Annotated in this window: 46 protein-coding genes and 2 pseudogenes; 23 read left to right on the top strand and 25 right to left on the bottom strand. The window is 67.1% G+C overall.

All coding sequences use genetic code 11. The annotated features are described in order from the left end of the window. Positions 1-175: transposase (locus MF609_RS18885; RefSeq protein WP_242417667.1), on the top strand; the 175-nt coding region annotated here is incomplete at its 5' end. 179 nt (positions 176-354) lie between these two features. Here the strand turns inward: MF609_RS18885 and MF609_RS20130 are convergent. From MF609_RS20130 to MF609_RS18900, 3 genes are all read right to left on the bottom strand, one after another. Continuing rightward, positions 355-459, bottom strand: coding sequence for an integrase core domain-containing protein (locus tag MF609_RS20130; RefSeq protein WP_277991370.1), 105 nt, complete (start codon positions 457-459; stop codon positions 355-357). Between the two features lie 133 nt (positions 460-592). Then, a complete protein-coding gene (locus MF609_RS18895) occupies positions 593-2,152 on the bottom strand; it encodes a sulfatase family protein (RefSeq protein WP_242417627.1) in 1,560 nt (519 codons plus the stop codon). Positions 2,153-2,199: 47 nt separating this feature from the next. Then, a complete protein-coding gene (locus tag MF609_RS18900) occupies positions 2,200-4,971 on the bottom strand; it encodes a TonB-dependent receptor (protein ID WP_242417628.1) in 2,772 nt (923 codons plus the stop codon). A gap of 347 nt (positions 4,972-5,318) precedes the next feature. Here MF609_RS18900 and MF609_RS18905 point away from each other — a divergent pair, with 347 nt between their 5' ends. Further along, on the top strand, positions 5,319-6,248 hold the full coding sequence (locus tag MF609_RS18905; protein ID WP_242417629.1) for a Gfo/Idh/MocA family protein: 930 nt from the start codon (positions 5,319-5,321) through the stop codon (positions 6,246-6,248). A 58-nt stretch (positions 6,249-6,306) separates the two neighbouring features. On the opposite strand, the gene MF609_RS18910 is transcribed toward MF609_RS18905, so the two are convergent. After that, the gene (locus tag MF609_RS18910) at positions 6,307-7,161 is read right to left on the bottom strand and encodes an alpha/beta hydrolase (RefSeq protein ID WP_242417630.1); all 855 of its coding nucleotides are present in this window, start codon (positions 7,159-7,161) and stop codon (positions 6,307-6,309) included. 19 nt (positions 7,162-7,180) lie between these two features. Between MF609_RS18910 and MF609_RS18915 the strand changes: the two genes are divergently transcribed. Beyond that, positions 7,181-8,008, top strand: coding sequence for a glutathione S-transferase (locus MF609_RS18915; RefSeq protein ID WP_419723084.1), 828 nt, complete (start codon positions 7,181-7,183; stop codon positions 8,006-8,008). A gap of 586 nt (positions 8,009-8,594) precedes the next feature. Here the strand turns inward: MF609_RS18915 and MF609_RS18920 are convergent. The 4 genes from MF609_RS18920 to MF609_RS18935 form a co-directional block, all read right to left on the bottom strand. Next, on the bottom strand, positions 8,595-9,788 hold the full coding sequence (locus tag MF609_RS18920) for a metallophosphoesterase (protein ID WP_242417631.1): 1,194 nt from the start codon (positions 9,786-9,788) through the stop codon (positions 8,595-8,597). Positions 9,789-9,869: 81 nt separating this feature from the next. Further along, complete coding sequence (locus MF609_RS18925) at positions 9,870-10,070, bottom strand: hypothetical protein (RefSeq protein WP_242417632.1); 201 nt, start codon at positions 10,068-10,070, stop codon at positions 9,870-9,872. Between the two features lie 23 nt (positions 10,071-10,093). Beyond that, positions 10,094-10,924, bottom strand: a complete 831-nt coding sequence (locus tag MF609_RS18930) for an aldo/keto reductase (protein WP_242417633.1) — start codon at positions 10,922-10,924, stop codon at positions 10,094-10,096. Between the two features lie 87 nt (positions 10,925-11,011). Then, positions 11,012-11,293, bottom strand: coding sequence for a DUF427 domain-containing protein (locus MF609_RS18935; protein WP_242417669.1), 282 nt, complete (start codon positions 11,291-11,293; stop codon positions 11,012-11,014). 200 nt (positions 11,294-11,493) lie between these two features. Between MF609_RS18935 and MF609_RS18940 the strand changes: the two genes are divergently transcribed. From MF609_RS18940 to MF609_RS18950, 3 genes are all read left to right on the top strand, one after another. Continuing rightward, positions 11,494-11,691, top strand: coding sequence for a hypothetical protein (locus tag MF609_RS18940; RefSeq protein WP_242417634.1), 198 nt, complete (start codon positions 11,494-11,496; stop codon positions 11,689-11,691). Between the two features lie 132 nt (positions 11,692-11,823). Continuing rightward, positions 11,824-12,144: a hypothetical protein gene (locus tag MF609_RS18945; protein WP_242417635.1), complete on the top strand. Its 321-nt coding sequence runs from the start codon at positions 11,824-11,826 to the stop codon at positions 12,142-12,144. 80 nt (positions 12,145-12,224) lie between these two features. Next, complete coding sequence (locus MF609_RS18950) at positions 12,225-12,497, top strand: hypothetical protein (protein ID WP_242417636.1); 273 nt, start codon at positions 12,225-12,227, stop codon at positions 12,495-12,497. Positions 12,498-12,694: 197 nt separating this feature from the next. Here the strand turns inward: MF609_RS18950 and MF609_RS18955 are convergent, their stop codons facing one another. The 6 genes and pseudogenes from MF609_RS18955 to MF609_RS18975 form a co-directional block, all read right to left on the bottom strand. Beyond that, positions 12,695-13,405 carry a gluconate 2-dehydrogenase subunit 3 family protein gene (locus tag MF609_RS18955; RefSeq protein WP_242417637.1) on the bottom strand — a complete coding sequence of 237 codons (711 nt, stop codon included), beginning with the start codon at positions 13,403-13,405 and terminating at the stop codon, positions 12,695-12,697. Beyond that, entirely contained in the window at positions 13,402-15,099 is a 1,698-nt protein-coding gene (locus tag MF609_RS18960) for a GMC oxidoreductase (protein WP_242417638.1), read from the bottom strand. The genes MF609_RS18955 and MF609_RS18960 overlap by 4 nt, the downstream gene beginning before the upstream one ends. Then, positions 15,096-15,845: a 3-keto-disaccharide hydrolase gene (locus MF609_RS18965; protein WP_242417639.1), complete on the bottom strand. Its 750-nt coding sequence runs from the start codon at positions 15,843-15,845 to the stop codon at positions 15,096-15,098. Before MF609_RS18965 ends, MF609_RS18960 begins: the two co-directional genes overlap by 4 nt. A gap of 158 nt (positions 15,846-16,003) precedes the next feature. Then, the gene (locus tag MF609_RS19940) at positions 16,004-16,507 is read right to left on the bottom strand and encodes a formylglycine-generating enzyme family protein (RefSeq protein ID WP_336944606.1); all 504 of its coding nucleotides are present in this window, start codon (positions 16,505-16,507) and stop codon (positions 16,004-16,006) included. 16 nt (positions 16,508-16,523) lie between these two features. After that, positions 16,524-16,847: pseudogene (locus tag MF609_RS19945) on the bottom strand (SUMF1/EgtB/PvdO family nonheme iron enzyme); the annotation flags it as partial. Continuing rightward, the gene (locus MF609_RS18975) at positions 16,844-18,637 is read right to left on the bottom strand and encodes an arylsulfatase (protein WP_242417640.1); all 1,794 of its coding nucleotides are present in this window, start codon (positions 18,635-18,637) and stop codon (positions 16,844-16,846) included. The pseudogene MF609_RS19945 and the gene MF609_RS18975, both read right to left, overlap by 4 nt. A gap of 176 nt (positions 18,638-18,813) precedes the next feature. Between MF609_RS18975 and MF609_RS18980 the strand changes: the two are divergent. From MF609_RS18980 to MF609_RS18990, 4 genes and pseudogenes are all read left to right on the top strand, one after another. After that, a pseudogene (locus tag MF609_RS18980) lies at positions 18,814-21,081 on the top strand (TonB-dependent receptor); the annotation flags it as partial. 154 nt (positions 21,082-21,235) lie between these two features. Next, positions 21,236-22,192 (top strand): hypothetical protein, encoded by a 957-nt coding sequence (locus MF609_RS20135; protein WP_419723088.1) that lies wholly within the window; start codon positions 21,236-21,238, stop codon positions 22,190-22,192. A 96-nt stretch (positions 22,193-22,288) separates the two neighbouring features. Then, positions 22,289-23,788: an MFS transporter gene (locus MF609_RS18985; protein WP_242417642.1), complete on the top strand. Its 1,500-nt coding sequence runs from the start codon at positions 22,289-22,291 to the stop codon at positions 23,786-23,788. Next, positions 23,785-24,798 (top strand): serine hydrolase domain-containing protein, encoded by a 1,014-nt coding sequence (locus MF609_RS18990; protein WP_242417643.1) that lies wholly within the window; start codon positions 23,785-23,787, stop codon positions 24,796-24,798. Before MF609_RS18985 ends, MF609_RS18990 begins: the two co-directional genes overlap by 4 nt. Positions 24,799-25,047: 249 nt before the next feature. Here MF609_RS18990 and MF609_RS18995 read toward each other — a convergent pair whose 3' ends face one another. The 6 genes from MF609_RS18995 to MF609_RS19020 all read right to left on the bottom strand — a co-directional run bounded on the left by MF609_RS18995 (position 25,048) and on the right by MF609_RS19020 (position 33,407). After that, positions 25,048-25,932, bottom strand: coding sequence for a LysR family transcriptional regulator (locus tag MF609_RS18995; RefSeq protein ID WP_242417644.1), 885 nt, complete (start codon positions 25,930-25,932; stop codon positions 25,048-25,050). Beyond that, on the bottom strand, positions 25,929-27,167 hold the full coding sequence (locus MF609_RS19000) for a dicarboxylate/amino acid:cation symporter (protein WP_242417645.1): 1,239 nt from the start codon (positions 27,165-27,167) through the stop codon (positions 25,929-25,931). The genes MF609_RS18995 and MF609_RS19000 overlap by 4 nt, the downstream gene beginning before the upstream one ends. Continuing rightward, the gene (gene dgcA / locus MF609_RS19005; RefSeq protein ID WP_242417646.1) at positions 27,167-28,159 is read right to left on the bottom strand and encodes an N-acetyl-D-Glu racemase DgcA; all 993 of its coding nucleotides are present in this window, start codon (positions 28,157-28,159) and stop codon (positions 27,167-27,169) included. Before dgcA ends, MF609_RS19000 begins: the two co-directional genes overlap by 1 nt. Next, positions 28,117-29,154, bottom strand: coding sequence for an N-acetyltransferase DgcN (gene dgcN / locus MF609_RS19010; RefSeq protein WP_242417647.1), 1,038 nt, complete (start codon positions 29,152-29,154; stop codon positions 28,117-28,119). The genes dgcA and dgcN overlap by 43 nt, the downstream gene beginning before the upstream one ends. A gap of 318 nt (positions 29,155-29,472) precedes the next feature. Next, positions 29,473-31,071, bottom strand: a complete 1,599-nt coding sequence (locus MF609_RS19015) for an N-acyl-D-amino-acid deacylase family protein (RefSeq protein WP_242417648.1) — start codon at positions 31,069-31,071, stop codon at positions 29,473-29,475. Further along, positions 31,068-33,407, bottom strand: a complete 2,340-nt coding sequence (locus MF609_RS19020) for a penicillin acylase family protein (RefSeq protein WP_242417649.1) — start codon at positions 33,405-33,407, stop codon at positions 31,068-31,070. Before MF609_RS19020 ends, MF609_RS19015 begins: the two co-directional genes overlap by 4 nt. Positions 33,408-33,776: 369 nt before the next feature. Between MF609_RS19020 and MF609_RS19025 the strand changes: the two genes are divergently transcribed. The 4 genes from MF609_RS19025 (at position 33,777) to MF609_RS19040 (ending at position 42,507) form a co-directional block, all read left to right on the top strand. After that, positions 33,777-36,692 carry a TonB-dependent receptor plug domain-containing protein gene (locus MF609_RS19025; protein WP_242417650.1) on the top strand — a complete coding sequence of 972 codons (2,916 nt, stop codon included), beginning with the start codon at positions 33,777-33,779 and terminating at the stop codon, positions 36,690-36,692. 191 nt (positions 36,693-36,883) lie between these two features. Continuing rightward, positions 36,884-38,572, top strand: a complete 1,689-nt coding sequence (gene dld, locus MF609_RS19030; RefSeq protein WP_242417651.1) for a D-lactate dehydrogenase — start codon at positions 36,884-36,886, stop codon at positions 38,570-38,572. Further along, positions 38,569-39,432 (top strand): glucosamine kinase nucleotide-binding domain-containing protein, encoded by an 864-nt coding sequence (locus MF609_RS19035; RefSeq protein WP_242417652.1) that lies wholly within the window; start codon positions 38,569-38,571, stop codon positions 39,430-39,432. Before dld ends, MF609_RS19035 begins: the two co-directional genes overlap by 4 nt. 54 nt (positions 39,433-39,486) lie before the next feature. Continuing rightward, a complete protein-coding gene (locus MF609_RS19040; protein ID WP_242417653.1) occupies positions 39,487-42,507 on the top strand; it encodes a ligand-binding sensor domain-containing diguanylate cyclase in 3,021 nt (1,006 codons plus the stop codon). Here MF609_RS19040 and MF609_RS19045 read toward each other — a convergent pair. Continuing rightward, the gene (locus MF609_RS19045; RefSeq protein ID WP_242417654.1) at positions 42,493-43,974 is read right to left on the bottom strand and encodes a flavin-containing monooxygenase; all 1,482 of its coding nucleotides are present in this window, start codon (positions 43,972-43,974) and stop codon (positions 42,493-42,495) included. The genes MF609_RS19040 and MF609_RS19045 overlap by 15 nt on opposite strands. A 44-nt stretch (positions 43,975-44,018) precedes the next feature. Beyond that, complete coding sequence (locus MF609_RS19050; RefSeq protein WP_242417655.1) at positions 44,019-44,702, bottom strand: DUF4197 domain-containing protein; 684 nt, start codon at positions 44,700-44,702, stop codon at positions 44,019-44,021. Positions 44,703-44,860: 158 nt separating this feature from the next. Between MF609_RS19050 and MF609_RS19055 the strand changes: the two genes are divergently transcribed. The 6 genes from MF609_RS19055 to MF609_RS19080 all read left to right on the top strand — a co-directional run bounded on the left by MF609_RS19055 (position 44,861) and on the right by MF609_RS19080 (position 49,751). After that, on the top strand, positions 44,861-45,802 hold the full coding sequence (locus MF609_RS19055; RefSeq protein ID WP_242417656.1) for a DnaJ C-terminal domain-containing protein: 942 nt from the start codon (positions 44,861-44,863) through the stop codon (positions 45,800-45,802). 31 nt (positions 45,803-45,833) lie between these two features. Beyond that, a complete protein-coding gene (locus MF609_RS19060; protein WP_242417657.1) occupies positions 45,834-46,775 on the top strand; it encodes a YihY/virulence factor BrkB family protein in 942 nt (313 codons plus the stop codon). Next, positions 46,772-47,575: an enoyl-ACP reductase FabI gene (fabI, locus tag MF609_RS19065; RefSeq protein WP_294327633.1), complete on the top strand. Its 804-nt coding sequence runs from the start codon at positions 46,772-46,774 to the stop codon at positions 47,573-47,575. Before MF609_RS19060 ends, fabI begins: the two co-directional genes overlap by 4 nt. 4 nt (positions 47,576-47,579) lie before the next feature. Further along, positions 47,580-48,095, top strand: coding sequence for a GNAT family N-acetyltransferase (locus MF609_RS19070; protein ID WP_242417658.1), 516 nt, complete (start codon positions 47,580-47,582; stop codon positions 48,093-48,095). Then, complete coding sequence (aroC, locus tag MF609_RS19075) at positions 48,092-49,159, top strand: chorismate synthase (protein ID WP_242417659.1); 1,068 nt, start codon at positions 48,092-48,094, stop codon at positions 49,157-49,159. Before MF609_RS19070 ends, aroC begins: the two co-directional genes overlap by 4 nt. Positions 49,160-49,451: 292 nt before the next feature. Further along, positions 49,452-49,751, top strand: a complete 300-nt coding sequence (locus MF609_RS19080) for a hypothetical protein (RefSeq protein WP_242417660.1) — start codon at positions 49,452-49,454, stop codon at positions 49,749-49,751. Between the two features lie 220 nt (positions 49,752-49,971). On the opposite strand, the gene MF609_RS19085 is transcribed toward MF609_RS19080, so the two are convergent. After that, positions 49,972-51,261 carry an adenylosuccinate synthase gene (locus tag MF609_RS19085; RefSeq protein WP_242417661.1) on the bottom strand — a complete coding sequence of 430 codons (1,290 nt, stop codon included), beginning with the start codon at positions 51,259-51,261 and terminating at the stop codon, positions 49,972-49,974. A 37-nt stretch (positions 51,262-51,298) separates the two neighbouring features. Beyond that, complete coding sequence (locus tag MF609_RS19090; RefSeq protein WP_242417662.1) at positions 51,299-51,745, bottom strand: hemerythrin domain-containing protein; 447 nt, start codon at positions 51,743-51,745, stop codon at positions 51,299-51,301. A gap of 144 nt (positions 51,746-51,889) precedes the next feature. Between MF609_RS19090 and MF609_RS19095 the strand changes: the two genes are divergently transcribed. Both MF609_RS19095 and treF read left to right on the top strand, forming a co-directional pair. Next, on the top strand, positions 51,890-52,891 hold the full coding sequence (locus tag MF609_RS19095) for a fumarylacetoacetate hydrolase family protein (RefSeq protein WP_242417663.1): 1,002 nt from the start codon (positions 51,890-51,892) through the stop codon (positions 52,889-52,891). A gap of 90 nt (positions 52,892-52,981) precedes the next feature. Then, the gene (gene treF / locus MF609_RS19100; protein ID WP_242417664.1) at positions 52,982-54,553 is read left to right on the top strand and encodes an alpha,alpha-trehalase TreF; all 1,572 of its coding nucleotides are present in this window, start codon (positions 52,982-52,984) and stop codon (positions 54,551-54,553) included. A 235-nt stretch (positions 54,554-54,788) separates the two neighbouring features. On the opposite strand, the gene MF609_RS19105 is transcribed toward treF, so the two are convergent. Further along, positions 54,789-56,060, bottom strand: coding sequence for an Hsp70 family protein (locus MF609_RS19105; RefSeq protein ID WP_242417665.1), 1,272 nt, complete (start codon positions 56,058-56,060; stop codon positions 54,789-54,791). Positions 56,061-56,659: 599 nt separating this feature from the next. Between MF609_RS19105 and MF609_RS19110 the strand changes: the two genes are divergently transcribed. Beyond that, positions 56,660-56,856 (top strand): hypothetical protein (locus tag MF609_RS19110; protein ID WP_242417666.1); only part of this gene is annotated, 197 nt, incomplete at its 3' end.

The raw sequence follows: 56,856 nt of genomic DNA on the forward strand, positions 1-56,856 counted from the left end.
GATCGAGCATGACCGGTCGCTCTACAAGCAACGAAACCGCATCGAGCGCATGTTCGGCCACCTCAAGATCAACCGCGCCATCGCCACACGTTACGACCAGCTGGCCAGCAGCTTCCTCGGCATGGTCTACCTCGCCACCGCAAGATACTGGCTCAAATTTGTCCACGCCGCCTAGTTGTCTTGAGGCTGCTGTTTTACTTTTCGAGAATTGCGGAAGTTTCCTATAGTTGAAATATTGGCATACTGACAGGCAATGCGATTCTAATCCGGTAGCGAAGGCTGCCGGGTTAATTTGGCCAGGCACTGCCGCTCGGCGTTGTAGGTATCAACCCAGTGAGCCAGCATCGAACGCGCCTAGCCGTAGGTGTAGAACAACGTCACGTTGAGCAGTTCGTCGCGCTTGCGATCGTCGAAGCTCTCGACGAACCTGTTTCGCGTCGGCTTTCCTGGGGGCAGCATGATCGTTGGTGTCCCAGAGAGGCCATCAAACGTGATGTGAACAGACGAACGGTTTCGGGAAATGGGAGTTCTGCCGCAAGCGACCAGAGACCGGTCGTCCTACGCGACCACGCAGTTTTTGAGTGATCGAACATCATCGCGATCTGCGAGCCGGCGGTTGGAAAAAGCTTGGCGGAAACGGAGCCTGCCCCGCAGCGCTCGGGTTGCGCAGGTTCGCGCGATAGCCGGCATCGGCGCTTAGTGGAATTTGCATACCGTCGGTCTGTTCCAGCAGCGTGAAGAGTTTACCGCTCAACCGCTCCGCCAGATCCTCGTGCCCCGGACGCGCCAGCAGGTTATCGTTCTCCTGCGGATCTGCCGTTAGGTCGTACAGTTCGTCCAAGTCCCAGATACCGTGAAAATGCATGTACTTGTACCGATCCTCGCGGATCGCATGGACGGTGGGTGTCTGCGGGAAATTGCGTTCCCAATAATATTCGTACAGCAACTCCTTGCGCCACGGTGCAGCCTTATCGCGCGCGATCGGCAGCATGTTCGAACCGGCCATATGCGCGGGCTGCTGTAACCCGGCGGCAGCAAGCATCGTCGGCGCGATGTCGATGTTGGCGACCACCGCATCGACCTGACTGCCCGGGGCAAACAGCGACGGACAGCGCGCGAGCATCGGCACGCGCATCGATTCCTCATAGGCGGTGCGTTTGTCGATCAGTCCGTGCTCGCCGAACATGAAGCCGTTGTCGCCCATGTACAGGATCAGCGTATCGTCCAGTTCACCCCGCTGTTCGAGCAGATCGAGGATACGGCCCAAGCCTTCGTCGACCGCCAGCAGCGTCTCCATATAGCGCTTGTAATAGTCCGCGATGTCGAGATTGCCGTGATAGGCATAGTCGACGCCGTGCCAACTGTTGCGCTGGTTCTCGACCCACATCGGCCGGCCGGGCACGCCCTTGCGCATGTTTTCGGGATATCGGAACGTCTCGTTCGCGTAGCGGCCCTTGTGGCGTTCGGCGGGGATGAATTCCGAATGCACCGCCTTGTGCGCGAGGTGCATCATCCACGGCCGCTTGGCGTCGCGCTTGCTGATCCAGTCGATTGCGTAATCGGTCAGTTCATCGGTGATATAGCCCTTTTGCGGTACCCGCCGTCCGTCGACGTTCAATCCGTCGGCGCTCGGCAGATAGCTCCCCTGACCCTTGAAGCTGACCCAGTGGTCGAAGCCGGGCTGCGGCGCGTCGCCGGTATCGCCCATATGCCACTTGCCGATGAACGCCGTGTCATACCCGGCCTGTTGCAGATATTCGGGATAATAGATCAGCCCCGGCGGGATCGGATGGTTGTTATCCACCACCTTGTGCTGGTGCGCATACAGACCGGTCAGGATCGATGCGCGACTGGGCGAGCAGAGCGCGGTCGTGACGAAGGCGTTGCGGAAATGTGCGCCTTCCCGCGCGAGACGGTCGAGGGTCGGCGTCTCGCCGAACGATTGCGCCTTCATGAAGCCCATGGCGTCGTAGCGATGGTCGTCGGCCAGGACGAACAGTATGTTCTTCGGCTTGGCGGTACCCTGCCGCGGCAGGCGCAGCTTGCGCTTGGCCGGCTGTCGCGCGGTTGCTTCCGCTGCCCAGCTGTACAAGCCGAAGGCGCCGCCCGTTCCGGCGAGCAGGACGCCGCGGCGATCGACGGTGTTGGCCATGATGGTTCCTTTTCGAGACCGTTCACGCTGTCGCGTGAGCGAAGATGTTACAGGCTGAGGCGCAGTCCGCCGAACACACGGCGACCGGCGTCGAGATAATTGGCGGGCAGCCCCGTGGTGAACTCGACGATCTCGTCGCGATCGAGCAGGTTGACCGCTTCGAGCACCAGCGAGGCCTCCGGTGCGATCTTGACGCTGATGCTGGCGTCGAGTGTACCGAAGGCCTGGTTGACGCGTCCTTGGGCCGGAGCGACGGCGGCGGCCGCGAGGAAGCTGCTGCGCCACGAATAGGAGACACGCGCCGCGACCGGTCCTTTTTCGTAATAGCCGATCAGGTTGTAATTGTGCTTCGACGCGGCGGTGAGCTGCGTCGGGTCGCTATTGTCGATGAAGGTGTAGTTGGCGATCGCCCCCAATCCGTCGAACGGGGCGGGGAGGCTGGTGAACGCCTGTTGGAAATACAGCTCTACGCCCTTCAGATCGACGCCCGAACCCTTGACGAGCTGGCTGACGGTGAAGTCGGTCTGGACCCGCGTCGTCCCTGTCGTCCGGATATAGGCGATGGGCAGTGACTGGATCGTGATCTCGCGTCGGATCAGGCTTTCCAGATTCTTGTAGAAGAAGGATGCGCCGACCAGTGCGTCGCGAGCGAAGTAATATTCGATCGTCGCGTCGAGATTGTTCGATCGGAACGGGTCGAGATAGGGGTTGTTGCGGGTGACGGTCAGCGCGTTGCCGTTGGCGGTCGTCGTCGGCGAAATGTCGCCGAGATTGGGCCGGGCAATGGTCCGCGATGCCGAAAAACGGAACTGCAACGCGTCGGTCGCTTCGTATTTCAGGTTCAGGCTGGGCAGATAGTCCCAGTAGCGCCGCGCTACCTGCAAGGGTGCGGCGGCGGGAACGCGCGTCGTCATTCCGGTTTCGACCTCGACCGAAATGCCGTTCAGGTCCGGGCTGACGCCTGTCGTCGTCTGACTGGTCCGAACTGCGCGCAACCCGACATTGCCGGTAAGACGTCCGAACGCGATATCCCCGCGTCCGTAGAAGGCGAGCAGCTGTTCCTCGACATCGAGGATGCCGGTGGCATCGTTGGTGTAGGTGCCGCCAGCGATCAGCTGCGCCGGGCGGAAGCGGCTGACGAAGCTGCGCGCGTCGGACCCCAGCCAGCGGGTAGGGAAGGTGGCGTCACCGTCATAGCTGCCGAGGAATTCACCCGATCCGGGTGCGATCGGGATCATGAACGGCGCGGCGCTGAACGAACCCGGCAGCGGACCCGCCGGCAGACCGCCATAGAGACGCGACACTCCGGAGGCGGGTATCGTCAGCACCTTGTTGTCGGCATAGATTGCCCGATCGGTCGCCTTGGCACCGAACAACAGCGCGGTCAGTCCTCGTTCGCCAAGATCGCGCCGGACGTCGATCTTGACGTCGCGCAGGCGGTCGCTCGTCACCCGGTCAAGCTCGCCGTTCAAGCTGAGCAGGCGAAAGCTGTTCGGGTTCAGTCGACGCGCATCGAGGTCGCCGAGATAGGTTATGCTGGGCACGACGTCGCCGGGCCGCGCGACGATGCGCGCCGTGCCGTTGATACTGTCCGCGATATTGAGCGTGTTGCGGGTCTGACGCGATTTCTGCGCCGATCCCTCGACAAGCAGGTGCCATCGGCCGTCGTCGAACTTGAACCCGCCGACCAGCGAGCGGATGTAACCGCTGCGATCCTGATAGCGCCCGCCGTCGCGCAGATCGAGGTTGCTGACCGTGAAGTCGGTCGCGGTGTCGACGCCATCGAGAACTTCGCTCCGAGACGCGACCACACCACCCGATCCGGCGAAATTGTGGAAGTTTTCCTGGCGCACGGCATCGACGTCGATACGGGTGTACAGGCCGTCAACATAGACTTCGAACCGGTCGTCGGGACGGAATTGCAGTGAGGCGACCCCGCTAAGGCGGCGGTTGTCCTCGGTGAACATGTCCTGGATCACGACGCCGGGAATGCGAACAAGGCGGGTCGGGTCGATCCGTCCGTCACCGTTCAGATCGTCGGCACCTCCGCCGGCCGGGACACCCTGACCTTCGGTCACGGTGTTCCAACCCGTTTCGATCTGATGCGTCTGCGGCCGGCGTTGGGTGTAGGACGCGCCGATAGTGATGCCGAGCCGGTTGTCGAGAAAGCGGTCGGCGAACAGTGCCGACACGCGTGGCGCGGCCTTGCCCGAATTGCTTTCATACTCGGCCTGCGCCGCAACCGTGACGATCCGGCGACCGAGATCCAGCGCGCGTGGCGTGCGGATATTGACCGCGCCCGACAGGCCGCCATCCTCCAAATCGGGGGTAGGAGACTTGTAGACCTCCAGCGTGCGGACGAATTCCGGCGGCAGCGTCGAGAAGTCGAACGAACGCGAAAAGCCGGTGAACAGGTCGTTGATCGCGTTCGGGACGGCTCGCCCGTTCAGCGTAACGAGCGTAAACGTGTCGGGCAGGCCGCGGATATTGACGCTGCGTCCTTCGCCCCGCGTCCGGTTGATCTGAACGCCCGAGATGCGTTGCACCGATTCTGCGACGTTGACGTCGGGATAGCGGCCGATGTCGTCGGCACTGATCACATCGACGATGCTAGGCGCGTTGCGCTTGATCCGTACCGCCTGTTCGATACCGCCACGAATACCAGTGACGACGATGTCCTGTTCGCTTTGCGCTGCCGCAAGGGACGGCTTTGCAGCTTGGTCAGCATCCGTTGGTACAGTTTGCGCGTATGCTGCAGGGTTCGCTACGAGCGCCAGCCACCAGGCCGTTCCCGCCAACATATCCACTTGAAGGCTCATTTCTTTCCCCATCTCCCGCTGGCGGGATTATCCTACTGAATGAATGGGGATTCCAGAAAGCTTTGCTTTCGGGGGGGCGCATTGCGTGTTTACCAGCGCAAGGGACAGCATTCCGGCCATGGATATTAGTCGACCGGTCAAGGGCGCATGCGACGCGACCGCTCGTACAGCTTTAACGTCCGGTGAGATGAACGAATGGCGGAAGTCGGAGGACGGCAACCGGTCTTCGAGTGTCTGATTATGGGTCGCCCTGAGGACTGGTTGCAGGGAACGCGATGGCGTGCGTAGCCTTAGCCGACGCAGATGGCGATCGTAGTGAACCGGAAGATACAGATATGCGCATACTCATGGTCGGGCTGGGCGATATTGCCCGCAAGGCGTATCTTCCGGTGCTGTCGCGGCGCGGCGATCTCGATATCCATCTCACAACTCGGAATAAAGTCGTTCTCGACGAAGTCGGTCGCGAGTTTCGCATCGTCAATCGGCACGCCAGTGTAGCCGACGCGCTTTCCGCGACGTCGTTCGATGCCGCCTTCGTCCACGCGGCCACGCCGGCGCATGGCGAACTGGTCAGGCTTTTGATCGAACAGGGCATTGCAACCTTCGTCGACAAACCACTCGCGGATAGTTTCTCTGAAACGGAAGCGCTCGTTACCCTGGCTGCGGCGAGGGGCACGCCGCTCGTCCTCGGCTTCAATCGGCGGTTCGCGCCGGACTATGTCGCCTTGCGCGCCATCGATGCGAACCTCATCGTCATGGAAAAGCATCGCCACCGGCAACCGGACCTGCCCCGTCGTGTCGTCTTCGACGACTTCATCCACGTCGTCGATACGTTGCTGTCGCTCAGTCCTGCGCCGGTTCGCCGTCGCACCATCGAAACCCATGTCGTGGACGACATGCTGCACAGCATTACCCTCACGCTGGCAGGTGACGGGTTCACCGCAATCGGCATGATGCATCGGAACAGCGGACTCGACGAGGAGCGTCTGGACGTCCTGGGCGGCGGGATGCGGTACAGCGTGCGGAACCTTGCCGAGCGTCTCGAAGCACAGGGTACGCAAAGCGTGAAACGACGGCCGGATTGGATTCCGGTCGGACGGCAACGCGGCTTCGAGGCGATGTGCGATGATTTCCTGATCGCGGTTCGTGCGCGCAGGCCGGTGGATGCGGCCTCCATCTTGGCGACGCATGCGATTTGCGAGGCTATCGTCCGCCATGCGGAGACAGGCATTCATGGAGAAGTCTCTGCTGGCGCGGACTGTAGGGACGGCGACTAACAACAACGTATCTGCCTGGCTATCGGCAGTCGGGAAGCGACCAACGGGACGCGAACGTTCATCTGTCTCGGCGGCGATCGGCGTCATCCACCTCCACCCTCGACCGGATGAACCCCGCCACATCCGCCAGGACGGGTCCACGACCGCGAAACGGGCGGGCAAGCGCGAGCAGGATGCCGACATGGCCCAGCTTGGGATACGCCCGTTGCTCCACGGCCACGCCGCCCGCGCGTAGCTTGGCGGCCAGCGCTTCGCTGTTCCGAGGACGCACGACGCTATCTTCCGTACCGTAAAGTAGCAGGGCGGGTGGATCGCCGGTTCCGGCCCATGTCACCGGCTGTGTCTCCGCCGGGTCGGCTACCTGCCCAAAGGCCGCACGGCTCGCATCGACATCGAACGGGGCGAAGTCATAGGGTCCGGCAAGCCCGACGAACCCCCGCACCACCGACCGTGTTTCTCCCAGCCAGCGCGGATCGACTGCCAGCATCGCGCCGATGTACGCGCCCGCCGAATGGCCCATCAACACGACCGATTGGCCGTCGCCGCAGTAGTTGCTGGCGTTCGAGCTCGCCCAGCGCACGGCGGCGGCACCGTCCTCAACGAACGCTGGATAGCGGACGTCGGGCACCAGTCGGTAATCCGGAACGACGGTCACGAACCCCTGTGCCGCAAGTGCGCGGCCGACGAACGCGTAGCCACCACGCGTCCCGCTGTTCCAGCTGCCGCCATAGAAGAAAACCACGACCGGTCGTGGCTTCCCGCAACCGCCACGCGGTGCGTAGACGTCCAGTCGCTGGCGCGGACTCGATCCGTACGCCAGCCCCTTGGCGATCAGGGTACCGCCCCGATCCTTCGGCACCAGCCGGTCGAATGTGGTAAGCGGCGAACAGGCGGTGGCAAGCGACCCGAGCAAGGCGCCAATCCCCAGACCTATGCTGCGCCGTCTCATACCATTCCCGCTCCGGATCATATGGTGCGTCCTCCCGCTTTTCCCGCAGCATAGCCGACGTCGCGATATGGGGTATGCCCCACGAACCTTTCAAACACCGCTCTTGCACAGCATAAGTGGCGAGATGGCCGACCCCATTCTCTACAGCTTTCGTCGTTGCCCCTACGCGATGCGCGCGCGACTGGCACTGGCCGTCAGTGGCGTGCGTCATGAACTTCGCGAGGTTCGCCTTTCGGCCAAGCCCGATGCGATGCTCGCGATCTCGCCAAAGGGTACCGTGCCGGTCCTGCGAACCACCGAAGGCGCGGTAATCGACGAAAGTCTCGCGATCATGCGATGGGCGTTGTCGTTTCGCGACCCGGACGATTGGCTGGCACACGACGATCCGGCCCTGATCGCCAGCAACGACGAAAGCTTCAAGCACCATCTCGACCGGTATAAATATCCCGATCGGCACGGTTCGGATGCAGCCGAGCATCGCGATCTCGGCCTTCTGTTCCTGCGGGAACTCGATGCCCGCCTAGCTTCGACCGGACAGCTTGCCGGGATAGGCATGGGTATCGCTGACGCGGCGATCATGCCGTTCGTTCGGCAGTTCGCCGCGGTCGATCGCGAATGGTTCGAAACGCTGACGCTGCCCCATTTGCAGGCATGGCTCGCGGCGCACCTCGCTTCCGATCTGTTTCAACGGATCATGTACCAAGTCGTGCCCTGGTGTCCGGGCAAGAAGGAGGTCATCGTAGAGGGCGGGGCGCCGGTCGATCCGCCTCCGGAGGCCGGGTTGCGGCTCGATTCCCCTGTATTCCTCTGAACTTTCAATATAGCTAGTCGGTCGCCGCTTGGCAGTCGTGATGGCGTGCAACAGGCTGGTGGACCGTTGGCGATCTTCTCAGCCGTGGGATTCAGGAAAGCGGTTCTTTGCAGCGTCGATAAAGATCGGCCGAAGTCTTATTGAAAATTTTGCCAATGCACTGTGGCAATGATATATGCAGGCGGTACCTGCGCGCTAGTGGAATCAAGTACTTAGCGAGCAGCTTTGCTGGGATGAGAATCCTGCCGCTCCAGCCAACATCCATCTAAGCAATTCACTTTGCTTGGTTTTGCGGGCGGTGTCCGGAACGTTGGTGGGGTTTTGCTACAGAGCCCTGCTACAAAGGCGGAACTTCGAGGCTGTGGGAGGCATCCCGAATACGGCCATCGTCATCGCGCATTGGCTGTCGACCGTCACCGGCGGCCATTATCGGCGGCTCTTCGAACGGCAGGCGGGATCGGCGACGCCGGAAATCGCTTGATTTACGATCGCCGCCGTAGCCGGACACCGGTGAAGTCGGTAAGAGCCTCCGACACGGCCTGAACTGAACCTCCTCGTGGCTCCAAGCTGTATCGCAAGGGCCGCGCTACGCCATTGGTCGCAACGTGAACCGCGTAATCTCGGGCGGCACGCCCAACCGGAGAGCGAAGCCCGGCCATAGGCCGGTGCCGTTGCTGACATAGAGTGTCATGCCGCCGACTTTGTACCGTCCCGACACGAACCCGGCATTGGCCCGCGCGACGATCCGGTCGAGCCCGGCGATCATGCCGCCATGGGTATGCCCGGACAGCTGAAGCGCGATGCCGCGTGCGGCGGCATCGCGTGCCTTTGCGGGTTGATGGTCCAGGAGGATGATCGGCGCGTTGGCGGGCGCACTTCGCAGTGCGAGGGAAAGGTCGGGGCCGGGTTTGCCCACGCTCGGTGCCGACAGGTCGGTGACCCCGGCTAATACCAGCCGTTCGCCGCCGCGTTCGATCACCGCATGCGCATTGGGCAGCATACGGAAACCCATGCCCGACAGGTGCCGGATCCACGCGGCGTAATCGAAGAAATACTCGTGATTGCCGGGGATTGCGTAGACCCCGTCCGGCGCGCGTAGCTGCTGCAAAGGTGCTATGTCACGACGACGCATCTCCACCGACCCGTCGATGAAGTCGCCCGTCACCACGATCAGGTCGGCACCGGACGCATTGGAGCGATCGACGACGGCCTGCGCCCAATCGGCCGTGAAGAGTCGACTGATATGCAGGTCGGTAAGCTGAACGACCCGATATCCGTCGAAGGATGGCGGAAGGTCGCGGATGGCCACCGTCACGTCCTTCATCGGCGGAACGCGCAGCGCGTTGGCGACTCCGATCCCGGCCAGCACTGCGGCCAAGCCCGCTATGGCGTAGCGCAGCGCGTCCGGCTCCCGGATCGCCTCCCGCCGCACCAACATGGTCAACAGTGCGGCCAAGTCGACCATCACCTGCAATACGGCCAGCAGAAGCAGCGCGCCGAACGCCCAGTTGAAGAGGATCACGACCAGGCGTGGGAACTCGGGCGCAAAGACAGAACCCGACGATAGCCGGCTCCACAAATGAAATTGCGAAGCCGCAAGCATCAGGATGCCCGCGGGAATCTTGGCCCAGAGCGGCAGCGGCAAGGGCCACAGCCAGCGCGCCAGAACGATCAGCGCCGGTACGGCAAAGACGACATTGAAGATGGAACGTGCTCCGGCTGTTGCAGGCAAGGTTGCCGGTAAACGCGGTACACACCGTACGTGTCCGCCATATGCCATGGGAGGAGGAGCCTAAGTATGGTTTCGACGAAGCCTGCCCTTGCAACAGGATTACGCGTCGAACCTTCATGGCCGCGGAGATCACTGAATGGGACTGGCGAGGAACGTGATCGCGCCGATCTCCTCGACCCTGCCATAGCGGCCGAGCGGGATCGCCTGCACTATCTGTCCCGCGAATTGACTGTCGGCCGCGCTGACGTCGGTGACGATCGGCCCAGACTGCACGATGTCGACCAACATATAGCCCGACGCGAAATCCTTCTCGCGGCACTGCAGCCGCAAGCGTTCCCCGAACTCCTCCGCGACTAGAGCATTGCCAGCGGCTCGGGACGGCGTGGCGGCGGGAACAGGTCGTCGAGGCGTCGTAGCTCCGCTTCGGACAGTTTGAGGTCCAACGCTGCCCGGTTGTCCCGCACATGGGCGATGGACCCGGCCTTGGGGATAGGGAGAATGCCGTCCCGCGCGAGCAGCCAGGCCAGAGCGAGTTGCGCGGGCGTGGCGTCGCGCTCGGCGGCCATTCGGTTAAGGCCGGGATGTGCGATCAGGCGGCCTTGCTCGACCGGGCTGTAGGCCATGACCGGCATGCGATGCTGCGCCAGCCACGGGACCAAATCATATTCCGGACCACGTCGGGTCAGGTTGTAGAGGATTTGGTCCGTCTGGCATCCCTTGCCCCCGCTCGCGACGAGTTCCGCCATGTCGTCGGTGTCGAGATTGCTGACGCCCCAGCGCAGGATCTTGCCCGCCGCGACCAGCCGTTCCATCGCCTCGACCGTTTCGCCCAGCGGCACGTTGCCGCGCCAGTGCAGCAGGTACAGGTCGAGCCGGTCGGTCCCGAGACGTTCAAGGCTCGCCTCGCAGGCGCGGGGCAACCGGTCGCGCGACGCATTCTGGGGATAGGCCTTGCTGACGAGAAACACCTCGTCGCGTACGCCCACGATCGCTTCACCGACGAGGCGTTCGGACTCGCCATCGGCATACATCTCAGCAGTGTCGATCAAGGTCAGGCCGAGCGACAGCCCTTCGCGCAGCGCGGTGATCTCGTCCGATCGGAGGGCCGGGTCTTCCGCCATCATCCAGGTGCCTTGGCCCAGGGCGGGGACGGTCGTGCCGTCCGGAAAGCGGATCGTTTTCATGGGTCGGTCAACGTTCGACCCGGCGCATCGGGCCAATTTCCGGTCAGGCTGGATCGACACGGAGCAATATATCGGCGCAGCCGGCGGTCAGCTAACAGCGACGCCCTTCCAAAAAGCGATGCGCCCGCGGATGTTCTCGGCTTCGGGTTTGGGATCGGGATAGTACCAGGCGGCGTCGGGATTGTCGGCCCCCGCGACCTTCAGGCTGTAATAATGCGCCGTTCCCTTCCATGGGCAGATGGTCGTCGTACTGCTCGGTCGCAGGAGCGTGGCGTCCACGCTCTCCACCGGGAAATAATGGTTGCCCTCGACGATGACTGTATCGTCGCTATGGGCGATCCGTACGCCGTTCCACCGTGCTTCCACCATCATGCGCCTCCTGACGCGGAGGGAGGTCGGCATTCGGTCGGCCCTCGTCAAGGCGGGTTCCGGGTCAGCCGGCTGGCGGGCAATGCGCGCTACCGTATCGGTTCGCCATGGCGGGCGGACCGCCGACCGATCCTGCATTCGACGCATGCGACAAGCGATCGGGCAATGCCAAAGGCGATCGATCCTGTTAATGGCTGGCGATGCTCAAGACCCGCATGAAGCGCCTCGCCACCCAGACGGAACACGACCTTCGGCGCCTCGCCGCCATCGAGGCGGCGGTGGCGGCGTTGGGCGACGAGGATCTGCTCGACTTCGCCGACATCTTCGCCGGCGGCGATCCGACGCCGCTGCTTGCCATGGCGGAGGAACAGATGCGCCGGCGCGGCATCAGCCTGTAAGGCAAATGCCGTCTCGCTTCCGGCGGCTCGACTGCGTGCTGGCGGTGCTGGTCGGGGCCGACGCATCACGGGCGCATGGAGCGCGAAGGCGGATTTGTACCTCTGCGCATCCGCTGTGCTAGGGGTTCGAGCATGTCGAAATCCCACATGAATGCCGGAAGCGTCACGGTAGATGGCACCGCCTATGACTGGCACCTGCACAGCGAACCTCACCAGTCGGATGACGATGGGTGGAAGGGCATGACGATTGCCCTGCTGCTGCAGGACGCCAAGCGCGAAGCCCTGGTCGAATTTCCGCCGCCCAAGCGGCTGTTGAAGGGGTTGCCGCGTGGTCGGCTCCAGCTGGATGACGCGACGATCGCGCGCTGCGTACGCTCCGCGCTGTTGGCCGGATGGGAGCCGATGTCACGCGGCAGGCCGGTCGTGATCATGGTCGACGCCGAGGGTAACTGAGCCGGGTGCCAGCTGCCGGTCCGACGACCGCATGGGGAATTTACCTTGTCAGAGACGGTGGTGCGGTCCAGTTCCTCCGCATGAAGCCGCCGCCCATTTCCGACGAATATGCCCGCGGACGACGCGACGGATTGCGCCTCGCCCTGTCGATCCTCGAGGCGGAGGAAGCCAAATGGGAAGCGCTGCTGGGGGAAAGCCCGTCGTGGCGGACGAATGCGATGCGCGTCATCCGCCACAAGGCTTATCAGGTCGCGCGCAAACGCGTGCAGACGGCGCTGCATCGGCTGCTGCCGAAGTCGGAGACCGCCTTGCCTAGCGAAATCGCGCAGAAGATCGACCAAGCCGGCTTGTAGGCCGATCCGCCATGTTCCTGCGCAGAAACGGTCGACCCTCGCGGTGACCGCGCCATTGCCGTCGCAGGCAGGACCTGCACCCACCGCGCGTGCCCTCTGATGTGTCCCTCATTCCCCGAAAGCCTGCCTTCCGGGTCGCGGCGGAGGGGTGGCCGATCGACAACGAAGCGTCCGGCGCTGGGATCGGTCGGACCGGCCTATGCCGGCCCTTTGCGCTCCAGCTTGAGTTCGCGCATCAACGCATCGAGATGGGCGAGCGCTTCGGCGTCGGGGCCGGGATAGGGACCCTCGGTCACCTGGTCGCCGATAAAGCCCATATCCGCCTTTCCTTCGGGCAGGCTGTAGAAGCCGAGCACGAACAGGCTGCGCAGCCGGTCCATGAACGCGACCGGTTTCGCCAGGGCGGGGGCCGGCGCGGCGACCGTCAGCGCGTCGAGCAGAAGAGTACGTTGCACCATCGTCAGCGCGTTGAAGGACGCGCGGTGCAGCGCGCGGCTCTGCGCGTCGAGCCATGCGAGACCGGAGATGACGGTCGCCCGATCGTCCTGCTGCCGCGGATAGGGCGCACTGATCCATTCGTCGATAAAGGCACCGACGCCGAGCTTGCCGGCACCGGGTGATGCGGCATCGGCGGGCAGGATCATATCGCCGAGCATGTCGATGACGGCGCGCTGGGCCGGGTTGAACGTCAAGGGCCATGGCACCTTGGGATCGGTCAGGTCGGGGTCGCGGCCATAGCCCTTTGTCGGGGGCAGCGGCGCGATCTTTTCCGGCCAGTCGACCACGTCGAACGGCGGCGGCGTTCCGGCCCCGGCGGCAACCGCACCGAACGCCGGCGTCCATGGCGCAAGCGACAGGGTGGTCGCGGCGGCGAACCATTGCAGCGTCGTGCGGCGGTCGAGGGTCATGCGAGCGCCCCCGACGTCAGGCGGGTGGCCAGTCGTTCCGATGCCCGCAGGGCGAGCGCGAGGATGGTCAGGGTCGGGTTCTTGTGCGGCCCCGATGCAAAGGTGGCACCGTCCATCAGTACGACATTGTCGACGTCCCAGGTCTGGCCATAGCTGTCGACGACCGAGGATCGCCGGTCGGCCCCCATCCGCGCCGTGCCCAGTTCGTGAATGATCTCGCCCCCGGCGGTCATGATCTTTTCCGGCGGCAGATCGGGGTCGAGGATCGTGCCGTTGAGCCGCCGGAACACCGAATGCGCCGCGCGGCGACCATGCGCGACCTGATTGATTTCATGCTGCGACCATTTGAACGCGAAGCGCAGCACCGGGATGCCGAAACGATCCTTCACGTCCGGGTCGATCTCGCAATAGCTGTCCTTGTTCGGGATCATCTCCCCACGCAGGACCAGCGCGATCGTCGCCCCGGATCGCGCGCGTACCGCCTGCTTCAGCGCCGTACCCCACACCCGTGGCAGCACATTGTCGGGCGGGATGCCGAAACGTCCGCCGATTTCGAAATGATAGCCGCGTGCGAAATCCAGCTCGCCGCGCTTCTGTTGTTCGTACAGCCAGAACGGGATGTAGATATGCTGCCCGCCAATCCCGTCCTCGTTGTAACGCGGACGGTTTGCCAGGCCGGGGATATAGGCCCGGAACGACGCACCGGTGGAGTCGGTCAAGTTGCGGCCCAGTTCGCCGGAGGAATTGGCGAGGCCCCGACCGTCCTGCCCCGAATTGAGCAGCAGGCGGGTCGTCTCGCCCGTACCGGCGGCCAGCACCACTGCGCGCGCCGTTATGCGGTGCCGCAGCCCGGTCTTGCGGTCGACATATTCGACACCGGCGGCGCGGGTGCCGGACCCCATCACCACGCGCGCCACCATCGCATCGGTGACCACGCGCAGTTTGCCGGTCGCCTTGGCCATCGGCAGGAGCGAGGTCGTCGTCTGGAACATGGCGCCGATGGTGCAGCCACGGGTACAGGGCGTCGCGTTGAAGCAGGCGCTGCGGGGTGCCACCGGATCGGGCATGTCGCGCGTGAGGACGGCGGTATGCGCGGCGCGGACCGGAATGCCTAGGCTTTCGGCCGCTGCGGTAATCAGCATCTCCGGCACGCGGGGCGTGGGCGGCGGCATCAGGCAGTCCGCCGGCGAGTCCGGGTGGTTCTCCAGCCCGATCGGCCCGCCATTGACGCCGATCATCCGTTCGACCCGGTCGTAGAAGGGCGCGACATCGTCATAGGAGATCGGCCAGTCGACGCCGAGGCCATCGCGCGAAAAGGGTTTGAAATCATACGCACCGAAGCGTGGTACGTGCCGGCCCCAATGGTTGGTCCGGCCGCCGAGCATCCGGGGACGCCACCAGCGAAAGTCCGTGCCCTGCTGCATCGTGTAGGGTTCGCCGTCGATCTGCCAGCCGCCATCGACGGTCGCGTCGAAATAGCCGAACGGCTTGTCGGGCGTGCCGGACCCGCGCAGCGGCGCGTCGCTTTCGGGGGCGAACATATTGACCTCGGCCTGCGGATCGTACTGCCGCCCGGCCTCCAGCATCAGGCAGCGCAGGCCCGACTTGGTCAGGCTGTACGCCGCCATGCCGCCCGCGGCGCCCGACCCGACGATGATGACGTCGATTGCGGCGTCCGCTGCCACCGGCTTCATTCGGCCGCTCCTGTTGCCGCAGGAGCGATACGGCGCAGCTTGATGTTGCGGAACGCGACCGGCTCGCCATGGTCCTGCAGGCCGATGACGCCGCTGGGGAAGGTGCCGAAGCGCGGCATCTTTGCGAATTTCGAGCCGGCGACCCGCTTGCGCCACGCATCGTCGCCATAGGAGACGTCGGCGGTCAGCGTCCCGTTCAGCCATTGGCGGATGCGTCCGCGCTCGACCAGCAGTCGCGCATGGTTCCAGCTTCCCGCCGGACGCGACGCGCCGGCAGGCGGCACCGTCATGTCGTAGAGCGAACCCGCCCGGTGCGTCGGGATTTTGCCGTCGGAATGGCCGGCATCGTCCAGAACCTGCATCTCCAGTCCGGTCTGGTATAGCAGCGGAGCGTCCGGCATCCTGCGCGCCAGATAGAGGATGCCGCTGTTGCCGCCGCGTTCGACCTTCCAGTCGACCGTCAGTTCGAATGCGCCGAACCGCTCGGCGGTCACCAGATCGGTACCGCTCATCTGTCCATCGGCCTTGGTCAGCAGCAGCGTCCCGTCACGCACCGTCCAGGTCCGCGCCGGCGGGGTGCCGTCGAACGACGTCCATCCCGAAAGGTCGCGTCCGTTGAACAACAATTGCCACCCCTGCGCGCGCTCCTGCGCCGACAGGACGTTGTCGCGCTGTCCGGCAGGTTGGGCGAGGACGGGCTGTACCATCAGTACAAGCGCCGCGCCGATGCCAGATGCCTTGCGCATGGTGGTTCTCCTAGATTGTCGCCGCGGTCATATGCCGCCGTTGCCAAAGGCTTACCGCCTTTGGGTGTGATTACAAGGAACTAGCCCAACGAAAGCGCGGCTTCGCCGCAGACCTGCCGGCTGGCTGCGCGGCGGAGGGTGGGTCCATGCCGGGCCGATCACTGTATGCGATAGGCGACGCGAAACCCGATATGGGAGGTCGGGAAGTCCCGTTCCTGTGCCTGGAACGCGGCGGGGCGGAAGTTCGCGCAGTAATTGGTCGCGCACAGGAAGCTGCCGCCCTTGACCAGTCCGACCGGCCCGTCGCCCGCGACCCATTCCCATACATTGCCGACCATGTCGTACAGGCCGAGATCGCTGGCCGGAAAGCGCGCGACGGGCGCGATGCCGGCATAGCCGTCCGCCGCACTATCGACGATCGGGAAGACGCCTTCCCAGACATTCGCCCGCGCCTTGCCATGGTCGAACGCCCACGCCATCGCGTCGCGCGGCGTTGTCTGACCACCACGGGCGGCGCGTTCCCATTGTTCGACGCTCGGCAGGAATCCGCCGGCCCAGGCGGCATAGGCGGCCGCGTCCGCCCGATCGACATGGACGACCGGATCCTGCCAAATGGCCGTCGAGCGTGCTGCCCGGTCCCTGCGGATGACGCCAGTCGGCACCTTGCACGTACCGCCACCAGCGCGCCGCATCGTCGAGCGGGACCGGTTCCGTCGGAGCGACGAACACCGCCGATCCGCCGTCGCGTTCTGCACGGGTCCGATGCCCGGTGGCGGCGACGAAGGCGGCGAACTGGCGGTTGGTCACCTCATGCGCGTCGATGCGAAAGGCGGCGACGGGGGTTGCCCTGCCGGGCCGGCCGGCTCCGTCCTCGCCGAACAGTACCGTGCCGGCCGGAATTGTGACGCACGCGTCGGTTGCGTTACAGCGGGCGGCAGGGCGGTGGGCACCGCTCGACACCAGCCCGGCCGCCGCAAGGAACAGCGCGGTCGTTCGCCTCATGGCTTCGGACCGGTGGCGGTCGGCGTGGGCGCGACGGGCAGGGGGACGACGCCCTTGTCCTTCGCATAGCTGTCATACGCTGCGACCAGTTCGGCAAGCCGCGCCGGTTCGGCCGAAGCAAGGTCGCGCGTTTCGCCCGGATCGCAGGCAATGTCGAACAACTGCCAGCGACCGGTGCTGACCCCCTTGCGCGTATAACGGTTGGTCCCGGCAGGCAGGTACACGACCTTCCAGTCGCCCTTGCGCAGCGCGCGGCGGTAGAAGAGTTCGTACCCGATGGCTTCGCCCGCCGTGCGGATCGCGGGCGCGCTGGCGGCAAGCACCGGGCGCAGGCTGTGCCCCTGATGCGGCAGGATCGGCCGCCCGGCAAAAGTCGCGGGCTGGTTCAGTCCGGCATAGTCGAGCAGGGTCGGCGCGATATCGCGCACGTCGAGACTGGCCGTGGCGATGCGCCCGCCGCCCCGCACGCCCCTGCCCGCGGCAAAGGCGCTTACGCGTATGCCGCCCTCGGTCGGATAGCCTTTCACCAGCCATGACGGCGTCGAATTGGCCTGTGCCCAGCCCGGGCCATAGCCGACATAGCTGGTCGCCTTCCCGATATTGGCGAGACGGTTATCGATGCCGAGCGAGGGGGCCGGGGCTGCCGGTGCGTCGGGGTCGGCCGGAGGTGCCTTGGGATCAGCGATCCTGAAGCGGGGAGAGGGGGCTTCGATCACATTGCCTTCGGGACCATTGTCAGACAGGAACAGGATGATCGTATTGTCGTAGCGACCCTGTGCCTTCAGTGCGGCGATCACCCGCCCGACATTCTGGTCGAGCCGGTCGACCATCGCGGCATAGACCTCCATCTTGCGTGCCTCGACCGCCCGTTCGTCCGGCGACAGCGAGGCCCAGGGACGAACCTGTTCGGTGCTGTGGGCGACGGCGTCGGCGGGAATAAGGCCCAGTTGCTTCTGCCGGGCCAGGCGGGCGTCGCGCAATGCTTCGTACCCGGCGTCGTAGCGGCCCTTATACTTGGCGATCGTTTCCGGCGGCGCCTGTAGCGGCCAGTGCGGCGCGGTGAAGGGAAGATAGGCGAAGAACGGGCGCGCATCCCCCGCGCGCTTCGCCTGATCCAGATAGCCGATCAGGCGGTCGGTGAAGTAGTCGGTCGAATAGCTGCCGGCCGGGAGCGTGGCGGGCCTGCCGTCGTCGCGGTAGCTGGGGTTCAGTCCGGCATTGGTCCACGCGGCGTTCTGGTCCGCGCCGAAATGGTTCGACAGCCCTTGCAGCAGCGCGAAGCTGTGCTCGAACCCGCGCGCCGCCGGTTCGCGATCGGGGGTGAGGCCGAGATGCCATTTGCCCGCCATCAGCGTGGCATAGCCGCCGGCGCGCAACAATTCGGCGATCGAGGCGACCCGGTCGTTGAGATAGCCTTCATAGCCCGGCCGGCCGCGGGTCGCATCGCTCAACAGCTCGGCCATGGTACCGAGGCCCGCCTGATGATGGTCGACCCCGCTCATCAGCATGGATCGCGTGGGTGAGCAGGTGGGTGCGGTGTGGAACCCGGTAAAGCGTACGCCCGACAGTGCCAGCGCATCGAGGTTCGGGGTCGCGATTTCGCCGCCGAACGCGCCGATGTCGGACCAACCGAGGTCGTCGGCGACGATGACCAGAAAATTCGGGGCATCCTTCGGCGCGACAGCCGGCGCGGGTTGCGCGGCTAAAACCCGCGGCGTTTCGGGCGCGGCGGCGGCGGGGAGTGCGAACAGCAGCACGGGCAGGGCGGCGGTCAGGGGCTTAACCGGCATGGGCATTCCTAAAGGTAGCGAAGGTCGTGCGCACGGGCATAGCGAACCTCCGGGGGCCAGCAATAAAGATAATCTACCAATGTGATGGGAATTAGTGGGTTCGTTTCGATGCCGTGCCTATTCTAGCCAGGGCCGGTCCGGCGGGTGCCGCCGCCCTTCGTCATCGGGGACCATCCATGCCTGCCTTGCCCGCCCGTTCCATCCGCCTTGCCCTGTTTGCCGGGGCGTCGTTGTGCGCCATTCCCGCCCTTGCCGCCGATCCGGTCCCGACGGCCGCCGAAGTTGGCACCGACGCCCGCGAAGAGGCGGCGGGGGGCGAGGATATCGTCGTCACCGCACGCCGCCGGGCCGAGCGCAGCCAGGACGTGCCGATCGCGATCAACGCGTTCGGCGCGGCGCAGATCGAGGCGACGCGAACCTACAACCTGCGTGACCTGCAGCAGCTGACGCCCAGTCTGGTCGTGACCAACACCAACCCGCGCAACACCAGCATCAACATCCGCGGCCTGGGCAACAATGTCGCGGTCTATAATGACGGGCTGGAGCCAGCGGTCGGCGTCTATGTCGACGGCGTGTATCTCGCGCGGCCGGGCCAGACGGTGTTCGACCTCGCCGATCTTGAGCGGATCGAGGTGCTGCGCGGGCCGCAGGGCACGCTGTTCGGCAAGAATACCTCGGCTGGCGCGGTCGTGGTCACGACCAGGTCACCGACCTTCGATCCCGAGGCGGGCGGCGACGTGTCGCTCGGCAATGTCGGTTTCCGTCAGCTCCATGCCTATGTCTCGGGCCCGATTACCGATAGCCTTGCCGCACGGTTGTTCGTGTCGAAGACCGATCGCGACGGCTTTACCCGCAATCGCTTCGACGGGCGGCTGGGGCAGGATTTCCATGACCTGAACCTGCGCGGGCAGCTGCTCTACAAGCCGACCGATGCGCTGACGCTCCGCCTGATCGGTGACTGGGGGCGGCAGCATTCGTTCACCGCGGGCGGCATCCTGCTGGGCGCGATCCGCAGCTATGACAATTCTGCCAACTTCGCGAACAACTATTACGACCGTGCCGCGCGGCTGGGGTATACCCCGGTGCCGGCCGACCCCGCGTTCCGCCTCACCGATGTCGACGCCAACCCCCGCTATGCGATGAACCAGCATGGTATCAACCTGACCGCCGATCTCGATCTGGGGGCGGCGACGCTGACGTCGGTCACCGCCTGGCGCGCGTGGAACTGGTATCCGCACAATGACGGCGACGGCACCAGCATCGATGCCGGTGCCGATTTCCACCAGAGTAACGAGCAGCGGCAGGTCAGCCAGGAACTGCGCATCGCGTCGAACGGCGACCGTGCGGTCGATTATGTGGCGGGCCTTTATTATCTCTACCAGTCGATCCGCGCCGAGGCGGTCAACCGCTACGGCAGCCGTGCCGCCGACTGGTTCCTGCCGCCCACCACGAATGCGGCGGTCGGGGCGGCAGCGCTCAACGACTATCAGGTGGTCAGCCAGTCGCGGCCGGTCACCGACAGCTATGCCGCCTTTGCGCAGACGACATGGCACATCGTGCCCGGCGTCGATCTGACCACGGGCCTGCGCTATACCTATGAAACCAAGAGCGGATATTTCGACCAGATCGCGACCGGACGATCGCTTGGCGATCTGACCACGGCGCAGCAGGCGACGGCGCGGACGATCCGGTCGCGCTATGGCGTCGCCAACCGCTATGACGCGGAAACCCGGGCCGGGCGACTGTCGGGACAGGCGACGCTGTCGTGGAAGGTCGTCGAACCGGTGCTGGGCTATGTCACCTATGCGCGCGGCAACAAGTTCGGCGGGCTGAACCTCGCCAACATAACCACGACCGGGCAGTTCGCCGCCAACCCGGTGATCGCACCCGAGACGATCGACAGCTACGAAGCGGGCATCAAGACGACGTGGTTCGGCGGGCGGCTGACCGCCAATGCCGCCGCCTTCTGGACCGATGTGCGGGATTACCAGACGACGATCGTCGATATCGAACGCAACGGCGTCAGCTTCTTCACCAACGCGGCGAAGGTCCGCACGCGCGGCGTCGAAGCGGATATACGCGCCACGCCGACGCCGTGGCTGACGCTCTACGGATCGGGCACCTATGACGACGCGCGCTACATCTCCTATGCCAACGCGCCCTGCCCGATCGAGATTACCGGGCGCACATTGTGCGACCTGTCGGGGCGGCGCCTGCCGGGCGTGTCGGAATGGGCGGCATCGGCGGGCGGTGAGGTCCGCGCCCCGATCGCGAACATGGCCGGACGGGCAGGGGAGGTCTATGTCGGCGGAGATTACAGCTATCGGTCGAGCACCAACACCACGGCCAGCCTCAGCCGGTATTCGGTGATACCGGCCTATGATCTTCTGAACCTGCGCTTCGGATTTCGCACCGGCGACGGGCTGTTCGACATTCAGCTATGGGGTCGCAACGTGACCGACGAAGCTTATTTCCTGTCGCGCGCCGCCGGCAATACGGGGGCGATTACCGGTACGCTCGGCGAACGGGGCGACCGGGCCGGACAAGCGCGTGACGGTCGAGATTGCGCCGATCCTGGAGGACGCGCAGGCAATCGCCATGCGGGCGGTAGCGGCGGCACGGGCCGGGGCGGCGGTGCTGGTGGTGCGCAACAGCGTCGCCGGCGCGGTCGCGGTGGCGCAGGCAGTGGCGGACTTGGTCCCCGACCTTGCCTTTGCGGTGAACGGGGTGGCGACGGTCCATCATGGCCGGTTCGCGGCGCAGGACCGCAAATTGCTCGACGATGCGGTGACGGCGGCGTTCGGCAAGAAACGCAGCGGCGGCGGGCGGGTGCTGGTGGGTACCCAGACGCTGGAACAGTCGCTCGACATCGATGCCGACCTGCTCCTCACCGACCTTGCGCCCGTCGACGTGCTGTTGCAGCGGATCGGGCGGTTGCACCGGCACCCGGGGCGGGAGCGTGGGCCGTTCGCGGAGCCGCGTGCGATCGTGCTGCGGCCGGCGGAACGCGACCTGACGCCGCTGCTCTACGGACGGGCGCTGCATGGACTGGGCGGGGTCAAGCGGATCGCGCCCTATCCCGACATGCTGCCGATCGAGGCGACGTTGCGGTTGCTGGAGGAGATGCCCGACATCGTCATTCCGCGCGACAACCGGATGCTGGTCGAACGCGCGCTGCATCCCGCATTGCTGGACGCATTGGGCGACACGCTGGGCGGCGACTGGCAGAACCATCGGCGGCAACGCAATGGCGGTGCGCTGGTCGATGCGGAGACGGCGGCGAGTATCGCGCTGGATCTCGGCAAGCGCTTCACCGCGTTGCCGCCGTTCGAGGGGGGCGAGGCGGTCGCGACCCGGCTCGGCGCGCGCAACCTGTTGGTCGACCTGCCCGAAGTGCTGGACGGCGCGTTCGGCGGGACGATCGATCGGATCGCGATCCCCGCGTGGATGGCCGAGGGGGCGGACAGCGCCACGGTGGAGCGGATCGATGGCCGGCAGTTTGCGCTGGGGGCGAAGCGGTTCCGGTACGACCGATGGGGGCTGGTGCGCGCCTGAACAAAATGCGCGGCGGGTATAACCGCCAGCCATGGCCCGGTTGACGCGCGCGGCGGATCGCAGGAGGTTCGCGCTTTGCCAGTGCCCGGAGTAGCCATGACCGCATCCGCTGCCGCCGCTGCGGTCCCCCCTGCCGCTGCCAGCCATCCGGGGCGCAGCGCGATGCTGCTCTACGGCCTGCTGGGCTTTTCGGCCGGGCTGCCCTTCTACATGTTCTCGACCGTGCTGGCGCTCCGGCTGCAGGCGCATGGCGTGGCGCTGACGGTGCTGGGCTTCTTTGCGTGGGTGCAGCTGCTGCCGACGCTGAAGTTCGTATGGGCGCCGCTGCTCGACAAATATGACGTGCCGGGGTTCAGCCGCTTCTGGGGCAAACGGCGCGGGTGGATCATGCTGGCGCAGCTGGGCATCGTCAGTGCGATGGGGGCGATGGCGTGGACGGCGGACGATGCCAGCCTGCCCGTCACCGCGCTGTTCGCGGTGCTGCTGGCCTTCTGGACGACCACCCTCGAAGTCGCGGCGGATGCGTGGCGGATCGAGCTGTTCCCGACGCAGGACCAGCAGGGGCCGATCGTCGCCGCCAACCTGTGGGGCTATCGCACCGCGATGGTCGCGGCGGGAAGCGGAGCGCTGCTGCTGGCCGACAATGGCGGCTGGGCGCTCGCCTATCTGCTGGTCGCGGTCGCCGCGTTCCTGCCGTTCCCGATCCTCGCGGCGATGCGGCCGGAGGCGGGCCGGGGCGGCGGGCGGAGTGTCGCGCTGCTGACCGGGATCGGCGGCGGGGCGGTGATCCTCGCCGCCGCCTGCGCGGTGACGGCGGGGGTCGGCTATGTGCTGCTGAGCGCGGCCGCCGGGATCGGGATCGATGCGAAGAGCAATGTCACGCCATGGGTGCTGGGACTGTGCATGGTCCCGTTCCTCGGCATGGCCGCCGCGTTGCCGTGGATCAGGAAGGCGCCGCCGACCGCGCCGATCCGCACCTCGACCGCAATCGGGCCTTATGTCGATTTCTTCTGGCGGTTCCAATATGCCGCGATCCTGCTGATGGTCTTCGTCTCGCTGTACCGCATGGGCGATGTGCTGGCGCTGAACCTGTCCAAGCCGATGATCAAGGAACTGGGCTATAGTCTCAGCCAGATCGGCCGCGCGGACGGTATCGTGGCGCTGGCGGCGAGCATGGTCGGGGTCGGCCTTGGCGGCTGGATGGTGGCGCGGCGGCCGATGCTGTGGGCGCTGGCGGTCGGTGCGGTGGTGGCGGCGATCGGCAATTTCGGCTTTGTCTGGCTCGCGCATCAGCCGGTGAGCGAGGCGATGCTGTATGTCGCGACCGCGCTGGACCAGTTCGGCAACGGCTTTGCGGGTGCGGTGTTCGTCGTCTATCTCTCACTGCTGGTGAACCCGCGCTATCCCGGCGCGCAATATGCGTTCCTGACCGGCTTTGCGTTCCTGCTGCCGCGGATGCTGGCCGGAGCAGGCGGGTCGATGGTCGGGGTGATCGGCTATGACGGGTTCTTCCTGCTGTCGGGCGCGGTCAGCCTTGCCGCCATCCCGCTGCTGCCCGCACTGTCGAAGATACGGGCGCGGGAGGATGATGCGTGATCGACCGGGCGTTCAGCGAAGCCGCGCGTTATGTCGCGGAAGGGCGGATACCCGGCGCGACCCTGGGCATCGTCACCGCCGATGGCGGGCGCGAGGTGCGGGTGGCCGGGCTGGCGCAGCGGGTACCGGTCGAGGAGCCGCTGACCCGCGACCACTGGTTCGACTTGGCGTCGGTCAGCAAGGTGATCGCGACCACGCGGTTCGTGCTGCGACTGGCGGAGGAGGGGCGGATCGATCTCGACCGGCCGCTGACCGATGCGATCCCGGACTTGCGCCAATACGACGTCGCCGGCGCGGCGGAGCGGCGGCTGACGTTTCGCGACTGCCTGGTCCACCGCACCTTCCTGCCTGCGGTCGAGCCGATCTATACCTATGGCGACGATCCCGCGCGGCTGCGGGCGTTCGTGTTGCAGCGGGAGTGGAAGCACGGGCCGCCGGTCTATTCCGACATCAACTTTATCCTGCTCGGCATCGCGGTCGAGCGGATCATCGGTGCCGGGCTGGATGCGTTGCCATTGGGGTCGGGGTTGAGCTGGGGCCCGCCGCCGGGGCCGGCGGTCGCGACGGAGCATTGCCAGTGGCGCGGGCGGGTGCTGGTCGGCGAGGTGCATGACGAGAATTGTTCGGCGATGGGCGGGCGGACCGGCCATGCCGGGCTGTTCGGGACGGTCGATGGCGTGCTGAACTTCGCGGCCGGGCTGCTTGACGGGAGCGGCGCAACGGCGGCGATGCTGGAGGCGATCCGCACCCCGGTCGAGGGGCGCCGGACGGCCGGGTGGGAAATCCGCTTTCCGGGCTGGTCCGGGGGGCAGGCCTGTTCGGCGGGGACGATCGGGCATACCGGCTTTACCGGGACCGGGCTGTGGGTCGATTTCGAGCGCGGGGTGGCGTGGACGCTGCTGACCAACCGGGTGCATCCGACGCGGCATTTCGACAGCGGTATTTTTGAGTTGCGGCCGGCTACCGGGGATGCGGTGGTGGCTACTTTCGATGCCGGATCAGTGGGTTAGCGGGTAGGGGTGGTTTCAAAGTTCACTAAGTTCACACTTGCCGCGTTTTCGTGTGGCGCTTTGCGTCGGGCGGGTTGCGGCAGTGAGAAAGAGCCGGCCCAAGGTAGCGGGGTAGGGGTTTGTAGGAAAGCTCGCGTCGCCCCAGCGAAGGCTGGGGCCTCCTGCGGCGAGGCGCGCGCTCCATTACCGGGAGACCCCAGCCTGCGCTGGGGTGACGTTTGTGGCCGGGGTGGGAAGAAGCGGGACGCCTTACGGTGCCTCGATCACTTCGCGCAGGACGCCGAGGAATTCGCTGGCGAGGGCACTTGGCGGGCGGTCGAGCAGGTGCATGGCGTGGACGTCGAAGGTCAGCGAGGGCTTCAAGGCGCGCATCGCGAGGCCGTCGGTGAGCGAGGCTTCGGCGGTGAAATTGTCGACGATGCTCAATCCCACGCCGGCGCGGACCAGCGCGGCGGCGATGTAGAAGGTGCGTGCCGAGGCGACCTCCTGCAATTCGATGCCGAGCCGTTCGAGTTCCTGTGCGAACAACTGGCCGATCGGGCCGCTGGCAGCGAGCGTGATGAAGGGGTGGCCGACCAGCTGCGGGAGTTCGATCCGTTGCGCGGCATCGGGCAGGTCGGCGTCGCGGTAGAGGACGACCAGTTCGCCTTCGCCGAGCCACACCTTGCCGAGCGGTGCGCCGCGCGGGACTTCGGCGGCGATGGCGATGTCGGTTTCGCGCTCGTACAATTTGCGCAGCAGGTCGTCGTGATGGACCGTCTGCAGGTCGAAGCGGACGTCGGGGCGCTTCGCCATGAAGCGCGCGACGGCGGTCGGCAGCGCGCCGAGCGCGAGGCTGGGGAGCGCCGAGATGCGGAGCGTCGCGCCGCCGCCGCTGCGCAGGTTGCGGCCGGCTTCGCGCAGGGCGCGGACGCGTTCCTGAATGTCGGCCACGTCGCCGAACAGGGCGTGGGCGTCTTCGGTAGGCACGAGGCGGCTGTTGGTACGCTGGAACAGTTCGAAGCCGAGCAATGTCTCGGCATGGCGCAGCGTCTTGGAGACGGAGGGCTGCGAGATGTTGAGCGCGCGGGCGGCGGCACTGACCGAGCCGTTGACGTAGACGGCGTGGAAAATCTCGATATGGCGCAGGTTCATGTCGCCGTGTGGCCCCGATAGCGGCCCTCGTCCAGCCCGTCTTCGGCACGCGCCACCAGCGTTGCGACGGTCAGGTTGGCGCTGGCCGAGGCGACGGTGCGGGTCATGTCGAGCAGCCGGTCGAAGGGGAGGACGAGGCCGACGACCAGCGCGGTTTGTTCCGCGCCGACACCGACCGCGCCGAGCATGGCGGCGAGCATGAACAGCGAGGCGGAGGGCACGGGCGCGGTGCCGAACGCGGCGAGCGCGCCGGTCGCCAGCATCACCCCCAGCATCCAGCCATCGGGCGCGATGCCCAGCGCCTGCAACGCGAACTGGCCGAGCAGGCCGACATACATGGCGGTGCCGTCCTTGCCGATGCTGGCGCCCAAGGGCAGTACGGTCGAGGCGATCGGCCGCGCGATGCCGAGATTGTCCTGCGATACGCGCAGCGCGACCGGGAGCGTGGCGGAGGAGGAGGCGGTCGAGAAGGCGACGATCAGCGCATCGACGATCCCGCGAAAGAAGCGCACCACCGGGAGCTTCGCGACGAAGCGCAGCAGCCCGGCATGGAACGCCATCTGGGCCAGCGTGCCGAGGATGACGCACAGTGCCAGCCAGCCGACATTGACGAACACCGCCATGCCGTTCCCCGCGACCGCGTTGGCGATCAGGGCGAGGACGCCGAACGGGGTGACCTCCATCACGATGCGCACGAGGTGGAGCAGGACGGCGGAGAGGCCCTGCAGCAGTGCCACGACCGGCTTGCCCGGTTCGCCCGACACGACGCTGGCGATGCCGAGCAGGACGGCGACGAAGATGATGGCGAGCATGTCGCCCTTGGCCAGCGCGTCGACGATGTTCACGGGCACGATGCCGAGCAGCTGGTCGGCGGGGGTGACGGGCGGCCCCAGCACATGCGGCGCGACGCCGGTCAGCGCGATGCCGTCGCCCGGTTGCAGCAACAGGCCGAACCCCATGCCGACCGATACCGCGACCAATGTGGTGAAGGCGAATAGCGCGACCGTCCGCCCGCCGATCCCGCCCAACCGGCGCGGATCGCCGAGCGACGCGATGCCGGCGGCGATGGTGATGAGGACCACCGGTACGACCAGCATCTTGATGAGCCGGACGAACAGGTCGCCGATGATCTTGATCGCCGCCGCGCCATCAGGCCACAACAACCCGAGCGCGACGCCGAGGAACAGCGCGCCGACGACCCGCTGCCACAGCGGAATCGCGAACCAGCGCCGCATCAGGCGAGCGATCCCCAGAAGCCGGGGGCGGGCGGCGACAGCATGCCTTCATGGTCGGTGACGCCGCCGGGGCGGTCTTCGGACAGCCAGAGCGGGCCGTCGAGATCGACGAAGGCGGCCTGCCCGCCCAGCAGCATGGCCGGGGCGATGCCCAGCGACGAACAGACCATGCACCCGACCATCAACCCGAATCCCTTTTCCCTCGCCCTGTTCGCCAGCATGAGTGCTTCGGTCAGGCCGCCGGTCTTGTCGAGCTTGATGTTTACCACGTCATAGCGTCCGGCAAGCCGGTCGAGGTCGGCGGCGGTGTGGAGCGCTTCGTCGGCGGCGATCGGCATGGGGCTGTCGAATTGGGCGAGCGCGCCGTCTTCGCCCGCCGGCAGGGGTTGTTCGAGCAGGTCGACGCGCCAGTCGAGAAAATGGGGTTTGAGCGTTTCGAGCGTGTCGATCGTCCAGCTTTCGTTGGGATCGACGATCAGCCGGGGCGTCGGTGCGGCGGCGCGGACGGCGGCGATCTGCGCGGCGGGATCGCTGCGGTCGACCTTGATCTTGAGCAGCGGGACGGTGGCGACCTTCGCCGCCGCGCGGGCCATCGCGTCGGGCGTGTCGAGGCCGATGGTGATCGCGGATGGGAGGGCGACCGGTTCGCGCAGGCCGGCGAGCGCGGCGACGCTCCGGCCGGCGAGGCGCGCCTCCAGGTCCCACAGCGCGCAGTCGACCGCGTTGCGCGCCGCACCGGCGGGAAGCAGCGCGGCGAGATCCTTGCGGCAGGCACCATCGGCGATGGCCGGGGCGACGGCGCGGATCGCGGCGATCGAATCCTCGATCCCCTCGCCGTAGCGGGCATAGGGGACGGCTTCGCCGCGACCGGTCACGTCGCCTTGGGCGATCGTGACCGTGACGACATCGGCCGCCGTCTTGACCCCCCGCGAGATGCGGAAGGGGGTGCTCAGGCCGAAACGGTCATGGGCGACGTCGAGATGTCGAAGCATGTCTGCATCCAGTCGATGATCGGGTCCGCGCCGAAGCGATAGGGGTCGGTGCAGGGCAGGCCGTGCGCGTCAGCGGTTTCGGCGCAAAGGCGGCGGGCCTCGTCCTCGGGCAGCTTCACCGTGTTCAGCGCGATGCCGACCGCCTGCACGTCGGGGCTGGTGAGGCGCGCGACCGACAGGTTGGCGGCGAGGCACTCGGCGATGCCGGGGACGGCGTAATGGGGAAGCCCACGCATATGGTCGCGTGCCGGATCGTGGCACATGACGATCGCGCGCGGCTGTGCGCCGTGGAGCAGGCCAGTCGAGACACCGGCGAAGGACGGGTGGAACAGCGAACCCTGCCCCTCGATCAGGTCCCAGCCATCGTCGCTGCGCGCCGGGGTGATCGTCTCGATCGCGCCCGAAATGAAGTCGGCGACCACCGCGTCGACGGGGACGCCCGAGCCGGCGATCAGGATGCCGGTCTGTCCGGTGGCGCGGAAGTCTGCCTTCATCCCGCGCGCGATCATCGTGCGTTGCAGGGCGAGGGTCGAATACATCTTGCCGACCGAACAATCGGTGCCGACGGTCAGCAGGCGGTTGCCGGCACGCTTCTTTCCGTTGCCGACCGGGAGGTGAGCGGGGGGATCGCGCACGTCGAACAGCTGGACGCCGGCGTCCTGCGCGGCCTTTACGATCTGCGGCACGTCGCGCAGTCGCTGGTGCAGGCCCGAGGCGACGTTCATGCCGACCGCGATCGCGGCGAGGGCGTCCTGAATGAGCGCGTCACCCATGCGGCCGCCGGCATTGGCGATGCCGAGGATCAGCGTATTGGCCCCGGCGGCGCGGCCCTGCGCGGCGTCCATGCGCGGGAGGCCCAGCGTCAGTGGGCAGTCGTCATGCCGCCATTCGCCGACGCATTCGTCGGGGCGGAAGGTGGCGACCCCGCGCGAGGTCTTGATACCGACCGCGTCGTCGGAATGGCCGAGATAGAGGAGGAAGGGACCGGGGATCATCGCGCACCCTGCTGGCTGTCGGGACACCGGGATAGGGCGGGGTGGCGGTGTGCGTCATATCGTGCTGTCGCGGGGGGGTATAGCGGTTGGTTATGGGGTGATTGGCGGCGTAGCGATGATCGTTGTCCCGGACTTGATCGAGACCTTTGCGAAAGTCGCCCGATCACCTGAAAATCCCGTACCCCGGCGAAGGCCGGGGTCCAGTTGGGAAGGCTTGGCCGTATCTTACCGACGTCCCCCAACTGGGCCCCGGCCTTCGCCGGGGTACGGAAGGAGCGTTTCGCAGAGGGCACGACTTGATCGGGGGTGAAGTATGGATCAGGGGGCCGGACAGTTTTTCGGCGTCGGGCGCAGCAGGGCGCGGCCGGGGGCGGCGCCGGTGGTCGCGCCGTCCTTCAATGCGAGTTTGCCGTTCACGAACAGCGCCTTCACCCCGACGCTGGGGATGCGCGGGTTCACATAGGTCGCGCGCGGCGCATAATTGACCGGATCGAACACGACGACATCGGCATAATAGCCGGGCTTCAGGTAACCGCGATGGTCCATGCGGTACATGTCGGCGGTCGCGCCGGTCGAGCGGTGGATGAAGTCCTTCAATGAGATCACCTTCCGCTCGCGGACATAGACCTGATATTTGCGCGGGAAGGTCGCGTATTGGCGCGGGTGGCCGTTCGATCCGTCGGAGCTGGTCACGACCCAGGGTTGCCGCATGATCAGGTCGGCATCGGCGTCGATCATGTTGAAGCTGGCGACCGAGACTCCCGCCGGTTCCTTGCCGGTGGCGTCCGCGACACGCAGGATCTTGATCGCGGCGTCGATGGGGTCGAGTCCCCATTGGTCGGCCATCTGGCCCAGCGTCTTGCCGGTCCATGGCATCCCGGCGCTGGTCAGCAGCAGCGATTCCTTGCCGCCGCGACGGCGCAGATTCTCGGCCATCTCGGTCTTGATCTTCGCCAGCGTCGCCGGGTCGTCGAACCGCTGGATCAGGCGGGGATAGCCGCCGTCATTGGCCCAACGGGGGACGAGCGCGGCGTCAACGCTGGAGCCGGAGGCGAGCCACGGATATTGGTCGGCGGTGACGTTCTGCCCCGCCTTGCGCGCGGCTTCGATCGTCGCGATCAGTTCGGGGGCCTTGCCCTGCACGTCGACGCCCAGCGCCTTCAGATGCGCGATATGGACCGGCATCTTCGCCTCACGACCGATCTGGATCACCTCCTTGGTCGAGTTGATGAGGCCGATCGAATAGTTGGATTCGTCGCGCTGGTGCGTGTCGTACATGCCGCCGCGGATCGCGGCCTCGCGGGCGATGGCGACGACCTCGTCGGTCTTGGCGAAGCTTTGCGGCGGGTAGAAGAGGCCGGTCGAGAAGCCATAGGCGCCCTCGCACATCGCCTTTGCCACCAATGCCTTTTCCTGCGCCAGTTCGGTGGGCGTGGGGGCGCGGTCGTCCTGTCCGATCACCCGGCCGCGTACCGAGCCGAAGCCGACGAAGGGCGCGACATTGGTGCCGATGCCGCCGGCCATCAGCTTGCGCGCATCCTCCGCCACGTCGGGCGTGCCATAACCGTCGACGCCGATGACGATGGTCGAGACGCCCTGCGCCAGCCACGGCAGGTTCAGCCGCTCCTTCGCATCGGGCGAGCGGATATAGCTGTCGGGATGGGTGTGGGCGTCGATGAAGCCGGGGGCGACGATCTGGCCCTTCGCGTCGATCACCTGCGCCGCCTGGGTCCGGCGGGTCGGGCCGACATAGACGATGCGGTCGCCGGCGATCTCCACGTCGCCGGTGATCGGCTCGGCATTCGCCCCGTTATAGACGGTGCCGCCGCGGATCACGATGTCGACCCGTGGTGCGGCCGCGACGGCGGGGCCGGCAAGCGCGGCGAGCAGGGCGATCAGGGGCAGGCGGCGCTTCATCGGCGAATCCTTCTGGGCTGGGGCGTCAGCGTAGCACGGCGCGCGGCCTTTCCGTCCACCGCCGCGCGGCTGAACAGCAGGGGCAGGGTTTGGCCAGCGATCCAGGGGGCGTATTGGTCGCGATAATGCGGGCTGCGCGGGTCGTTCGACTGGCCGGGCAGGTTCAGGAACACCGAATTGTCCCATGCGCCGACATCGATGACCTGCAGATAGCTGGCCCCGCCGCCGACGCGCCAGCCCGGACCATCGCCCAGCCAGCGGGCCATGACGGTGTAGCTGTCGCCGCCCGACGCGCCGCCCTCGATCGAGGGGAAGGCGGCGGCAATGGCGGGGATGCGCGACAGCGGATGGGCGATGCGGACCTGATGCAGGCTGCCCCAGCGCCATGCGGCAGGGTCGCGGCCGAGCAGCGATTGCGCGCTGGTCCATGCCGAGGCGAGCGCTTGTGCCAGCATCGCGTCGCGTTGGGCGACGGGCAGGCGGGCGTCGGGTTGCGCTAGGAGGCCGAGCAGGACCGACGGGTCGATCTCGGTCACCAGCGCCTTCGCCTTTGCGGGTACGATCGCGTCCAGCATTCGCTTGCCGAGGTCGCGCCACAGGATTTCGGACAGCGCGGCGGGGCCGCTATCGGCAGTCAGGCGACCATCCCATCGGCGCAGCATGTCGCCTGCCGGAGAGGGGGTGGCGGGCAGCAGCGCGATCAACTGGCGCGCGGGCGTCGACACCGTGTCGAACTGCAACGCCACGCTGTCGGCAATGCTGTGTTTGGGCTGGGCGGCGAGGACATCGGCGATGCGTTCGTAGCGATAGGGCGCGCGGAACGAGAAGGCGGGGATGCGGTCGCGCGGCCAGTCGGCGGGCAGGTTGTTCTGGTTGGCCGAGGCGAACCAGCCCTTTTTCGGGTTATATTCGTTTGGCAGCGACGCGAAGTCGCGCATCCCGGTCCAGTCGTAGCGCCCGTCGCCCGGCACCGGCAGCAGCCCATCGCCGCGTTTGCGGATGGGCGCGAAGCCGATCACCTGCCACCCGGTATTGCCCGCCGTATCGGCATAATGGAAATTGGTGGGCGAGGGGTGGAGGCGGAAGGCTTTCCGCAGCGAGGCCCAGTCGCGGGCGAGGTTGATCGCGACCATCGCGAACGCGCCGCCGCCGCCCGGCTGCATCGCGATCGACGCCAGCACGCTGGCCCGGCGTTTCGCCGGATCGTACGATACGACCGGCCCCTGCACGGAATAGCGCAGGGTCGCGACATAGGGGGCGGTGCCCTTCACGGGAATCGCGATGTCGATCTTGGTAAAGCGTTTCCAGCCGCCATTGTGGCGGTAGCGTTCGGGATCGGCGGGATCGAGTTCGAGGATGAACAGGTCCTGTTGGTCGATATGGAAATTGGTGCGGCCGAAGGCGAAGCGGTCGGTGTGGCCCTGCATGATGCCGGGCAGGCCGGGCGCGCCGCCGCCGATGACGTCTAGGCCGGGGGCGGTCAGATGCGCGACATGGCGCGGGCCGAAGCCGCCAATGCCGAGATGTGGGTCGTTCGCCAGGATCGGGCGGCCGGTCGCGGTGCGGCTCGCCGCGACGGTCCATGCATTGCTGCCTGCATTGGCGCGGGCCATCGGCCCTTCGGCGGGATCGTTGACCGGCGTGTCGGGGCCGAAGGGCAGGCCACCCTGGCGCAACACGCCGAGGTCGGCGGGGGAGACGGCGGCGGTGTCGAGACCGTCGGGCACGGTCATCTGCCAGTTGGGGCGCAAGGGGGCGACGATCGCGTCGAGGTCGAGCAGGCCGATCGCCGCCAGTTGCGCACGGCGGATTTCGTCGTCGGCATTGCCGATCGCACCGCCGCGGGCGAGGACGAAATCCTCAAGTCGCCATTTGATCGGCTGGACCCCCAGGATCGCATATTCGGGCGGCAGCAGCGTCGGGTCGGCCAGCACCTCGTCGATGCGGGCGTTGATCCCGGCGATATAGGCGCGCACGCACGCCATCACGTCGGCGGGAATCCTGCGCAGTTCGGCGTCGAGGTCGCCGCGATAGTGGAACAGCCGCGCCGCCGCATCATGCTTCGCGAAATCCGCGCCGAACGCCTCGGCCAGCCGGCCGAGTTCGCGGCGGTGGCCGAGATCGATCTGGAACAGGCGGTCGCGGGCGACGACATAGCCCTGTCCGTAGAACGCATCGGGGATGGTCGCGGCGCGGATATGCGGAACGCCGTACACGTCGTCGACGATCTCGATGGGGGCGGAGAGGGCGTCGGGCACGGGCGCGGCACCCGTGACCATCGGCACCAGCGCGAACGCGGCGGCCGATCCCTGTAAAAAGGCGCGGCGGTTCATCATCGGCACTATCCTTCGCTGCGATCGGCCCGGTCCGTTCGGCTCGAGCAGCTTTGACCCTGCGCTCGAAGCAAACGGATGGGGCTAGTCCGGCGGTCGCGAACCTAGGACTGCCGGTGCGGCGACAGGGTATGACAACCGCGCCCCGGCCCATAGGGCGCGTTTATGGCGGGGCCGCCCATAATCTGCGGCTATGGCCCGACGAAGCGATAATAGCCGCGCATCGCTTGACGCATGTCCCTGCGACCGCGCAGCTTTCGCCTTCGACACGAACGACGATGGCGCTACGGCGACGACGATCGGTTCGGCGATGCCGCAGGAACCAATCCGGTAACAAATTCAGCCCGACCAACGGGCGAAGGGGAGCTAATCATGACGACATCCATGCCCTTCCGGCGGTATCTCCCGGCACTGGCGCGGGCGACCAGCCTCGCCGCGCTGTGCGTCGCGACCCCGGCGTTCGCGCAGGAGGCGGTGCCGCAGACCGAACAGGTCGCCGACCCCGCGACGCAGGCGGAGGGCGAGATCCTCGTCACCGGATCGCGCGTCGTGCGCGACGGGTTCCAGTCGCCGACGCCGCTGACGGTGCTGACCGCGGAGGCGATCCAGAACAGCTCCCCCACCAACAACCTCGCCGATTTCGTGAACCAGATTCCGGCGGTGGCGGGCAGCCTGCGCCCGGCCAATTCGCGCCTCGCGATCAGTTCGGGGCTGGCCGGCATCAACGCGCTGAACCTGCGCGCGCTGGGCGAAATCCGCACGCTGGTGCTGCTCGACGGGCGGCGCTCGGTCGGGTCGAGCGTGACCGGGCTGGTCGACATCAACACCTTTCCGCAGGCGCTGGTGAAGAGCGTCGAGATCGTGACCGGCGGTGCGTCGGCGGCCTATGGGTCGGACGCGGTGGCGGGCGTCGTCAACTTCGCGCTCGACAAGACCTATGAGGGGCTGAAGGTCTCGGCCGACAGCGGCATCACCGAATATGGCGACGGGTTCAATTATTCGTTCAGCGTGGCGGGCGGCACCAGCTTTGCCGACGGGCGCGGCCATGTGCTGCTGAGCGGGGAGGTCGCGCATCGCGACGGCATCTTCCAGGTCGATCGCGAATGGAATGCGCGCGGGCGGGTGGTCGTCACCAACCCGGCCTATACCAATACCAATGGCCTGCCCCAGTTCCTGACGCTGAACCAGATCGGGGTCGCCAATGCGACGCCGGGCGGGATCATCATCAATTCGAGCGGCGGTGTCGCCAACCGGCTGCGCGGACTCTATTTCGGTGCCGGCGGGTCGGTGAACCAGTTCAACTATGGCAATTTCAACTCGCCGGCGCTGGGGGGCACCACCGCGCCCAGCCGGACGCAGGGCGGCGACTGGCAGCTGAACGACCAGGGTCGCAACATCGGCCTCGACGCCGATGACGACCGCCACGGCGTGTTCGGGCGGGTCAGCTATCAGCTGGCCGACTGGATCACGGTGTTCGGCGAAGCTTCGTACAACTGGCAGAAGACGCTGTTCAACGCCGGTCCGCAGCTGTCGACCAGCACGGTGCTGCGCGGCGACAACGCCTATCTCATCAACACGCTGGGCGCGGCGCGGCTGGCCGGGATCAGCACGGTCACGCTCGGCACCACCGCAGTCGACCTGCCGTACCGCAAGAACAACAGTTCGCGCGACGTGCAGCGTTATGCGGTCGGCGCGGAGGGCGATTTCCAGCTGTTCGGTAACAAGGCGGTGTGGAGCGCATACGGCCAATATGGCGAGACGAACGCCCGCGAGCAGCTGCGCGACATCATGAACGTCACCCGCATGGCCAATGCGACCGACGCGGTGTTCGCGCCGGCGGGCAATGCGCTGGGCGTCGCGGCGGGGACGATCGTGTGTCGATCGACGCTGACCGCACCGGGCAATGGCTGCGTACCAATGAACCGGCTGGGGATCGGCGTCGCGAGCCAGGGGGCGATCGACTATGCGCTGGGCGACCCGTATCGCGACCAGAAGCTGAAGCAGACGGTGGCGGGCATCAACCTGTCGGTCGTACCCTTCGCCACCTGGGCCGGGGACGTCAGCGTCGCGGTCGGCGGCGAATATCGGAAGGAAGAGGTGTCGGGCTATGTCCCGACCGAGTTCCAGACCGGATGGTCGGTCGGCAACTTCCTGCCCACCTTCGGCAGCTACAACGTCAAGGAAGCGTATCTCGAAACCGTCGTCCCGCTGGGATCGGGCGTCGAGTTCAACGGCGCGGTGCGGGCGACCGATTACTCCACTTCGGGCTATGTCACGACGTGGAAGGTCGGAACGACCTGGGCCCCGGTCGACGACATCCGGTTCCGCGTCACCCGGTCGCGCGACATTCGCGCACCGAACCTGAGCGAGCTGTTCCAGGCGGGCACGTCGCGCACCAACACGCTGACCGATCCGTTCACCAACCGCAACGGCGTCACCTTCCGCGAGACGACGACGGGCAACCTGAACCTGAAGCCCGAAATCGCCGATTCGACCAGCGTCGGCGTGGTGTTGCAGCCGCGCTTCATCCCCGGCTTCTCCTTCTCGGCCGACGGGTTCCTCATCAAGCTGCAGGACGCGATCGGGCAGTTCTTCGCGCAGGACATCATCAATCGCTGCTTCGAGGGGCGGACCGAGTTCTGCGCCGCCTATGGTCCCGATACGACGGGTGACCGCGAACTGTTCTTCCGCGCCAGCCCGTTCAACTTCGCGCGGCAGACGGTGCGCGGCATCGACTTCGACGCGACGTACCGGCTGGCGCTGGACGAGGTGTTCGACAGCGCGCCGGGCAATGTCACGCTGAAGGCGCTGGCGACGCGCTATATCGACAATATCACCGATACCGGCGTGCCGAACGTCGTGCCGGTCGATATCGTCGGGCAGCTGGGCGGCGCGAGCCTGCCGAGCTGGATCTATCGCTTCAACGCGACCTATGACAGCGACAGCTTCGCCGTCACCGGCACGGCACGCGGGGTCAGCGGGGGCAGCTATTCGAACAACTATATCGTGTGTTCGACCAACTGCCCGGTCGGACGGCCGGCCGGCGTGGTGTCGCAATTCCCGACGATCGACAGCAACAAGATCGACGGGGCGACCTATTTCGACCTCAACCTGACCGGCAAGGTCGACATGGGCCAGGGCGCGAAGGCCGAATTGTTCCTGAACGTCACCAACCTGTTCAATCGCGAACCGATCCTGCTGCCGGAGACGGGGTTGGCGGCGAACAGCACCTATTCGGACCTGCTGGGCCGGTCGTTCCGGGTCGGTATCCGTATGCGGACCCGGTGATCGTAGGGGATGCCCCCTCCGCTTGAAACAAGCGTCATCCCAGCGAAGGCTGGGATCTCCCGGTCGTCGCGCGCAGCAGGAGCCGCGGGAGGCCCCAGCCTTCGCTGGGGCGACGTATTGGTGCAAGGTGGAGGGATGATGTGCCCGTGCGACGATCGCGCCGGAACCTGAGCGATGGACGAGATGACGGCATGACCGATAACCCGGCAACGGATCGCCTGATCGCCGCCCTGCGCACGGCGGTGGGGCGTCGGCACGTCCTGACCGATCCGCGTCGTACGGCCCGCTTCCGGCAGGGATATCGTACCGGTAGCGGGGCGGCGGTCGCGGTGGTGCGGCCGGCGACGCTGGTCGAATTGTGGCGGGTGGCGCAGGCGTGCGTCGCGGCCGACGTGTCGATCCTGATGCAGGCGTCGAATACCGGGCTGACCGGCGGATCGACGCCGGAGGGCGACGATTATCCCGGTGGGCTGGTCATCATCAGCACGACGCGGCTCGACCGGCTGCACCTGCTAGGCGGGGGCGAGCAGGTCGTGTGCCTGCCGGGAACCACGCTGTACAAGCTGGAGGCGGCGCTGCGGCCGCTGGGGCGCGAGCCGCATTCGGTGATCGGGTCGTCGTGCCTTGGCGCGTCGGTTGTCGGCGGGGTCTGCAACAATTCGGGCGGGTCGCTGATCCGGCGGGGGCCGGCCTATACCGAACTGGCGCTGTTCGGCAGCATCGGCGCGGACGGCACGCTCAGGCTGGTCAACCATCTGGGCATTGCGCTTGGCGACGATCCCGAAGGTATCCTGGATCGGCTGGACCGGGGAGCGTTCACCGCCGCCGATGTCGATCCGGCGGCGGACCGACCGGCGCACGACCATCGCTATCGCGATCATGTCCGCGACATCGACAGCGACGTGCCGGCCCGGTTCAACGCCGATCCGCGCTGCCTGTTCGAGGCGGCGGGGAGTGCGGGCAAGCTGGTCGTGTTCGCGGTGCGGCTGGATAGCTTTGCGCGCGAGGACGACACGGTCACCTTCTATATCGGGACCGACGAACCCGGGCGGTTGACGCAGCTGCGCCGGACGATGCTGCGCCAGTTCGCTTCGCTGCCGATCGCGGGCGAATATATGCATCGCGGGGCGTTCGATATCGCCGACCGCTATGGCCGCGATACGTTCCGCGCGATCGAGCGGCTGGGCACCGACCGCCTGCCGCGCCTGTTCGCGGCGAAGGCATGGGTCGACGGCGTGACCGGGCGGTTCGTGCGCAACCTGAGCGACCGGGTGTTGCAGCGGGCGGGTGCGCTGCTGGGCGATCACCTGCCGCGGCGGATGCGCGACTTTCGCGACCGGTTCGAACATCATCTGCTGCTGAAAATGCCGCGTGACGATGCGGCCGCGACCGCCGCCCTGCTCGACACGCTGCTGCCCGGCGGATGGTTCGAATGTACGGCGGAGGAAGCGGCCAAGGCGTTCCTCCACCGCTTCGTCGCGGCCGGGGCGGCGGTCCGCTACCGCGCGGTCCATGCCGATCGCGTGGAGGATATCGTTGCGCTCGACGTCGCCCTGCCGCGCAACACGCGCGACTGGGCGGAGGTGCTGCCCGACGACCTAGCGGTGCAGGTCGTCGATACGCTCTATTACGGGCATTTCTTCTGCCATGTGTTCCACCGCGACTATATCGTGCGCAAGGGTGTCGATCCGCTGGCGTTCGAACATGCGCTGTGGAAGCGGCTGGATGCGGTCGGCGCGCAATATCCCGCCGAGCATAATGTCGGCCACCTCTATCCGGCCAAGCCCGCGCTGGCGGGATTCTATCGCAGCCTCGACCCGCGCAACCAGCTGAACCCCGGCATCGGGCATATGCCGCGCCAACGGGGCTGGGGGGCGTGACGTTCTTCCTGGGCATCGATGCCGGCGGCAGCAATTGCCGCGCGCGGCTGGTGGATGCGGCCGGGCGGGAGGTCGGCAGCGGGCGGGCGGGCGCGGCCAATGCCGGCATCGGGATCGACGCGCTGCGCACCGTACTGTCCGATGTGATCGGGCAGGCCACGGCCATGCTGTCGCCGGCGGAGCGCGCCGGGGTCCGCGTCGGCATGGGGATCGCCGGCATCCGTCGCCCCGGCATTCGCGCCGCGCTGGAGGCGACCGACTTCGGCGTGCGATCGGTCGCGCTGGCCAGCGATGCGCAGATCGCGCATCTGGGCGCGCATGGCGGCGGCGACGGCGCGATCCTGATCCTCGGCACCGGCAGCGCGGCGCTGTTGCGGATCGAGGGCCGGGAAGTGGCGCTGGGCGGATACGGCTTTCCGGTGTCGGACGAGGGGAGCGGCGCGGCGCTGGGCCTGAGCGCGGTGCGCCATGCCCTTCGCGCGCTGGACGGGCGGACGCAGTGGACGCCGCTGGCCGATGCGATCTCCGCGCGGTTCGACCATGACACGGTGCGGGCGGTGGCGTGGATGGCCGGGGCGTCGCCGCGCGATTATGGCGCACTGGCACCGATCGTCATGGACCATGCCGACGCCGACGATCCCATCGCGCGGTCGATCGTCGAGGACGCCGCCGGCCATGTCGAGCGCTTCATCGAAACGATCGTCGCTCGCGGCGTCACGCGCTGCACGTTGGTCGGCGGGCTGGCGGCGCGGCTGCATCCGTGGCTGCGGGTGCGGACTGTCGCACATCTCTGCCCGCCGCTGGGCGATCCGCTGGACGGGGCGATCCGGCTGGCGGGGTTCGACCTGCCCGCGACATAAAGTTGCGTTAAATCAGCGTAAACGAAGTTCGGGCAAGCTGCCGCTGCGATGGCGATGCGGCACTTTGTCCTTCTTATCCTGTTCCTTGCCGGGTGGTGTCCCGGTGCGGCCATCGCTGCGTCCCGGCCGGATGCATGGTCGGGATGGCGCAATCCCCGGTTCCAGACGCTGGACGGCGCAGAAGGGCTACCGCACGCGACCACCACGGCGATCGTGCAGAGCAGCGACGGGCTGGTCTGGATCGGTACGCGCGGCGGGCTGGCGCGCTATGACGGCCAACGGGTGAAGGTGTTTCGGCAGGCCGCCGGCCGGCGCGACGGGCTGCCCGACAATTATGTCCGGTCGCTTCTGCCGCTGGCGAATGGCGGCCTGCTGGTCGGTACGAATGTCGGCGGGCTGGTCCGGTTCGATGCGCGATCGGACCGGTTCGTAGCGGTCGTCGGCGCCGCCGGCGTCGGCATGGGCGCGCGGATCATGGCGATCACTTCCGACGCGGCGGGCGGCGCCTATATCGCGTCCGACCGCGGGGTGTTTCATTACGATGTCCGGCGCGATCGGGTGGACCCGTTCACCGGGGCGGGCAGCGCGCTGGCCGAAGGGGCCTATGCCGTGCATCGCGACCGCGACGGCACGCTCTATGCCGGGGGGGACACGGGGCTGTTCGTGCGTCGTGCCGGTTCGGACCGGTTCGTGCCCGTCGCCACGCCCGAGATCGGCGATGTCTGGGCGATCACGCGCGACCCGGCCGGGCGGCTGTGGGTAGGCACCGGGTCGCACGGCATCTTCGTCCAGCTGCGCAGCGGCCGGTTCGTCCAGCCGGCGGCGCTGTCGGGCGCTTCTCCCGACATCGGGCACCGTACCATCCGCGCCTTTGCCGTCGGCAAGGGCGGCATCATCTGGGTCGGGACGGATGGGCTGGGCGTGCTGCGGATTTCGACCGAGGGCGGATTTGCCGTACGCCGGATGCGCAACAATCCGGGGGACCGGGCGTCGCTGTCGGGTGATACCGTGCGCAACCTGATGATCGATCGTACCGGCCGGCTATGGGCCGCGACGGAGGTCGGCGCATCGCATACCGACCCGTCGCGCGAGGCGATCTTCACCATCGGTCCCGCCATGCTGGACCCGCGCCATTCGCTGGCCGATCGCAACGTGCGCGGGTTGCTGGTCGACCGGCACGACCGGATCTGGGTCGGCATGAGCAACGGGCTGATCGACCGGATCGACCGGGCCGCAGGGGAGGTGCGCCACCTGCGGTTGAACGGCAGCCATGCCGGACAGGATGTGAAGGCGTTCGCCGAACGCGCCGACGGTACCATCCTCGCGGGGGGACGCGGCGTCGTGACGATCGATCCCGACACGCTGGCCGAACGGACGCTGCCCGTCAACGGACTGGGCGACCTGCCGGTCATATCGCTGTTGCAGAGCGGCCACCGCCTGCTGATCGGCACCTATCGCGGCCTGTTCGTGCGCGACGACCGGACGGGGCGGGTCCAGCGTTATCGCCATGTCCCGAACGACGATCGGTCACTGGCCAATAATGAGGTCATCAACCTGGTCGCAGCGCCCGGTGGCGGGGTGTGGATCGCGACGCCCGGCGGGATCAACCGGTTCGACCCGGCGACCGGCCGCTTCACGACCTATCGCAACGATCCGTCCGATCCGGCCAGCCTGCCGCAAAACTATACCGGGTCGATCGTGCCGGTCGGCGATACATTGTGGGTGGGCACCTATGGCGGCGTGGCGCGGGGACGCAAGACGCCGCAGGGCTGGCGCTTCCACGCGATCACCGAGGCGCGCGGCCTTGCCAACGATAATGTCGCCGCGGTGCAGGTCGGTCGGGCCGGACGCATCTGGGCCACCGGTGCCAGCGGGATTTCGGTGATCGATCCGGTCCATGAAACGGTGCTGAGGGTCAGCCAGCGCGACGGGCTGACGTCCGATTCGTTCAGCCAGCGGGTGACCGCGATCACCCGGGGCGGCGACCTGCTGTTCGGCGGCACCGGTGGCTTGCTGGTGCTGCGCCCGGACCAGCTGACGGCGGCGCGCGCCATCGCCGCTCCCGCATTGACGGTCAGCGAGATCGAGGAGGACGGCCGGGACGTGTCCTACGACCCGCGGAGCCGGGTGGTCCGGTCCGCCGGACACGGCATCCGCATCGCCTTCGCGCTCAGCGACTATGCCGCGCCGGAGGAGATACGCTATCGCTACCGCCTGCGCGGGTTCGACGAGGACTGGGTCGAAATACCGCCGGCCAGCCCGGCGACCGCGATCTATACCAACCTGCCCGGCGGGCGCTATCCCCTCGAACTGCAGGCGCGCATCCCGGGGGTGCATCCCCGCGTGGTGACCGGCACCGTCGACCTGATCGTCGCGCAGGCCTGGTACGAGCGGTGGCCGGTCCGGGTCGCGCTGGCGCTGTTGATCGTCCTTGCCATCATCGGCATCGTGCAGTTGCGGACGGTTGTGCTGCGCCGCCGGACCCGCGCGCTGGAGGACGTGATCGCGCAGCGGACGCAGGAGCTGCGCGCGGCGAATGCCCGGCTGGAGCTGCTGGCGGGTACCGATCCGCTGACCGGCCTTGCCAACCGGCGGACCATGATCGCGATGCTGGAGACGGCGCACGCGGCGGCGCTGCGCAGCGGTGGAACCTATGTCGTCGCGATGCTCGACATCGACCTGTTCAAGCGGATCAACGACGCGCACGGCCATCAGGTCGGCGATGCCGCGATCGAAGCGGTCGCGGCGCGGATCGCGGGATCGGTGCGCGGCGTCGATCTGGTCGCCCGTTATGGCGGGGAGGAGATCGCGATCCTGTTTGCCGACACGTCGCCGAGGGAGGCATGCGCGACCACCGAGCGGGTGCGTGCGGCGGTGGCGGACACGCCGGTGGTGGCGAACGGTGTCGAGATACGCGTGACGGTCAGCGGCGGGGTAGCGGCGGCGACCGGCGATACGTCCCCGGCCGAACTGCTCCACCGGGCCGATCTGGCGCTGTATCGGGCCAAGCGCGATGGCCGCAACCGCGTGGTGCTGCACGACGCGGACGTTGCCGGGCTGTCAGTCGCGTGCTGACCCCGCCCGTGCGAACCGCAGCACGCCGTCGCCAAGTGCGCCGAAGCGCAGCGTCGCATAGTCGAGGAAATAGTTCTGCCGCAGTCGCCACGGCGCGCGCGACCCCTGTGCCGGGGTGATGTCCGCCGCGCGCACGACATAGCCCGAACTGAAGTCGAGCAGCGGGCGACGTTCCACATCGGCGGCCGGCGGCAGCGGCGTGCAGCTGTCATAGCCGTGCCGCCGCATATGGTTCAGCATCCGGCACATGCGCCGGGCGACGAGGTCGATCTTCAGCGTCCAGGATGCATTGGTGTAGCCGAGCGCCAGCACGAGATTGGGCACGCCCGACGCCATCATGCCGCGATAGATCAGGTGGTCGGCGGGTACGAACGGTCGTCCGTCGATGGCGAGCGCGATGCCGCCCAGCAGGTGCAGCTTCAGACCCGTCGCGGTGACGATGATATCCGCGTCGACCCGTTCGCCCGACGACAATTCGATGCCTTCCTGCGTCAGGCGGCGAATGGTGTCGGTGACGATGGTCGCCGACCCGCTGCGCAGCGCGGCGAACAGGTCGCTGTCGGGCACGAGGCACAGCCTTTGGTCCCAGGGATCGTAGCGCGGGGTGAAGTGACGATCGACCTCCGCCATGTCGGGCAGTTCGGCGCGCACCCCCTTCAGGATCAGCGCCTCCATCCGGCGCGGCCAGCGCCGTGCGAACTGATAGGCGGCGAGGCCGAGCGCCGCGCTCTTCCACCGCGCGATCCGTCCGGCGACGCGTTCGGGGAGCAGGCGGTAGAGCCATTTCGCTACCCGGTCGCGTGAGGGTTGCGAGACGATATGGCTGGGCGAGCGCTGGACCATGGTGACCTGCGCGCCGCGTGCCGCCAGCGCCGGGACCAGGGTCACGGCGGTCGCGCCGCTGCCGATCACCGCGACACGCTTGCCCGCGACGTCGAGGTCCTGCGGCCAGTGCTGGGGGTGGACGATCCGCCCGGTAAAGTCCGCCTGTCCGTCGAAATCGGGGGCGTGGCCGCCGGCATAGTCGTAATAGCCGCAGCCCATGAACAGGAAGCGGCAGGCGATCGTCGTAACCGAGCCGTCGACCTCGACCGTCAGCGTCCAGCGCGCGGTGTCCGACGACCAGTCGGCGCGGACGATGCGGTGACGGAACCGGATATGTCGGTCGACGCCGAAGGCGCGCGCCGTATCCTCGATATAGTCGCGAATGTCGCCGCCATCGGCGATCGCCTTGTCCCCGCGCCATGGTCGGAAGGGAAAGCCCAGGGTGTGCATGTCGGAGTCGGAACGGACGCCGGGATAACGGAACAGGTCCCAAGTGCCACCGATCGCGCCGCGGGCCTCGAAGATGACGTAGCGGCGGTCGGGGCAGCGCCGTTGCAGATGATATGCGGCGTCGATGCCGGAAATGCCGGCGCCGATGATCGCGACATCGAGTTGGAGTTCGGCAGGGGCGGGGGTCGACATGGACAAACTTATCCGCCGCCGCCGCGCCCTTGCCAAGCCCGGCGTCAGCCGCGCGTGCCGAGCAGCAGCGCGGTCAGCACCGGATCGCCGGTGCGGCGCGGATCGGCGCGGATTGCCGCTTCCTCTCGCCCGATTGCGCGGAAGATGGCGTTGCCCGCCTGATCGGCGGCGCTGCGCGCGATCGCGGCATAGTCGATACCGGTCTGCGCCGAGACGATCGCCGACAGGATTTCGGTCGCGTCCGATCGCAGGCCGCTCGAAAATTCGGGGAACATCGCCTCGATCACCGCGCCGCGCGCCGACTGTGCCAGCAGGTCGGTGGCGGCGGTCGGCCCGCCGCGCAGGACGGCGACGGCATCGGCCAGCGTCAGCCCACGGATCGAATCGAGCACGACCGGCGTGGCGCGGTCGGCGGCATCGACCGCGATGTCGTTCAGCGCCATGGCGATACGACCGCGTACCGCATTGGTCCGCAGCACCGCCGCCAGCACATTGCTCTGGCCGGCAGTGTCCGGCAGCGTCAGGCGGGTCAGCTGATCGTCATAGAAGCCGCCGGGCCGGATCAGCCGTTCGAACGCGCGCTGGCTGGACAGGGTGAGCAGGCGGCGCACGCCTTCCTCGACACCATAGCTGCCGAGCGGTGTGGCGCAGCCGCCGAGCAGGGCGACCGGAAGGAGCAGGGCAGCGCCGCCGAGGATATGGCGACGCGACAGCGGGGCTTGGACCATGACGGGATTCTCCCAGGATATGATTGCGCTGCCAACGCAGGCGATGGCTTCCGGTGCCCTGTCCGCCGTGAACCGACGTTGAACCGGACTTCGTTTTGCTTCCGTTTCGGTCGTGCAACCCATTGCCGAGCCGCGTCGCTGGCCCTAGCTACCGAAGCATGGCTGATCCCTATGCAACCCTGGGTGTCGCGCGCGGCGCGACCGAAGCAGATATCAAGAAGGCGTATCGCAAGCTCGCCAAGGAGCTGCACCCGGACCGGAACAAGGACAACAAGGCCGCGTCCGACCGCTTTACCAAGGTTACGCAGGCCTATGATCTGCTGACCGACAAGGACAAGCGCGCGCGGTTCGACCGGGGCGAGATCGACGGCGACGGCAATCCGGCATCGCCCTTCGGGTTCGGCACCGGGGGCGGTGCCGGCGGCTTTCGCCCCGGTCCCGGCGGGCGCGGCGGGTTCGACATGGGGCCGGAGGGGCAGGGCGGCGATTTTTCGGATATTTTCGAAGGGCTGTTCGGCGGTCGCGGCGGCGGTGGCGGCGGCGGCTTCGCCAGCGGGTTCGGCCGGCGGCCGCAGCCCAAGGGTGGCAATGTCGCCTACCGCCTGAAGGTACCGTTCGAGGATGCGGCGACGCTCAGCCCGCAGCGCATCACGCTGGCCGATGGCAAGACGATCGACCTGAAGCTGCCCGCCGGCGTCGATACGGGTACGCAGATGCGGCTGACCGGCAAGGGCGATGCCGGCCCCGGTGGTGCGGGCGATGCGATCGTGACGGTCGAGGTACAGCCGCACCGTTTCTATACCCGCGACGGGGACGATGTGCGCATCGACCTGCCGATCAACCTGGCCGAAGCGGTGCTGGGCGGAAAAGTGCGCGTGCCGACCGTCGAGGGCGCGGTGATGCTGAGCGTGCCCAAGGGCGCGACCTCGGGCAAGACGCTGCGGCTCAAGGGCCGGGGATTCCATCGGAAAGACGGTACGCGCGGCGACCAGCTCGTCACGCTGCTGGTCGACATTCCCGCCGACGACGCCGAACTGGCGGCATTCGTCGAGGGTTGGAGCGGCGCGGACACGGACCCGAGGGCCAAGCTGGGCGTTTGATCCGCCTGCGAAACCAGTCGAAACGAACTGCATGACCGAGCCGACCCCGACCAGTCCCGAGGCCAGGCAGCGCCACGGGCGCCCCTCGCTTGCGCGGCTGCGGCCGTCGGCGCGCGCGATCGAGGTGACGAAGCGGGTCGCCATCGGCACGTTCAACGACGGTTTCACCCATGCCGGCAACCTCGCCTATCTCTCGCTGCTGACGCTGTTCCCCTTCTTCATCGTCGCGGCGGCGATCGCGCGGGCGGTCGGGCGCAGCGGCGACAGCATCCATGCGGTCACCGCCTTCCTCGAAACCGTGCCGCGCGACGTGGCGGTGGTGCTGGAGCAGCCGATCCTCGACGTATTGCAGGCGCGGTCGGGATCGCTGCTGTGGCTGGGTGCACTGGTCGGGTTGTGGACCACGACCGGCTTTATCGAGACGGTGCGCTCGATCCTGCGCCAGGCGTATGGCATTCCGTTCTCGCGGCCGTTCTGGGAATATCGGCTGGGGTCGATCGGGCTGATCGTCGGGTCGGTGGTGATGCTGATGCTGGCGTTCAGCCTTCAGGTCGTGCTGGTCGGCGTGGAACAGGTCATCTATCGCCTGTTGCCGTTCCTGCAGCCCTATGCCGCCTATCTGTCGATCGCGAAGCTGTTCCCGGCGCTGGCGCTGTTCGTCGCGCTCTACACGCTGTTCTATACGCTCAGCCCGAAGAAATATCGCTATTCGAAATGCCCGAAATGGCCCGGTGCGGTGGCGACGGCGACGGTGTGGATCGGCACGACCCAGCTGCTGCCGCTCGCGATCGATGCGCTGGGGGGCTATGACCGCACCTATGGCAGCCTGGCCGGCGTGATGATCGCGCTGTTTTTCTTCTATATCGTCGGGCTGGGCGTGGTGATCGGCGGCGAATTGAACGCGGCGCTGGCGGAAACACCCGACCCTGCGCTAGAGGGTGCGGCTACAGAGGAAAAAGGGACGGTCGCGTGAACGGTTTGATGCAGGGCAAGCGGGGGGTCATCATGGGCCTCGCCAACGATCGGTCGCTGGCCTGGGGCATCGCCAAGCAGCTTGCCGCGCAGGGGGCGGAGCTGGCGTTCACCTATCAGGGCGAGGCGCTGGAGCGGCGCGTGCGTCCGCTGGCGACCGAACTGGGCGCGGACTTCCTGATCGAATGCGACGTGTCGGACATGGGTGCGCTGGACGCGGCGTTCGACACGATTGCCGCGCGCTGGCCGACGATCGATTTTGTCGTCCACGCTATCGGCTTTTCGGACAAGAACGAGCTGCGCGGCCGGTATTACGACACCAGCCTCGACAATTTCCTGATGACGATGAACATCAGCGTCTATTCGTTCACGGCGGTCGCCAAGCGGGCGCGGGCGCTGATGCCCAATGGCGGGTCGCTGCTGACGCTGACCTATTACGGGTCGGAAAAGGTCGTGCCGCACTACAACGTCATGGGCGTGGCGAAGGCCGCGCTCGACATGTCGGTCAAGTATCTGGCGATGGACATGGGGCCGGAGAATATCCGGGTGAATGCCATTTCGGCCGGTCCGATCAAGACGCTGGCCGCCAGCGGGATCGGCGATTTCCGTTACATCCTGAAGTGGAACGAGCTGAACTCGCCGCTGCGCCGCAACGTGACGATCGACGATGTCGGCGGGGCGGGGCTGTATCTGCTGAGCGACCTGTCGAGCGGCGTCACCGGCGAGATCCACCATGTCGATGCCGGCTATAACGTCATCGGCATGAAGGCCGAGGACGCGCCCGACATCGCGCTGTCGTAAGCCCATGAGCGTCATCCGCGCGGCGACCGGTGCGGACGCGCCGGCGGTGGACGGCCTGCTACGCGCCTGTTTCCTGCGCGACGAAGAGGCGCGGCTGGTCCAGCAACTGGCGATCGATGGCGATCTGGTGCTGGTGCTGGTCGCCGAGGATGCCGGTGCGGTGGTCGGGATGATCGCCGCGAGCCGGATGCAGGTGACCGCCGATGCGCGCGAGGTTGCCGCTGTCGCCATCGCGCCGCTGGCGGTGGCGAAGGCGGCGCGGGGGCAGGGTGTGGGCGAGGCACTGGTCGCCGCTGCCATCGCTCATCTGCGCAGCGCGCGGGTCGAACTGGCGTTCGTGCTGGGCGATCCGGCCTATTACGGCCGCTTCGGGTTCGAGGCGGCGACGGCGCGCGGGTTCGACAGCCCTTATGCCGGCGAATATTTCCTGGGCATCCGCCTGAACGACGGACCATGCGTCCATACACCCGGCGCGGCGATCCATGCCCGCGCCTTTGCGGCTTTGGGGGAAGACGCATGAGCCACAATAGTTTCGGGCATCTGTTCCGCTTCACGACCTGGGGTGAGAGCCATGGCCCGGCGCTGGGCGCAGTGGTCGACGGGTGCCCGCCGGGGCTGTCCTTGAGCGAGGCGGATATCCAGCCGTTCCTCGACGCGCGCCGGCCGGGAACCAGCCGCTTCACCACGCAGCGGCGCGAGCCGGATGCGGTGCGCATCCTGTCGGGCGTGTTCGACGGGCGGACGACGGGTACGCCGATCAGCCTGATGATCGAGAATGTCGACCAAAGGTCGAAGGACTATTCGGAGGTCGCCAAGGCATATCGCCCCGGCCATGCCGATTATGCCTATGACGCCAAATACGGTTTCCGCGACTATCGCGGCGGCGGGCGGTCGTCGGCGCGCGAGACGGCGGCGCGGGTTGCGGCGGGTGCCGTTGCGCGGCTGGTGATCCCGGAAGTGACGATTACCGCCTGGGTCGAATCGATCGGTGGCGATGCGATCGATCCCGCGAGCTTCGATGCGGCGGAGATCGGCCGCAACCCGTTCTTCTGCCCCGATGCGGCGGCGGCGGCACGGTGGGAAGCGCTGGTCGATGGTGCGCGCAAGGCCGGGTCGTCGCTGGGCGCGGTGGTGGCGTGCCGGGCGGAAGGCGTGCCGGCAGGCTGGGGCGCGCCGCTCTATGCCAAACTGGATGCCGAGCTGGCGAGTGCCGCCATGTCGATCAACGCGGTGAAGGGCGTCGAGATCGGCGACGGCTTCGCGGCTGCTTCCTTGTCGGGAGAGGCGAACGCCGATCCGATGCGGCCGGGCGCGGGCGGTCCCGAGTTCCTCGCCAATCATGCCGGTGGCATTGCCGGCGGGATTTCGACCGGACAGCCGGTGACGCTGCGGGTCGCGTTCAAGCCGACCAGTTCGATCCTGACGCCGGTCGAGACGATCGGCCCGGACGGGCGGGCGACGACGATCGCGACCAAGGGGCGACACGATCCATGCGTCGGCATTCGCGGGGTGCCGGTCGTCGAGGCGATGGTCGCGCTGGTGCTGGCCGATCAGAAGCTGCGGCATCGCGGGCAGGTGGGGTAGCGAGAGCAATCGCCGCGCTCGTCTCGCAGGATATGATCGTCGCCGTGAAGCCGAAGAGAAAGCGCGCCATCGGACCAAGTTCGTCGTGACGGTTGGATGGTTGGAACCGAGAAGAATTGCCGGTCGGGGGCGTCCGGTCGTGATCTATGCCGAATTTCCGCAAGCACTGACCGCTTCCATGCCACGACTGGTCTTTGTTCTGCTTGGTTCGAACGATGAGCCGTTTTGCGGCGCTGGACCCTTTCCGACCATGCGGGCATTGAAACCCTTGCTTGATGCAAGGAGAATTTCGATGCGCAAGACCATTGTCACGAGCCTGCTGATCCTCTGTGGTTCGACCGCGGCCATGGCGCAGGTGACGCCCGCCCCGACCCAGCCGACCACGACGCAGGGCGCCCCCGATCCGATGCGGCCGACCCAGCCATCGCCGCAGACGACCGGCCCGACCAATCCGGTACAGGCGGAGCCGAGCGATCCGACCCGGCCGGGTGAATCGAAGACCGACGACACGACGACCGACGATACGACCACGCCGCCCACCACCACGGGCGATACGCCGACTACTCCGCCGACCAGCGGTACGCCGCAGTAAGCGGTGGATACGGAAAGGCCCGCCCGGAGCATGTCCGGGCGGGCCTTTTGTCGTCCTACGCCTCGGCTAACCCTTCCCGTTTGCTTCGAGCGGAGGTTCGAGCCTGTCGAGAACCGTAGTCGAGAAGGCGGTGCCCCAAACGGGGCGTTCTCGACGGACGCTTCTCGACTACGCTCGAAGCTGCTCGAACCGAACGGGTTTGAGTGGGTAAAGTGGCCGATCAATCCGCGAAGGGATCGCGGACCAGGATCGTGTCGTCGCGTTCCGGGCTGGTCGATACCAGCGTCACCGGGCACTGGATCAGTTCCTCGATGCGGCGGATATACTTGATCGCCTGCGCCGGCAGTTCGGCCCAGCTGCGCGCACCCGCCGTCGATTCCGACCAGCCGGGCATGGTTTCGTAGATCGGCTCGACCTTCGCCTGATCGGCGGCGTGGGCGGGGAAATAGTCGAGCACCTGGTCGCCGAGGCGATAACCGGTGCAGATCGCCACTTCCTCGAACCCGTCCAGCACATCGATCTTGGTCAGCGCGATGCCGGTGATGCCGCCGACCGCCGCCGCCTGTCGCACCAAGACGCTGTCGAACCAGCCACAGCGGCGCTTGCGCCCCGTCACGGTGCCGAATTCATGGCCGCGCACGCCCAGACGCTCGCCGGTCTCGTTCTCCAGTTCGGTCGGGAAGGGGCCGGAGCCGACGCGGGTGGTGTAGGCCTTGGCGATGCCCAGCACGAAGCCGACCGCACCCGGACCCATGCCCGACCCGCCCGCCGCGGTGCCGGCGATGGTGTTGGACGAGGTGACGAACGGATAGGTGCCGTGGTCGATGTCGAGCAGCACGCCCTGCGCGCCTTCGAACAGGATGCGCTGACCCTTCGCCTTGGCCTGCGCCAGCACGCGCCATACCGGCTGGGCATAGGGCAGGACGAAATCGGCGATGGCGCGCAGTTCGGCGATCAGCTGTTCCCGATCGATCGCCGGTTCGTTGAACCCGGCGCGCAGCGCGTCGTGATGCGCGGTCAACCGGTCGAGCTGCGGCTCCAGCTGGTCGAGATGGGCAAGGTCGCAGACGCGGATCGCGCGGCGGCCGACCTTGTCCTCATAGGCCGGGCCGATGCCGCGACGGGTCGTGCCGATCTTTCCCGCGCCGCTGGCGTCCTCGCGCAGGCCGTCGAGATCGCGGTGGAAGGGGAGGATCAGCGCGCAGGTCTCGGCGATCATCAGCGTGTCGGGGGTGACCGACACGCCCTGTTCGCGCAGGCGCTCGACCTCGGCCTTCAGCGCCCAGGGGTCGAGGACGACGCCGTTGCCGACGATCGATGGCGTGCCCCGCACGATACCCGAGGGCAGCAGCGAGAGTTTGTAGGTGGTGCCGCCGACGACCAGCGTGTGGCCGGCATTATGCCCGCCCTGAAACCGGACGACCATGTCGGCGCGTTCCGCCAGCCAGTCGACGATCTTGCCCTTGCCCTCGTCACCCCATTGGGCGCCGATCACCGCTACGTTCGCCACGTCCATACCCTCATGCAATGCGCGTTTCCGCGCTGCACTAGGCCGCTCGAGCGCGTCCGTCCACCTTGGGCTCGGCCGGAGCGCCCGGAATGTGACGATAGAGTTGCGATTCCTCGCGAAGGATACGGTCGCGCAGTGCGGCGACCAGATGCTGGGTGTCGCGTTCGAAACCGTCCGGGTCGGCGGTCATCGAATCGCTGGTCCAGCGCCGCATATAGTCCTTTACCGCGTCGCCCAGCCCGCCGACGTCATCGACCGCGCGTTCCGCCAGTGCGGCGACCTCCGGCAGCGGACTGCGGCGGAGCATCGGATAAAGCAGCAGATCCTCCTTGGTGAGGTGGGTGAGCAGTTTCCGGCTGAACGACCAGCGGGTCTTCGCGATCGCGGCCGGATCGAGCGGGCGGCGCCCGGCGTGCTGCAACAGGTCGGCGGCGTCGCTCTCGATCTCCTGATGTTCGGCGACCAGCCGTTCATAGCTTAGCATCGTCGCGTCCTCTCCCCCGATCGTTGGCCGCGCAGCCTTCCACGCCCGGCGTTAACAAAGCGTGTGAGCGTGCCCCACTCGACATCGCGCGCCCAACCGCGCAAAGCTTGGGCCCACAACGATAGCCGACAGGAGAGCGCATCCATGAAACTCGCCAGCCTCAAGCACGGTCGCGATGGCCGGTTGGTCGTCGTTTCCACCGACCTGGCATGGTATGCCGATGCCGGCGGGATCGTGTCGACGCTGCAGGCCGCGCTGGACGATTGGGATCGCTACGAGGGCGACCTGCGCAACCTTGCCACCGACCTCGACCATGACGTGATCCCGAAGGAGCGGTTCCACGAGCGCGACGCGGCGTCGCCGTTGCCGCGTGCCTATCAATGGGCGGACGGGTCGGCCTATGTGAACCATGTCGCGCTGGTGCGGCAGGCACGCGGGGCGGAGATGCCCGACAGCTTCTGGCACGATCCGCTGATGTATCAGGGCGGGTCGGACGGCTTTCTGGCACCTCGCGACCCGATCCCGCTGAACGACACGGGCTGGGGCTGCGATTTCGAGGCCGAGGTGGTGGTCGTGACCGGCGACGTGGCCATGGGTGCGTCGCGGGAAGAGGCGCTGGCGGCGGTGCGGCTGGTCGGATTGACCAACGACGTGTCGCTGCGCGGGCTGATCCCGGGCGAACTCGCCAAGGGGTTCGGGTTCTTCCAGTCGAAGCCGGCGTCCGCCTTTTCGCCCGTGTTCGTCACGCCCGATGCGCTGGGCGACTGGTGGCAGGACGGCAAGCTGCACCGGCGGATGTGTGTCGACCTGAACGGCAAGCCGTTCGGGCGGGCGCAGGCGGGTGAGGACATGACGTTCGATTTCGGCACGCTGATCGCCCATGCGGCCAGGACGCGCGCGCTGGGTGCCGGCACGATCATCGGGTCGGGCACGGTGTCGAACCGCGACGCCGATGGCGGTCCGGGCAAGCCGGTGGGTGACGGCGGCGTCGGTTATTCCTGCCTGGCGGAAATCCGGACGGTCGAGACGATCCGCGGCGGCAAGGCGGAGACGCCGTTTCTGAAGAGCGGCGATACGGTGCGCATCTGGGCCGAGGACGACCGGCATCACCCGATTTTCGGCGTGATCGAACAGACGGTGGCGTGAGGCTTGGCCGTTTCCCCTGCCGTATGCGGCCGGGGGAACGGCCAGGGCGGGTCGGGATTTAATACGGTATCGTAACCGTTCGGGGGTGCCATGACGATCGTTCGAACCTGCCGCTGGCTGATACCGGTCCTGCTGGCCGGATGCACGACCGCCGAGGCACCGCGCCCGACCGCGCGCGTCGCCACGACGCCGGCCGCTGCCGTCCCTACACCCGCCGACCGGTTCGGCGCGTTGTTCGAAACGGTGCAGATGCGGCGCATCTTCCCCGATGGAAAGACGTTCGTCGACGCGGTGCCGAAGCGGCCGGATGCCGCGATCCTGGCCGATTATCGCAAGGGCAGTTTCGACGACGCGGCGTTGCGGGCGTTCGTGCTGGCCAATTTCGACGTGCCGGGGCTGGAGCCGGTGCCCGCATCCGACCATGGCCCGCGCCTGCCGATCGAGCGGCATATCGCGGCACTGTGGCCGCATCTGACCCGCGACCCGGTGACGCCGCCCGCCGGATCGAGCGCGCTGGCGGTCAAGGACCGGTTCGTGGTGCCGGGCGGGCGGTTTCGCGAGCTTTATTATTGGGACAGCTATTTCACGATGCTGGGCCTGGTCGCCGACGGGCGGCAGGATCTGGTCGAATCGATGCTCGACGGGTTCGTCGACCTGATCGAGCGATATGGCCATGTGCCGAACGGGACGCGGAGCTATTATCTCAGCCGGTCGCAGCCGCCGTTCCTGTACCTGATGATGGGCCTGTCGCAGAACCGCGATCCGGGGGTCGCGGCGCGGCGGCTGGCGGCGCTGAAGCGCGAACATGCGTTCTTCACGTCGCCGGAGCGGTCGGTGACTTTGCCTGATGGGGCGGTATTGCAGCATTACTGGGACGCACGGACCAGTCCCCGCGACGAATCATGGCGGGAGGATGTCGAGACGGCGAATGCCGCCGGGCGTCCCGCCCGAGATACCTATCGCGACCTGCGCGCCGGGGCGGAAAGCGGCTGGGACTATTCGTCGCGCTGGCTGGGCGACGGGCGGACGCTGGCGACCGTCGATACGACCGATATCCTGCCCGCCGACCTCAACAGCCTGCTGTGGGGCATGGAGCGGGCGATCGCCGAGGGGGCAATGAAGGCGGGCGATGCGGCGACGGGGCGGGACTTTGCCGACCGGGCGGCGAAGCGCAAGGCGGCGATCGATCGCTGGCTGTGGAGCGAGGCCGAGGGGCGCTATGGCGATTACGACGTCAAGCGCGCCTTGCTGCGCGACGGGGTGACGGCGGCGACGGCCTATCCGCTGTTCGTCGGGCTGACGACCGGGCCGCGCGCGACGCGGGTCGCGGCGACGATCGAGCAGAAGTTGCTGGCCCCCGGCGGCCTGCGCACGACGACGGTCGATACCGGGCAGCAATGGGACAAGCCGAACGGATGGGCGCCGCTGCAATGGATCGCGGTCGCCGGGCTGGACCGGACGGGCAACCGCGCGTTGGCGGACCAGATCGCCCGGCGCTTCCTGACGACGGTGGAGCGGGAATATGCCGCGTCGGGCAAGCTGGTCGAGAAATATGACGTCGAGGAGGTGAAGCCCGGCGGCGGCGGGGAATATCCGCTACAGGACGGGTTCGGGTGGACCAACGGGGTGACGCGGGCGCTGATGGTGCGGGCCGGGCGGTGAAAGTTTGCGAAAGTTGCGATGCGTCGATGTTTGCAGACGCCGGATGCTTGTTAGAAATCGTTTCTTAACAATGGTTTGAAAGTTGGTTTCGCGGTGTTTTAGGCGCGGAAGTTGGCGTTGTGACGAAGAAGCGGGACCCCGGATCAAGTCCGGGGTGACGTTGGGGTGTGGGGGGAGCGGCGGACCTGTCAAAGAGCGGGTGGGAGGATGGCATCCCGCCGCCGTGTAGGAAAGCCTATGCCGCCCACGCCGCCAGATCGTCCTGCTGCCCGATCAGTGCGAGGCCGTGCGCGACCGAGGTGAGTTCGTTGCCCGAGGCCAGCCGGCCTTCCCCAAAGCGGTCGGCAAAGGCGCGGCGGATGGCGGGGGTGAGCGAGGTGCCGCCGGTCAGGAACACGCGGTCGATGCCGTCCGCTTCCAGCCCGGCCTCCGCCAGCGCGCGGTCGACCGTCGCCATGATCCGGGCGAGGTCGTCGGCGATCCATGCTTCGAACTGGTCGCGGGTGACCTGCGCTTCGATGGCGATGCCGCCGCCTTCGAACGCGAAGGTCGCCTCGTCGCCTTTCGACAGCGCGCGCTTCACCTGACCGACGGCGTCGTAGAGCGGATAGCCCTGTTCGCCCTCGATCACCGCGATCATCCGTTCGATCGCGGCGGGATCGGTCGCGGCACGGCGGAGCTTGTCGAGTTCGGCCATGGTCTTGCGATTGCGCATCAGCGCGAGGCGCGACCAGTCGGTGAAGTCGGTGAAATGACCCGCCGGGATTTCCAGCACCTTGTCGAACGAGCGATAGGTGCCGCCCTTGCCGAGCAGGGGCAGGACCAGCTTGTCGAGGATGCGGCGGTCGAACTGGTCGCCGGCGATGCCGATGCCGGCATGCCCCAAGGGCCGCGCGCGACGGTCGCTGCCGGGTGCTTCCAATCGGACGACCGAGAAATCGCTGGTGCCGCCGCCGAAATCGGCGACGAGGATCGTCGCGGCGTCGGTCAGCGTCGCGGCATGGCTGAACGCGGCGCCGAGCGGTTCGTAGACATAGACGATCTCCGCACCCAGTGCGGCGAACATCGCGTCGTAGCGTGCCCGTGCGAGCGCTTCGTCGGGGCGGTGGCCGGCATAGGTGATCGGGCGGCCGACGACGATCCGCTTCGCACCCGTCAGCACGCCATGCGCGCGAGCGGCGAGCCGGTCGAGGAACGCGCGGCCGAGATCCTCGAACCGGTAGCGTTTGGTGAAGATCGGTGCGGTGTCGAAGCTGGGGCTGGCGGCGACCGACTTGAACGATTGCAGGAAGCGGCAGCCTTCCGGGAATTGCAGATATTCGTCGATCGCCCAGGGGCCGGCCTCGACCGCGATGCCGCCGGGGACATCGTCCTGCCAGAAGCACAGCGCGGAGCGGAACACGGCGTCCGGGCCATCGGGTCCGTCGAGCGGCAAGAGGGTCGCGCCATCGGTATCGGCGCGGGCGAGGACGGAATTGGTGGTGCCGAAATCTAGGCCGAGGGACATGGGGGAAGGGCTCCGGGCATCGGCGGGACGCCCTACACGGGTTGGTTCGGTTTGTCTTGGGGGTGATGGGGGAAGAAGGTCGGTTCACGCGGAGGCGCGGAGAGAAGAAGTTTGGTTCACGCGAAGGCGCGAAGGCGCGGAGGAAAAAAGTCTAGATTTCGCGCAGAGGCGCAGAGGCGCGGAGGGGTTGTGAGTGGGGCGGTCGTCGTTCTTTCGGCGAAGCCGTTGCGTTTTGTGCAGCAGGATGAAGGCTGCTGGCGCAGCGTGGCGGTGGCCGCGCGCCCTCTGCGTCTCCGCGTCTCCGCGCGAAATTCTTTTCTTTGCGTCTTCGCGCCTTCGCATGAACCAACCTTCTTCGTGTTCGCCAGGCTGGCCGATTGGGTGCGGCGTGGGGGTGAAGGCGCGGGCGTTCTGTTCGTGGCTCTGGACCCCCGCCTGCGCGGGGGTACGGCAAGGGACGGGTAGTGCGGCTTCTACCAACGCGCCGTACCCCGGCGCGGGCCGGGGTCCAGTTACGGTAGGGTGGGGATGATCCACCAGCGGCCCCCAACTGGACCCCGGCCTTCGCCGGGGTACGGTTTGCGGCTGGGGTTAGCGGGTTGCTCGTACTCCTGCCGGTGCCGGTGCCGGTGCGGGGGCATTGGCGAGCGGCGGAGCGCCTGCCGGGGCGGCACCCGAAGGGGGCGGCGGGACCTGCCCGTTCGCCGGGGGCGGCGGCGGGGCACCTGCGGATAGTTGACGATCATCGCGATGGCGAAGGCCAGCATCATCAGCACCGACAGCGGCAACAGCCCGA

Origin of the sequence: Sphingomonas panni (assembly GCF_022664435.1) — a bacterium.
Lineage (GTDB): Bacteria > Pseudomonadota > Alphaproteobacteria > Sphingomonadales > Sphingomonadaceae > Sphingomonas > Sphingomonas panni.

Excerpts from the sequence above, each read along its gene's own strand:
- MF609_RS18985 (WP_242417642.1), top strand. The coding sequence starts at position 22,289 with ATGACCGCATCCGCTGCCGCCGCTGCGGTCCCCCCTGCCGCTGCCAGC.
- MF609_RS18905 (WP_242417629.1), top strand. The coding sequence starts at position 5,319 with ATGGTCGGGCTGGGCGATATTGCCCGCAAGGCGTATCTTCCGGTGCTG.
- MF609_RS18935 (WP_242417669.1), bottom strand. The coding sequence starts at position 11,293 with ATGGTGGAAGCACGGTGGAACGGCGTACGGATCGCCCATAGCGACGAT.
- dgcN (WP_242417647.1), bottom strand. The coding sequence starts at position 29,154 with ATGATCCCCGGTCCCTTCCTCCTCTATCTCGGCCATTCCGACGACGCG.
- MF609_RS18900 (WP_242417628.1), bottom strand. The coding sequence starts at position 4,971 with ATGAGCCTTCAAGTGGATATGTTGGCGGGAACGGCCTGGTGGCTGGCG.
- MF609_RS19050 (WP_242417655.1), bottom strand. The coding sequence starts at position 44,702 with ATGGTCCAAGCCCCGCTGTCGCGTCGCCATATCCTCGGCGGCGCTGCC.
- MF609_RS19000 (WP_242417645.1), bottom strand. The coding sequence starts at position 27,167 with ATGCGGCGCTGGTTCGCGATTCCGCTGTGGCAGCGGGTCGTCGGCGCG.
- MF609_RS18960 (WP_242417638.1), bottom strand. The coding sequence starts at position 15,099 with ATGAAGCCGGTGGCAGCGGACGCCGCAATCGACGTCATCATCGTCGGG.
- MF609_RS18995 (WP_242417644.1), bottom strand. The coding sequence starts at position 25,932 with ATGAACCTGCGCCATATCGAGATTTTCCACGCCGTCTACGTCAACGGC.
- MF609_RS18920 (WP_242417631.1), bottom strand. The coding sequence starts at position 9,788 with ATGGCATATGGCGGACACGTACGGTGTGTACCGCGTTTACCGGCAACC.
- aroC (WP_242417659.1), top strand. The coding sequence starts at position 48,092 with ATGAGCCACAATAGTTTCGGGCATCTGTTCCGCTTCACGACCTGGGGT.
- MF609_RS19020 (WP_242417649.1), bottom strand. The coding sequence starts at position 33,407 with ATGATGAACCGCCGCGCCTTTTTACAGGGATCGGCCGCCGCGTTCGCG.
- MF609_RS20135 (WP_419723088.1), top strand. The coding sequence starts at position 21,236 with ATGCGGGCGGTAGCGGCGGCACGGGCCGGGGCGGCGGTGCTGGTGGTG.
- MF609_RS19060 (WP_242417657.1), top strand. The coding sequence starts at position 45,834 with ATGACCGAGCCGACCCCGACCAGTCCCGAGGCCAGGCAGCGCCACGGG.
- MF609_RS19025 (WP_242417650.1), top strand. The coding sequence starts at position 33,777 with ATGACGACATCCATGCCCTTCCGGCGGTATCTCCCGGCACTGGCGCGG.
- MF609_RS18975 (WP_242417640.1), bottom strand. The coding sequence starts at position 18,637 with ATGCCGGTTAAGCCCCTGACCGCCGCCCTGCCCGTGCTGCTGTTCGCA.
- MF609_RS19055 (WP_242417656.1), top strand. The coding sequence starts at position 44,861 with ATGGCTGATCCCTATGCAACCCTGGGTGTCGCGCGCGGCGCGACCGAA.
- MF609_RS19095 (WP_242417663.1), top strand. The coding sequence starts at position 51,890 with ATGAAACTCGCCAGCCTCAAGCACGGTCGCGATGGCCGGTTGGTCGTC.
- MF609_RS18915 (WP_419723084.1), top strand. The coding sequence starts at position 7,181 with ATGCTGCGCCGTCTCATACCATTCCCGCTCCGGATCATATGGTGCGTC.
- MF609_RS19040 (WP_242417653.1), top strand. The coding sequence starts at position 39,487 with ATGCGGCACTTTGTCCTTCTTATCCTGTTCCTTGCCGGGTGGTGTCCC.
- MF609_RS19070 (WP_242417658.1), top strand. The coding sequence starts at position 47,580 with ATGAGCGTCATCCGCGCGGCGACCGGTGCGGACGCGCCGGCGGTGGAC.
- dgcA (WP_242417646.1), bottom strand. The coding sequence starts at position 28,159 with ATGCTTCGACATCTCGACGTCGCCCATGACCGTTTCGGCCTGAGCACC.
- MF609_RS18945 (WP_242417635.1), top strand. The coding sequence starts at position 11,824 with ATGTCGAAATCCCACATGAATGCCGGAAGCGTCACGGTAGATGGCACC.
- MF609_RS19015 (WP_242417648.1), bottom strand. The coding sequence starts at position 31,071 with ATGAAGCGCCGCCTGCCCCTGATCGCCCTGCTCGCCGCGCTTGCCGGC.
- MF609_RS18965 (WP_242417639.1), bottom strand. The coding sequence starts at position 15,845 with ATGCGCAAGGCATCTGGCATCGGCGCGGCGCTTGTACTGATGGTACAG.
- MF609_RS18895 (WP_242417627.1), bottom strand. The coding sequence starts at position 2,152 with ATGGCCAACACCGTCGATCGCCGCGGCGTCCTGCTCGCCGGAACGGGC.
- MF609_RS20130 (WP_277991370.1), bottom strand. The coding sequence starts at position 459 with ATGCTGCCCCCAGGAAAGCCGACGCGAAACAGGTTCGTCGAGAGCTTC.
- MF609_RS19090 (WP_242417662.1), bottom strand. The coding sequence starts at position 51,745 with ATGCTAAGCTATGAACGGCTGGTCGCCGAACATCAGGAGATCGAGAGC.
- MF609_RS19045 (WP_242417654.1), bottom strand. The coding sequence starts at position 43,974 with ATGTCGACCCCCGCCCCTGCCGAACTCCAACTCGATGTCGCGATCATC.
- MF609_RS19080 (WP_242417660.1), top strand. The coding sequence starts at position 49,452 with ATGCGCAAGACCATTGTCACGAGCCTGCTGATCCTCTGTGGTTCGACC.
- dld (WP_242417651.1), top strand. The coding sequence starts at position 36,884 with ATGACCGATAACCCGGCAACGGATCGCCTGATCGCCGCCCTGCGCACG.
- MF609_RS18950 (WP_242417636.1), top strand. The coding sequence starts at position 12,225 with ATGAAGCCGCCGCCCATTTCCGACGAATATGCCCGCGGACGACGCGAC.
- MF609_RS18955 (WP_242417637.1), bottom strand. The coding sequence starts at position 13,405 with ATGACCCTCGACCGCCGCACGACGCTGCAATGGTTCGCCGCCGCGACC.
- MF609_RS18930 (WP_242417633.1), bottom strand. The coding sequence starts at position 10,924 with ATGAAAACGATCCGCTTTCCGGACGGCACGACCGTCCCCGCCCTGGGC.
- MF609_RS18940 (WP_242417634.1), top strand. The coding sequence starts at position 11,494 with ATGCTCAAGACCCGCATGAAGCGCCTCGCCACCCAGACGGAACACGAC.
- MF609_RS19105 (WP_242417665.1), bottom strand. The coding sequence starts at position 56,060 with ATGTCCCTCGGCCTAGATTTCGGCACCACCAATTCCGTCCTCGCCCGC.
- treF (WP_242417664.1), top strand. The coding sequence starts at position 52,982 with ATGACGATCGTTCGAACCTGCCGCTGGCTGATACCGGTCCTGCTGGCC.